Consider the following 57,459-nt stretch of genomic DNA (forward strand, 5'->3'; position numbering starts at 1 on the left):
CGAGGTTGCCCACGCGGACCGGGCGGGAGCCGGCGTAGCCGGGCAGCGACTCGATGACGGCCTCGGCGCCCAGCTGGGTGCCGTGCAGCGTGTACAGCGGGTGCAGCCGCTCGGGGCCCGGGATGGTCTCCAGGACGCCGTGCAGCCACGCCAGGAAGCCGTCGGCCTCCGCGAACGAGCCCACCGACACCAGGGCGGCGGCGGTCATCGCGCCGTCGCGCAGCCAGCAGTAGCGGTAGTCCCAGTTCCGGACACCACCGAGCTCCTCGGGCAGCGACGTCGTCGCGGCCGCCATGATCGACCCGGAGTCCTTGTGGACCAGGCCGCGCAGGGTCAGCGCCGAGCGCAGCACCAGGTCGGTCTGCACCTTCGGCAGGTGCAGGCCCGCGGCCCAGTCCGACCAGTAGCCCGCGGCGCGGTCACGGCGGACCGACTCGGCCTGAGCGTGCTCGGTGATGTCGTCGGTGCCGCACCGCAGCTCCAGCAACACCGGCGCACCCTCGCGTGGACGCACCACGGCGCGTGCGGTCTCCTGCACGCCGTCGGAGGTGATCTCCCAGTCGACGCCGGGCGAACGCAGCACCATCGGGTCCGAGGTGCCGACGATGCGCAGGCCGTCGCGCTCGCGCAGCAGCCGCACCGGCACCTGCCCGAACTCGGGGCGCGGCGCGAACGTGATCACCGCGTTGGTCGAGCCGGAGATGCGCCGCACGAGGTCGGTGCGGTGCGAGGCGAGATCGTGCTCCAGGTAGTCCGTCACCAGGAGCCTCGACCAGCGGGTCTCCACGATCATCGTGCCCGGCAGGTACCGCTGGCCCAACGGCAGCGAACCGTGCTCCGGCTTGATCGAGAAGTGGCCTGCGGCCGGGCCACCGAGCAGGTCCGCGAAGATCGCCGCGGAGTCCGGCTCGGGATGGCACAGCCAGTTGACCTTGGCGTCCGGCGTCACGAGAGCAACCGAACGCTCGTTCGCGAGCATCGTCAGACGCTCGATCGGCACCGCCTGATCGCCGTGCAGCCACGCGCGACGTTCCTCCAGCAGGAACGCCAGCACCGTCGCCACGTCGGCGGGGTCGGACACGTAGTGCTGGGCCAGCGACTCGCCGGGACCCACGCGGATGCCCAGGTCGGGCCCGTGCAGGCGCTCGAACGCCTTCTCGTCCGTCACGTCGTCGCCCAGGAAGATCGCCGCGGTGGCGCCGACCTGGTGACGCAGGATGTCGAGGGCGTGGCCCTTGTTGGTCTCGACGACGGCCAGTTCGATGACGGCCTTGCCCTCGGTGACCTGCACACCTTCCCAGGTGCACGGACCGGAGCGGACGGCGTCGAGCACCGCGGCGCCGATGGCCTCGGTCGCCGCACGACGGACGTGCACGGCGATCGAAGCGGGCTTGACCTCGAGGTGCACGCCCTCCTGGCCGTCGACGATCTCTTCGAGGTCGGCCTCGATGCGCCGCAGCAACGCCTTGGCGTCGCCGTCGAGCGCGTGCACGAAACCGACGTCGAACTCGGAACCGTGCGAGCCCACCAGGTGGACCTCGCCCGGCAGGCGGGAAAGGGTGGCCAGGTCGCGCAGCGCACGGCCGGAGATCACAGCCGACGTCGTCTCGTGCAGCGATGCCAGCGAACGCAGCGCGTTCACCGACTCCGGGAGCGGGCGGGCCGCCTCCGGGTCGCTCACGATCGGCGCGAGTGTTCCGTCGTAGTCGCTGGCTACAAGTAGTCGCGGGGTCCGCGCGAGCTGAACGATCGCTCGGCGCAGTTCGGCGGGGAGGGCCTCGGCGGTCAACGCCCCTCCTGGAGCACTCGATGGGTCGGGTTCAAAACGATCTGAAAGGATTCAGACCGAGGTCTGCGTGCCCAACGCCTCCAGGAACGACCTCGCCCAGCGGTCAACGTCGTGGGTGAGGACTTGGCGGCGCAGCGCGCGCATCCTACGGCGCCCCTCGGCGGGATCGATGTCGAGGGCGGCCTGCAGAGCGTTCTTGACACCGTCCAGGTCATGGGGGTTCACCAGGAACGCACTGGTCAGTTCTGCGGCAGCGCCGGCGAACTCACTGAGCACCAGAGCTCCACCAAGATCATATCGGCAGGCCACGTACTCCTTGCACACGAGGTTCATTCCGTCCCGAACGGGCGTGACGACCATGACGTCCGCCGCGCTCATGAACGCGACGAGCTCCTCGCGGTTCACCGACTGGTGCAGGTAGTGCACGACGGGCTTGCCGACGCGGCCGAACTCGCCGTTGATCCGGCCGACGGACTGCTCGATGTCCTTGCGCATCGTCACGTAGTGGTCGACGCGCTCACGGCTGGGCGTGGCGAGCTGGACCATCGCGACGTCCTCGGGGTCCACGCGTCCGTCCGCGATCAGCTCGTACAGAGCGCGGATCCGGACGTCGATGCCCTTCGTGTAGTCGAGGCGGTCCACACCCAGCAGGATGCGCTTGGGGTTGCCGAGGTCCGCTCGAATCTGCTTCGCGCGGGCCTGCGTCTCCTTGCGCCGGGCCACCGCGTCGAGGCCCGCGCTGTCGATCGAGATCGGGAACGCGCCGACGCGCACGGTGCGGTCACCGACCTGCACGACACCCGGCCGGGTCCGGACGCCGACGGTGCCGCGGCTGGGCTCCAGGCCGACGAGGCGGCGGGCCAGCCAGAGGAAGTTCTGCGCGCCGCCGGGCCGGTGGAAGCCCACCAGGTCGGCGCCGAGCAGGCCGCGGATGATCTCCGTGCGCCACGGGAGCTGCATGAACAGCTCGACCGGCGGGAACGGGATGTGCAGGAAGAAGCCGATCTTGAGGTCGGGCCGCTGCTCGCGCAGCATCGCCGGGACGAGCTGCAGCTGGTAGTCCTGCACCCACACCGTCGCGCCCTGGGCGGCCACCTTCGCGGTCGCGTCGGCGAACCGCTGGTTGACCTTCACGTACGTGTTCCACCAGTGCCGGTGGAAGGCCGGCTGCGCCACGACGTCGTGGTAGAGCGGCCAGAGCGTGCCGTTGGAGAAGCCCTCGTAGTAGTCCTCGACCTCCTTGGCCGAGAGCTCGACGGGGTGCAGCAGCAGGCCGTCGTCCTCGAACGGCGCCACCTCGGTGTCCGAGACGCCCGGCCAGCCGACCCAGGCGCCGCTGTGTGAGCGGAGGAACGGCTCGAGCGCGCTCACCAGCCCTCCCGGGCTGTGCTTCCAGCGCTCCGTCCCGTCAGGGAGGCGCTCCAGGTCAACCGGCAACCGGTTGGCCACGACTACGAACTCTGCCCCGTTCTCGCCTATGTCCATGCTCACGAAAAAGACGCTAGCCGCTGCGCGTCCGGTCGGCGTGTCGTGTAACCCCCGTCACAGCGAGTTTCACTCCAAACGACGCTTCGAGGGTTTGAGCGGTCCGGACATGCGCGGACCTGCGAACTTGCGCTCCAGACGCCCCAGTCCGGTGCGCACCGGCTGGGCCAGGTACTCGCCGAACACGACACCTCCGGCCAGTGCGAGAGCAATGCCACTCGCGAACACGAGCGTGCTCAAACCGGCCGGATCGCCCTCGGCGGTGAGCTGGAACAGGCCTCGGTAGGTGGTCCAGCCGGGCAGCAGCGGGACGACGCCGGCCTGCACGACGACGAGCGTCGGGATGCGCAGCCGGCGGGTCATCGTGGCGCCGCCGAACCCGGTGATCGCGGCGGCCACGGCGGAGCTCAGCAGCGCGTCGAGGCCGAGGCTCGTCATGAGGCCGTACGCGGACGTGCCGATCGCGCCGGAGAGGGCGGCGGCGACGAGCGCGCGGGGCCGGGCGTAACAGGCGAGCGCGAAGAACGCACTCGTCGCCGCGCCGGCCGCGAACTGCATCGGCACCGCGGAGATCAACGCGGGCAACGGGTCGCTGAGCCGGATGTCCAGTCCGAAGTGGACGGCCGCGCGGATCGCCAGCGCGACACCCGCGATCAGACCGGCGCTGAGCAGCACGGTCTCGACGGTGCGGCCGGCGGCGGTGACGTTGTAGCCGGAGATCGCGTCCTGCACGGTGCTGACCAGTGCGAGCCCGGACAGCAGCACGACGATCCCGACGGCCACGAGCAGACTCGGCCGCACCGGCAGCAGGCCGGTCGAGAAGATCGCGAGCGCCGCGCCCGTGCCGAGCGCTCCGCCGACGAGTTGCTGGAAGAAGAACGGCAGGTTGCGCCGGTTGAGGACCCGGCCGACCCGGTCGACCACGGCGGTGATGACCGCGGCGGTGAGCGCGAGCACCAGCCCGCCGCCGACGAGGAACGCGACCGCGGCAGCCATGCCACCCCATGCGACGGTGGCGATCCAACGCGGGTACGGGTGCGCGGCGTTCGTGATGTCTTCGAGCCGTGCGTGCGCTTCTTCGATCGGTCCCAGATTGCGCACCAGGTGCTCGACGTCCGCGAGCCGCGTGTAGTCGAGACTGCGCTGGCGAACGACGCGGATGGACGTGATCGGCAACGCCTCTGTGCCGCGATGACACGACACGCTGATAGAGGTGTAGATCACGTCGACTTCCGTGTGCGGAAGTCCATAGCTCTCGGTGACCGAGAGAATCGTGGCTGTCACATCGGCCGCGCCGGCTCCGCTGGACATCTGGACCTCACCGATCTTCAGGGCGAGATCGAGTACCAGGTGAACCGTGGTGTCATCGGGCAGGGCAGGGCCGTGCAGGCTGTTCGTGGAAATCTCGTGCACCTCCGTCGTGTGATCGTGGCAGGGACTTCGACTGTTGCTGTGTCGTCTGCCACCTCCGATCGGGCGACCCGAAAAGGAGGACATGATCACTGTCCGTTGGTTACCCTCCTGACCTGGTCAAGGCGGTCACTCCGACGCATTGATCCACTCGGTTGGTTGGTCTGACTCCTGTTGGAGCAATCCGATCACACTGAGAGCAGACCGTTCGCCGCAGGTAGCACCCGCAACGGGCGCTTACGATGTTCGCGAACACGCGCCGGCCGGCGTAGCTCAATTGGCAGAGCACTCGCCTTGTAAGCGAAAGGTTAGGGGTTCGATTCCCCTCGCCGGCTCTTTCGGAGAAGAGGGTTCGCCCAGGTGGGCGGACCCTCTTCTCATTTCAGTCATGCGGTCCGTCAGCTTTTGCGAACGAGCCCGGTAAAGCCCGCGACGCTCAGCGTGGCGAACGACCAACCGAGGATCTGCACCACCCAGCCTGCTCCGGTCGCCCACTGTCCGGCTGGACCGTTCGCCAGTTCGCATCTCGGTGTGCCACCGAGCTTCACCAGCGGGATCGCGAGATCCGCCGCAAGACTGATCCTGTTCACAGGTGAACACGCGTCCGCGGGGCGGTCTTTGGCCGGTGTCAGGCCGTTATAGGCGTTCGTTGTCCACACGAGACAGAGCGCTAGCAGGAACGTCGCCAGTAAACCAATCACCGCCCGCGACGGTCTGTAGCCGTAGCCGAGAGTGACGCCCAGGAACCAGTGCCACAGCTTGTTGCCGGGGTCGCCTCGGTGTCCGATGTCGCGTTGCTGGGCGATCAGGATGCGGCGGGCGGTGTGTTCGTGGCCGGCGGCGCGGTGGACGGCGGCGAGCTGTTGATAGGGCTGGGCCTCGTAGCCGGGGGTGCGGTCGCGCAGCATCGTGAGCCACGCCTCGACGTCCTCCGGAGCGTCCGGATAGGACAGTCCGTCCAGGGTGGCCGAGACCTCGGTCAGGTTCTCCGGTTCCAGCCCGAGCGCTCGTCCAGCCGTCGTGCGGAACAGGTCGAGCTCCAGGCCGTCGCCGCGGTTGCGGAGCTTCTCCGGGCGGATCGTGAGTTCGCTGCCGATGTCGCAGTTGCTGATCTCCAACGCGGCCTCGTCGCCGTTCGCGTCGATCTCGGCCTTGCGGATCGTGAGACTCGCCCCGACCGTCGTCGCGTGCAGCGTCAGGGCCTGGCCCGCACGGTTGCGCACGAGTCCGGTGAGGAGGAGTCCCGCGCCGATCTTCGTGTCGACCATGCGGATGGTGCTGCCGGCCTCCTGCGCCACGGCGTCGATCCCGCCGAGCTTCGCTTCGGAACGGATCCGCGTGCCGTCGGTGCACAGGGCGCCCCGCAGGACGGTGCCGCGCAGGTCCAGCGCGCCGATGTCGGCTTCCAGGAGGAAGAACGCGTCCCCGTCACCGCGGATGATCGCGTTCTCGGCGGAGAGGACGCCGCCGACCTTCGCGCCGTTCGCCGTGATCGCGGGACCGGCGACGCCGGTGACGCACGCGTCGTCGAGGACCAGGTCCCCGCCGACGTCGACGTTGTCCAGGAACATCGCCTGCCCGCCACGCCAGCCCGGCCGGCAGTGGGCACCGGTGGCCATGAAGGAACCGCCGACCTTCAGGCCGTACGCGGTGAACGAGCCGATGCTGGTCCTGTGCAGCGAGAGGGTGCCATCGATCTGGGCGTGGTCGAGGTCGAACTTGTCGGAGCAGCGGGCATCGGTCATCTCGAAGTTCCTGGTGCGCAGGCCTTCCGCGCGCACGTCCCACACGTTCGTGCTGCTGAGGTCGATCGTGCCGATCTGCGCGTGCTGCAGGGTCAGCTCTTCGGGGAGGTGGCAGCCGACCAGGGTGAGCGGGCCGTTCATCGTCAGGAAGTCGAGGTCGAGGCGGCCGTCGATCCACGTTCGGTAGATCGTCACGCCGGTGGGCGAGTCACGGGCGTCGAGCACCATCGCGCGCACGTCCTCCGCACGCATGAAGGTGTGTTTCTCGTCCTGCTCTGTCTCGTTAGGACGTGACATTGTTGGACCCATGTCCTACCTCGCGGATAGCGCGCGCTACGACCAGATGACTTACCGGCGGACGGGACGCAGCGGCCTCAAGCTGCCCGCCATCTCGCTCGGCCTGTGGCACAACTTCGGCGGTGACCGGCCCTACGAACTGGGCCGCGGGATCGCGCGGAGGGCGTTCGACCTCGGTGTCACGCACTTCGACCTCGCCAACAACTACGGACCTCCCTACGGGTCTGCCGAGATCACGTTCGGGCAGATCCTCAAGGATGATCTCAGGCCGTACCGCGACGAGCTCGTGATTTCGACCAAGGCCGGCTACGACATGTGGGACGGGCCGTACGGCGAGTGGGGCAGCCGCAAGTACCTGCTCAGTTCCCTCGACCAGTCGCTGACCCGGATGGGGCTCGACTACGTCGACATCTTCTACTCGCACCGGTTCGACCCGGAGACGCCGCTCGAGGAGACGATGGGCGCGCTCGTGTCCGCGGTCCAGCAGGGCAAGGCGCTCTACGTCGGCATCTCGTCGTACTCGCCCGCGAAGACCCGCGAGGCCGCCCAACTGCTGAAGAGCGCGGGCGTGCCGTTGCTGATCCACCAGCCGTCGTACTCGATGCTCAACCGCTGGATCGAGCCGGAGCTGCTCGACACGCTGGAAGAGGTCGGCGCCGGCTGCATCGCGTTCTCGCCGCTCGCGCAGGGCATGCTGACCGACCGCTACCTCGACGGTGTTCCCGAGGGGTCGCGCGCGTCGCAGGGCAAGTCGTTGTCGACGGACCTGCTGACCGAGCAGAACCTCGGCCGCATCCGGTCGCTGAACGAGGTCGCGAAGTCGCGTGGGCAGTCGCTGGCCCAGCTCGCGCTCACGTGGACGATCCGCGACCCGCGCGTCACGTCGGCGTTGATCGGCGCGTCGTCGGTCGGGCAGCTGGAGCAGAACCTCGCGGCCCTGCAGGCGCCGCCGCTGACCGACGACGAACTCGCCGAGATCGACAAGTACGCCGTCGAGTCGGGCATCGACCTGTGGGCGACGAGCTCGCAGGCCGAGTGAGCCCGCGCCGACGTGAGGAGGGCGGTTCGTGAGAGCCGCCGGTCCCACGCCGGGGCTGGCTAGAGCCGCCGGGGGAGACGGATCGTGAACACCGTCGACCCCGGCCGGCTGGCCAGCTCGATCGTGCCGCCGTGCGCCTCCACCAGCGACTGGACCACGGCGAGCCCCAGGCCGCTGCCGCCGCGCTGGCGGGTCCGCGAGTCGTCCACGCGGTAGAACCTGTCGAAGATCCGCGCCTGGTCCGCGGCCGGGATGCCGGGGCCGGTGTCGCTCACCCTGATCACCGCCCAGCCGTTCTCGGCCGTCACCTTCACCGTCACCGACGTGCCGGCAGGCGTGTGCACGGCCGCGTTGGTCAGCAGGTTGTCGAACACCTGCCGCAGCCGCGTCGGGTCGGCGGTCATGCTCACGGTGTCGGCGTCCAGGGACAGTTCGTGTGACGGCCTGCCCGCGCGGAACGCGTCCACCGCCGCCTCCGCGATCACCGAGAGGTCCAGCTCCTCCGGGCGCAACGGCGGTTCGGTCGCCGCGGAGTCCAGGCGTGCCAGCAACAACAGGTCGTCGAGCAGCACGCTCATGCGCGAGGCCTCCGACCGCAGCTTCTCCAGGTGCTTCTCGCGCTCGCCCGGTTCGTTGGCCGCCGCGTACCGGAAGAGGTCCGCGTAGCCGCGCAACGACGTGAGGGGCGTGCGTAGCTCGTGCGAGGCGTCGGCGATGAACCTGCGCAGGCGTTGCTCTGCGGCCGTGCGGGCGGCCAAAGAAGAGTCGATGTGCGCGAGCATCTTGTTGAACGCTTCACGTAGTTCCTCGACCTCGACACCGCCACCGCGTCCGTCCACGCGCACGGTGAGGTCGCCCGAGTCCGTGAGGTCGTGCGACGAGATGTCGTGCGCGGTGTCGGCCATGTCCGACAACGGCTGCATGCCCTTGCGGATCAACGCCTGACCGCCCACGACCAACGCCACCAGCGCGGCCAGGAACGCGATCACACCGACGGTGACCAGCTGGGAGATCGTGCCGTCGCGGTCCTGCATCGGGGCCGCGCTGACCACGATGTACTCGCCCTTGATCACCTGGCAGGCGCGCAACCGGAACTTGCCCTCGTCGCGCAGGTACTCGGTCTGGAACTCGTCGGCGGTCAGCGCCTTCTTCGCGAGGGCGTCGAACTCCTCGCGGTCGTCGGGCTGCTGGTCGCCGGGCTGTGGTCGCAGCTCACCGTTGTCGATCTTGTAGACGACCGCGAACCAGTCCGGCGGGATCTTGGTGATCTTGCCGTAGTACTCCAGCTCCTTGACCGAGCCCTGCTGGCTGATCACCATCTGGTCGTCGAGGCGGCGGTCGAGGAAGTCCTTCATCGACGTGACCATGACCCAGCCGACGATCACGAACACCGTCAGCGCGAGCGCGCCCAGGCCCAGGGCGAGGCGGGTGCCGAGCCGCCAGTCGCGGACGGGCTTCAACCGGAACTTCACCGCGGGGCTCATTCAGCTGCTCGGCGGAGCACGTACCCCACACCGCGCACGGTGTGGATCAACGGCTCGCGGCCGTCGTCGAGCTTGCGGCGCAGGTGGGAGATGACGAGCTCGACCACGTTCGAACGGCCGCCGAAGTCGTACTCCCACACGTGGTCGAGGATCTGGGCCTTCGTCAGCACGGCCGGCGAGCGCCGCATCAGGTACCTCAGCAGCTCGTACTCGGTCGGCGTGAGCGTCACGAGCTTGCCGCCGCGACGGACCTCGCGCGTGTCCTCGTCCATCACCAGATCGGACACCTTCAGCACCGAACGCTTCCACGACGGACCCGTCGAACGGCGCAGCACGGCCCTGAGCCGGGCCATCAGCTCCTCGACCGAAAAAGGTTTTACGAGGTAGTCGTCGCCGCCTCGGGTGAGTCCCGCCACACGGTCCGCGGTGCCGTCACGGGCCGTCAGGAAGACCACCGGGACCATCGCGCCGGCTGCTCGCATTCGATCTAGAACGGTGAATCCGTCCAGGTCAGGCAGCATGAGGTCGAGCACGACGATGTCCGGCTGGAACTCGGCTGCCTCTCTCAACGCCTCTTCGCCGTTGAGCGCCGTCGCGGCCTGCCAGCCCTCGTACCGGGCGACCGTCGCGACCAGGTCAGCGATGTGCGGCTCGTCATCTACGACGAGCAATCGAACCGAGTTCCCCTTGTCCACGTGCTCATGGTGCGTCACCTGGTGGCTCTCCCGCTCGATCGACAGGAACTCGACAGCGCGGGCATAGGGGAGCCACAGCTCGAACGCCAAGGATCGAGATCGACCGCCAGAGACCGCCCTGACCGAGGAGCCCGCCGTGACGACCACCCTGCAGCCTCCCGTGCGACCGGCTGCGGCCGGACGTGCGACGCCGCACAAGGTGCTGGCCAAAGCCGGCCTGTACGTGTTCCTCCTGGCCAACGCGGCGTTCGTGACCTACCTGTTCAACGCGGCAGGCGTCGGCTCGAACACGCTGGTCAACTTCGGCCGCCTCGCGGGCCTGTACGGCGCGCTCGCCATGGCGTTCCAACTGCTCCTGGTGGCGCGGCTGCCCTGGTTCGACCGGCGCCTCGGCATGGACAAGCTCACCTCGTGGCACCGCTGGGTCGGCTTCACGATCTTCTTCACGCTGATCGGCCACCTGGTCTTCATCGCGTTCGGCAACGCCGGCGCCGACGGCCCGATCGCCGAGGTCGTCCGGCAGGCGACCGAGCTGGAGGGCATCCTCCGCGCGCTGGTGGCGTGGGCGATCATCATGGTCGTCGGCACCGTCTCGGCCCGCTTCGCGCGGCGCCGGATGGCCTACGAGACCTGGCACTTCATCCACCTGTACACCTACATCGCGATCTTCCTGGCGTTCTCGCACCAGGTCGCGGTGGGCAGCACGTTCCGCAAGTCCGCCCTCGCGACCGGCTACTGGTGGAGCCTGTGGGCGTTCGCGCTCGGCTCCGTCCTGCTCGGCCGCGTCGTGCTCCCGCTCTACCGCAACTGGAAGCACCAGTTCCACGTCGCCGCCGTGGTGCCCGAGGCGCACAACGTCGTCTCGGTCTACATCGAGGGCAAGGACCTCGACCAGCTCGGCGCGAAGGCCGGCCAGTTCTTCCTGTGGCGCTTCCTGACCAAGGACCGCTGGTGGCAGGCCAACCCGTTCTCGCTGTCCGCGGCGCCGAACGGCAGGTACCTGCGGCTCACCGCGAAGGCCCTGGGCAACGGCAGCGCGGACATCCGCAACATCAAGGTCGGCACCCGCGTGTTCGCCGAGGGCCCGTACGGCGCGTTCACGACGATGCACCAGACCAAGCCGAACGCGCTCCTCGTCGCGGGTGGTGTCGGCGTCACGCCGGTCCGCGCGCTGCTGGAGGAGATCAAGGGCCACGTCGTGGTGCTCTACCGGGTCAGCGACCCGCGTGAAGCCGTGCTGCTGCGCGAACTCGAAGGCCTCGCCAGGGCGAAGGGCGCGGTGCTGCGCCTGGTCACGGGTTCGTCGAAGTCCATCACCGCGAACGGACCGCTGCTCGGCCCGGAGAACATCGCCGCGCTCGTGCCGGACGTGCAGGACCGCGACGTCTTCATCTGCGGCCCGAACGGCATGACCGACGCGGTGATCACCAGCCTCGACGAACTGGGAGTGCCCAGCAACCAGATCCACGCCGAGCGCTTCGCGCTGGCCAACTGAAGGGGTTCGACGACGTGAAGTGGGCAATTCCCGTAGCGGTGCTCAGCGTGGCCGGCCTGGTTCCGGTCTGGCTCTACTCACCGGGTGCCGCGCACGAGGGTGAGATCAACGAGGCAGCCGCCACCCCGCCGGCCCAGGAACAGCAGCAGGCCGCGCCGCAGACCACCACCGCACCCCAGACAACGGCACCCAAGGCCACCGGCGCCGCGCCGAAGACGACGGGGGCCGCGCCGAAGACGACGACCCCGCAGCAGCAACAGGCCCAGAACCGCACCGTGCCAGGGCCCGCGGTGAACACGTCCGAGGGCACCGTGCAGGTGCAGGTGACGTTGCAGGGCACCAAGATCGTCGACGTGAAGGCGTTGCGGGCGCCCAACAGCAACCCGACCAGGATGGCGCTGCCGCTGCTGCGCGAGTCTGCTCTGAAGGCGCAGAGCGCGGACATCGACACGGTGTCCGGCGCGACGGCGACCTCCGACGGCTACAAGCAGTCGCTGCAGGCCGCCCTCGACGGGGCCAAGTGACCGTGGCCGTGCGGCGCGTCGAGCAGATCATGGGCCTGCCGATCTCGGTGGACCTGCGTGACGGGGACGCCGCACTGGCCGAGCAGGCGTTCGCCTGGCTGCGCGAGGCGGATGCCCGGTTCTCGCCGTTCAAGCCCGGCAGCGAGGTCTCCCGGCTGGACCGGGGTGAGCTCACCAGGGAAGAGCTCACCCCGGATCTGGTCGAGGTGCTCTCGCTGTGCGACTGGTACGAGCAGTCGACGGGCGGCGCGTTCACCGCGCAGGTGCCGGGCCGCGGGCTCGACCCGTGCGCGGTGGTGAAGGGCTGGGCCGTGCAACGGGCGGCGGACATGCTGCGGGCGGGCGGCGCGACGTCGTTCTGCGTCAACGCCGGTGGCGACGTCGTGACGGCAGGCGAGCCCGAGCCCGGAAAGCCTTGGCGCGTCGGCGTTCGGCATCCCGACGTCGCCGACCAGCTCAGCGTCGTGCTCGGCGTGCGGGACGGAGCCGTTGCCACGTCAGCGTTGTACGAACGCGGTCAGCACATCCTCGACGGCCGCACCGGTCAGCCCGTCTCCGGAATTCTGTCGGTCACGGTTTTCTCCGACGACCTCGCGATCGCGGATACCACTGCCACAGCAGCGTTTGCGCTGGGCAGGGACGGAATCGAGTGGGCGGCGGCGCAGGAGGAGTGCGAGGTCTTCATCGTCGACGAAGATCGTCGCGTGTACTCGAGTCCTGGACTTCCCGTACACATCTGTTAACATGCTCGCCCAACGGAGCCTTGACTCCGGGGCACGTTTTTCGTTGATCAAGAGCTGGATCGGAGCTCGCGCTCGGGGCAAGACCCGGCCTGCTGTTGACCAAGTGATCGTGCGGAACAGCCCGTGGGTGAGCGAATTCGGGAGCGCTCCCCACGGGCTGTTCCTGTTGTTGGGGAGCTCCCGCTGGGGTTCGCGGTTGTGCGGCGACCGAGATGGTGACGATGAGCGTCGACTGGCCTGTCGCGGTGTTCGACGATGACGAGCACCCGTACGTCCTGGCCGCACCTGTGGACCTGCGTTCGTGGGCGGAGTCGGAGCGGACCGCCGACGAGTTCACGGCCGGGTTCGACCAGAACGGCCGGCCGTTGCTGCTGGTCTTCGCGGACGGCGAGCCTTCGCTCGTGGTCGTCGGAGAGCAGGACGTCGAGGCGTTCAGGTCCCTGGCCGCTGCTGTGCTCGCACGGCTCGGGTCCACGTCTTCGGTCGACGGCCTCACGGTGGCCGAGCTGATCGGTCTGCTCCGCGAAGTCAGCTGATCACGATCTCCACCAGGGTGTTCCTGGCCGCCCTCGTCGACCTCAGGCGTAGCGGTCCTCGTTGAAGTCCAGGTTCACCGCGGACATGCCGAGATCGCGGCCCATCGCGTCCAGCACGTCCACCATCTCCAGCCCCATCAGCCAGTCCCGGGGCAGCGCGTCGGTGCCGTGCAACGCGCCGAGCACGTTGCCCGTCAACGCCGCCGTGGCGTCGCTGCCGCCGGAGTGGTTCGCGGAGGCGCGCATGGCGTCCACGAACTGCGACGGCTTCGGGTGCGTCAGCACGGTGTAGACCGCGATGGCCAGCGCCTCCGGGCCCGTCCAGCCGCTGCCGAGCCGGTCGACGCGCACGGGCGACGAACCGTCGTGTTCGTCCGCCAGCACCACGGCCCGCGTCAGCACCGTCGCCGTGTACGTGTCGTCGCGCAGCACGCGGCCGATGACCTGGTCGATCGCCTCACGCAGCGGCCGCGCCTTCACGGCGAGCAGGTGGACCAGCAACGCCAGCGCGCCGCCGGAGACCCAGCCGCCCGTGCCTCCGTGCGTCAGGGCGGCGAACCGGCAGCCGAGGTCGTACGCGATCGCCGCGGACGGCGCGAAGCCCGCCGGTGCGGTGCGCGTGACGCCGTTGCAGCCGGACGACTCGTTGTGCGGGTTCTCCGGAGTGGACGGTGTCTCGGCGGCCAGCGCGCGCAGGCACGTGAGGCCCGGCGAGCGGCTCTCGTACAGCCGTTCGTCGGCGAGCAGCCCGATCGCACCCCGTTCGGGGGCCGGTTGCTGCTGGGTGATCAGCCAGCGCCGGTAGCTGTGCCAGACCATCTGGGACGGTTCCCAGTCGCCGGTGCGTTTACCGCGCACCCAGGCGCGCAGGTACCCGTCGGCGGTGAACAGGGTCAGCTGGGTGTCGTCCGTGAACAGCGCGGGCTTCGGTGGTCCCATGACGCCCTCAGGACCGTGTTCGCGCTGGATGTCGGCCCAGCCGAGGTACTGCACGGGCGCACCGAGCGCATCACCGAGAGCGCCGCCGAGAAGGCACCCGGCGCCGCGGTCAACCACGGAATTCCTGTCTCGCGGCACAGGTGAACAGTAGCGTCCCGCGAACTTGGGCCTTACTTGTATCTGAGACTCGGGCTTGCGCACCTTCTGGAGTGACGAGGTCAGCGCACCTGAGGAGGGGCATGCGGAGCAAAACCGGACTCGAGTTCGGCGTGCTCGGTCCACTCCAGGTGCTCGCGGACGGACGGCTCGTCCAACTGGGCCGCCGTGGCATGCGCGGGCTGCTCGCCATGCTGGTCGTCGAGGCGAACCGACCCGTCTCGATCGACCAGATCGTCGACGCGCTGTGGACGGACACGCCTCCGGCCACAGCGCGGACGATCGTGCACGGGTACGTCTCGCGGCTGCGCAAGGTGCTCGAGGAGTCCGATCCCGCGGGCTCCGCGACCATCCGCACCACGCCGACGGGCTACCAGCTGACCGTGGATCCTTGGCGCCTCGACCTGCACCGTGCCAAGCAGCTCGTGGCGTCTTCTCGCGGCAAGCCCGCCGCCATCAGGGCGGGCTTGCTGCGCGAGGCGCTGGGTCTGTGGCGCGGCCCGGTGCTCGCGGACGTGCCGGGCGACCCGATGACGTCCGACCTGGAGGAGCTGCGGCTGTCGGCGCTGGAGGAGCGCATCGACGCCGAGCTCGAGCTCGGCCGCCACCTGGAGCTGGTCGGCGAACTGCGCGGGCTGTGCACCGAGTACCCGTTCCGCGAACGCCTGGTCGCCCACAGCATGCGGGCGCTCTACCGGTCCGGCCAGCGCGCCGACGCTCTCGAGGCCTACCAGCGCTTCCAGCGCCGGGCCGTGGACGAACTGGGCATCGACCCCGGTCCGCAGTTGCGGTCGTTGCACGAGCAGGTGCTGCGCGACGACCCGTCGTTGAGCGTGATCGGCCCGGTCGAGTCCCGTCCCGTGGCCCCGCGGGCCGGGATCGTGGCGCCCGCTCTGCTGCCCGCGTCGGCCTCCCGGCTGTTCGGCCGCGACGACGACAGGGGGTGGCTCGACACCGTGGTGGCGAGCCGGAACCTGCTGGCGACGGCCGTGGCCGTGCTGACCGGCGCGCCCGGTGTCGGCAAGAGCGCCCTCGCGATCACGTGGGGGCACGAGAACTCCGAACTGTTCCCGCACGGCGTGCTGTTCGCCTCGCTGGGCGACACCGAGCCGGGCGAGGTGCTGACCCGGTTCCTCGTGGCGATGGGGGTGCCGGCCGACGGTGTGCCGGTCGGCGTCGAGGACCGGGTCGGGCTGTACCGCTCGCTGCTCAACCGCCGCCGCGTGCTGGTGGTGCTGGACGACGTGACCGCGTTCGACCAGGTCCAGCCGTTGCTGCCGCCCGGTTCGGGCTCGGTGGTGCTGGTGACGTCGCGGTCGCAGATGGAACGGCTGGTCGTCACCCACAGCGCCCGTGTGCGCAAGCTCGGCCCGCTGGACGACCCGTCGTCCCGTGCGCTGGTGGACGACGTGCTGGGCAAGCCGTTGTCGGTGCAGGACCCGGTGGCGTCGCAGAAGCTCGCCGAGCTCTGCGGAGGGCTGCCGCTCGCGTTGCGGGTGGCCGCCGCGAAGCTCGTGATCAGTCCGGAGTGGACGGTCGAGGAGCTGGTGGGGGAGCTGTCCGACGACGAGCAGCGGATGCGCGGCCTCGACCTGCCGGAGGCGGGACTCGGGGTGTCGCGGGCGCTGGACCTCTCGACCCGTGACCTCCCGTCCGAGCTGGGCGAGGTCTTCCAGTCCGTCGGCATGGCGCCCGGCCGGTGGATGTCGCCGCACGCCGTCGCCGCGCTGACCCGCGTCCAGGTCGAGGCGGCCCGGTCCCGGCTGGCGCAGCTCGTCGGGGTGAACCTGCTGGTCGAACCGTGGCCGGACGGATTCACGATGCACGAGCTGGTGCGCCTGTACGTGCGCGGGGCGGGGCGTCCGGACCTGGACTCGTTGCGGCGCCTGGTGAACTACTACCTCGTGGCGTGCGACCACGTCCGCCGGGCCATCCGTCCGGCGCGCGACGGACTCGACTTCGTCCTGGCGGACAACGGTTCCACGGCGTTGCCGGCGTTCGGCGACCCGATCGACTGGTTCGACCAGGAGTGGCCCAACATCGTCGCGGTCGTGCACGCGTCCGCCGAAAGGGGCCTGCACGACCAGGTGTGGCAGCTGGTTCGGCTGCTGCACCACTACGCGACCGTGCGCGCGCTCACCGGCGAGTGGGTGGCGTTGGTCGGGTTCGGCCTGGCCGCGGCCGAGGTGACGGGGAGCCGCCTCGGCCAGGTCCTCATGCTGGACACGACCTACACGACGAACGCCCGGCTGGGACGTCCCGTCCTGCTGCCGGACGCCCGTCGCGCGCACCGGATCGCGGTGGAACTGGGCGAGCGCCAGTACCTCGTGCTGACGCTCGCCCAGCTCGCCGACGTCCTGTTCCGGCTGGAGCAGCACGACGAGGCGCTGCTGCACTTCTGGGAGTCCGTGCAGCTCGCGCAGCAGTCCGGTGACGTGGTCGGTGAGGCGCACGGCCTGAACAACGTGGCGCAGGTCGAACAGGCCCGCGGGCACGTGGAAATCGCGCTGCAGCACCAGGCTCACGCCGTCGAGGTGTACCGGCGCTCCGGTGACAACGTCGCGTTGATCCGCGGTCTCGCCAACCTCGCCGAGCTGCACCTGCAGGCGGGTGCCCTGGACCAGGCCGAGGTGCTGGCCCGCCAGGTCGTGGACCAGGCCGCCGTCGCCGAGGTGACGTACCTGGAGGGCTTCGGCCGGCACGTGCTCGGCGGCGTGTTGCTCCGTCGGGCGGAATGGGTTGCTGCGGCAGCGGAATTGACGGAGGCGCTGCGCCTGTACGCGCAGGTCAACTCCGCCCGCGCGGTCGCGGTGAGGGCCGCTCTGGACTCGTTGTCGTCCGAGGTTTAGCGGACGTTTAGTCGTCTGGTCCCAAAGCATGGGATGTTGGACGAGCAGGCCGCCGAGTGGGGGATTACCGAGGGGGTAAGGCGCCTGCTTCTGGAGGGCCCGACCGGCATTCGGGGGAGAGTGCCGGTCGGGTCTTCCTCTTTTCGGTCCGTCAGTTGCCGATGCGGCTCTCGTCGCTGATCCGGGCGATGGGCAGCAGGTCGGGCCGCTTCGGCGCCAGGCCGTCCCCCATCGACTCACCGCGCAGCGTGCGGCCGATCCACGGCACCACGTACTCGCGCGCCCACTTCAGGTCCGCCTTGCGCTGCGTGACCCAGTCCGCCTGCTCCAGCGCGGGCCACGGCGCGTCCCAGGAGCGGTCGTCGATGAGCCCGAGCACCTCCGCGGCCTTGAGCGCGACCCGCTGGTGCCCCTCCGGCGAGAGGTGCAGCCGGTCCTCGCTCCACGCGCGACGGTCGTGCAGCGGGTGCATGGCCCACAGGTCGACCATCCGGCAGTGGTAGCGCTCGGCGATCGACCACAGGTGCGTGTTGTAGATGGCGACCTTGCCGCGAATGCTGCGGAGCAACGGCGTGGAGCGCGTGTCGAACCCGGTGAAGATCACGACGTCGCAGCCGGCGGAGCGGAGGTCGGCCACGGCCACCTCGTAGACCTCGGCCAGCGCGTCCGGGTCGCTGTTCGGCAGCATGATGTCGTTGCCGCCGCCGCAGAACGTCACCAGGTCGGGCTTGAGCGAGATCGCGAGCGGCACCTGGTCGTCGATGATCTCCTGCAGCATCTTGCCCCGGACGGCGAGGTTGGCGTACCTGAACTCAGGCGCCTGCTGGGCGATCATCCCCGCCAGGCGGTCCGCCCAGCCCATGTAGGTGTCTTGTGGGCCAGGATCGTCCATGCCCTCGGTGAAGCTGTCCCCCAGGGACACGAGACTGTTCCATCGCAGCAGCACAACATCCCCCTAACTCGTGCGACGTGCCGGTCTGACCACTCGCCGGCGGGCTCCCGTCCGGAGGCGACTAGTTAGCATGCACAACGAACCCGTGGTTACGCCACCGTCGGTTATGGCATCGTAAGTTTCGTCGCAGTGCGTGACGATTCTTTTACCACTCGATCGAGGGAAGCTTGAGCACCTTCCAGCGGATTCGTCTGATTCGCTCGCTAACTTGTGCCGGATGCGTTCTGTTTTGCCGCTTCCGTTCGTTTCGTTCGGTGTCGCCCTTCTCACAGCCGGGGCCCTGACCGCTGTCGCTCTGGGTGGCCCCGCGTCGCCAGGGGCCGGCGGGAGCCTCGAGATCACACCGCCCCCGCATTCCAACCCCGTGGTCAGGCCCGAGGTCGCGCCGCCACGGGAAAGCGTGGTCGGGACGACCGTGACCCCCACTCGTGCCCCGAACGCGGAAAACCCCCGCAGCGACCTCGGCGCGTGAGGTCACTGCGGGGGTCGCTGGGCCTTTCCGAAGGGGCGCCGCCGCCGGACTTGCCCCCTCGGAAAGGGGTGGGACCACTGCTCGGGACGCCGCCGCCGATCTGCCCCGAGCAGTGGGACTGGGACCGTCTCAGGGGGCGCCGCCGCCGATCTACCCCCTGAGACGGGGTCTGGTGGGTCAGCCGCTGGCCACCGCGTCGAGCGCCGGCGCCGGTACCTGTTCGCTGTACGCCGAGCGCAGCCTCAGCTCCGCGCTCGGCGAGGCCCCGATGTGGTCGAGGCCGAGGAGTGCCGCGCCCACCACGGGTGGCACGTCGACCAGGCGGACCTGGGCGAGTGGGGCGGCTTCCAGGATCTGCCGGCGGACCGGGCCCACCACCGTCTCGCCGGTGTGCGTCAGGACTCCTCCGCCCAGCACCACGTCCACGGGCTCGTTCATCAGGTCGAGCTTGCGCATGGACACCGTGGAGAGCAGGACGATCTCCTCGATCAGGCGGTCGATCTGCTGCAGCGCAACGGCATCACCCTGCTCGGCCACCTGGAACACCAGCGGGCAGAGCGCGTGCGGGTCGAGCTCGAGCTCCTCGAAGTGGATCTTCTCGACCACCTTGGCGATCGTCGGCTCGCCGTAGTGCTCCAGCAACGCGGGCAGCAGCAGGGTCGGCCTGCCCCGGCCGTCCTCGGCGCGCACCGCGTGCCAGAGCGCGTCGTTGCCGAGCTGTCCGCCGCCACCCCAGTCACCCGAGATCGCACCCAGGGCGGGAAAGCGGTGCGTGCGACCGTCACGGGCCACACCCACGGCGTTGATACCGGCTCCGCAGACGACCGCCACACCCCCAGCGGCGGCGGTCCCTGCCCTCAGCAGCGCGAACGTGTCGTTGCCGACGAACGTCGTCCTCGACCAGCCCCGCTCGGTGATCGCCCGCGTCAGGTCCTCCTCCTCGCGGGGCAGGTCCGCTCCCGCGAGGTAGGCGGACGTGTGCGCGGCGATCGGCTCGTCCGGGGACAGTCCCGCCTGAGCTGCGGCCTCGCGTGCCAGTCCCTCGAACACGTCGAGTCCGCGCTTCATGCCCACGGTCTGCGGCGGGGCACCGGGCCCGCGCACCTGCGCGAGCACCTTGCCGTCCGCGTCGACCAGGAGCACCGCGGTCTTGCTGTTCCCGCCGTCGATGGCGAGCACACGGTCGGTCATCTGTGTCAGTTTCCCTTCACCCACGGCAGCAGATCGCGGTTCTGCGCGATCAGCTCGTCGGCCAGCTGGTCCGCGATGGCGTGCTGCCCGATCAGCGGGTGAGCGAGCAGCGCGTTCGCCACCCGGTCCCGGCCGCCGTGCTTTGCGGCTTCCAGCGCCAGGTACTCGTACGCGGTGACGTGCGAGATCAGGCCGGAGATGGACGGTTCCACCGGACGGATCGGCAGCGGCGTGCCACCGTTTCCGTCCACAGTGGACGAGACTTCGATCACGGCGTCGTCGGGCAGGAAGGGCAGCGAGCCGTTGTTCTGCACGTTCACCACGTGCTTCTCGGCGTCCTCGCCACCGGTCAACGCGTGCACGAGCTGCACGGCCGCCTCGGAGTAGTACGCGCCGCCGCGCTGCGACAGCTGCTCCGGCTTCGTCACGACCGACGGGTCGCCGTAGATGTCGAGCAGTTCCTTCTCCACCGCAGCGACGACCTCCGCGCGCGGCGGGGACGTGAGCTGCTTCTTCACGACGGCGTCGTGGTTGTAGAAGTAGTTCAGGTAGTACGACGGCACCATGTTCAGGCGCCGCATCAGCTCGCCGTCGATACCGATGTGCTCCGCCAGTCCCTCGACGTGCTTCTCGAGGAGTTCCGGCAGGCGGTCGACACCGTCCACGTAGACGCCGCGTTCCCACGTGAGGTGGTTCAGGCCGACGTGCTCCAGCTCCACAGTGGACGGATCAACGCCGAGCAGCGCGGACGTCCAGCGCTGGAACGTGATCGCCACGTTGCACAGGCCGATCGCCTTGTGACCCTCCTGCAGCAGGGCGCGCGTCACGATGCCCACCGGGTTCGTGAAGTTCACGATCCACGTGTCGGGCCCGGCGAGCCGGCGCACCTTGTCCGCGATGTCCAGGACCACCGGCACGGTCCGCAGGGCCTTGGCGAGGCCACCCGCGCCGGTGGTCTCCTGGCCGACGCACCCGCAGCTCAGCGGGAACGTCTCGTCCGAGGCACGAGCCTTCTGCCCGCCCACCCGCAGTTGGAGCAGGACAGCGGACGCGCCCTCGATGCCCTCTTCGAGCGACGAGGTGGTGCGCACCTTCGCCGGGTGACCCGCGTGGTCCAGCAGGCGCTGGCTGAACGGGCCGATGAGCGAGAGGCGGTGCTGGTCCGGGTCGACGAGGACGATCTCGTCCACCGCCAGGCTGGTGCGACGGCCGGCGATGCCGTCGATCAGCTCCGGTGTGTAGGTGGACCCGCCACCGACGACCGTGAGTTTCATCCCTTGACTCCTGTGAACGTGATTCCCTTGACGAACGACTTCTGGGCGAAGACGAAGAGGACGACGGCCGGGATCATCGTCAGGAACGTCACCGCCATCGAGGAGTTCCACTGGACGATGTGCATGCCCTTGAACGTCGCCAGTGCCAGCGACAACGTCCACTGGTCCTTCACTTCACCGGTGTAGAGCAACGGGCCGAAGTAGTCGTTCCAGGTGAAGAGGAAGCAGAACAGCGCGGTGGCCGCGATGCCGGGCTTCGCCATCGGCACGATGATCCGCACCAGTGCCTGGAACTCCGAGCAGCCGTCCACCCGCGCCGCGTCCACATAGGACTGCGGGATGGTGAGCATGAACTGGCGCAGCAGGAAGATGCTGAACGCGTCGAACAGGAAGTACGGCGCGATCAACGGGACCAGCGTGCCCGTCAGGTTGAGACCCGACCACGTGTCGTACAGCGGCACGGCCACGACCTGCGGCGGCAGCATCATCGCGCCGATGACGAGGATGAAGGCCACGTTCCGGCCGCGCCACTTCAGCTTCGCGAGCGCGTAGGCCGCCGGGATCGACGAGATCAGCATGCCCAGCGTCGCCAGCAGCGAGTACGTGAGGCTGTTGACCAGGTACTGGAACAGCGGCGCCTTGTCGAAGACCTCGACGAAGTTGCCCCAGTGCCATTCGCGCGGCCACAGGTCCGAGGTGAAGGCCTGGTCGTCCGACATCACCGCGGTGAGGAAGACGAACACGACGGGCGTGGCGAACATCAGGCCGAGCGCGAGGCCGATCGCGTGCGTCGCGACCCAGTTGAGAACGGCGCCGACGTTGAGCTTCCTGCGCGGCTGCTCCGGCTCCGAAGGGGCGTCGACCGGTGGTTTGGTCAGCGTGGCGGTCATGCTCCAGGACCCCCTTCCTCAGCGGTGGAGTTCTTGCGCATCCGCTGCACCAGAACGATGGTCGCGGCGAACGAGATGATGAACAGGACCGTGGCCATGGCGGCCGCGTAGCCCATGTCGAAGTAGCGGAAGCCCTGCGTGTACAGGTAAACCGGGAACGTCAGCGTGGAGTTGTCCGGGAAACCCAGATATTTGGTCGATCCCGTCGCGTCCGCCGCTCCCGAGCCGGCCGACCCCGCGACGACCGCCTGTGTGAACAGCTGCAACGCGAGGATCACCGAGTTCACGATGCCGAAGAGCAGCACCGGGGAGATCGTCGGGAGCGTGACGTGCCACCAGCGCCGGATCGGGCCGGCGCCGTCGAGTTCGGCCGCCTCGTACTGCTCCTGCGGCACGTCGAGGATCGCGGCGAGGATGATGATCATCAGGTCGCCGGAGATCCACAGCATGATCGCGGTGATGCCGGGCTTGGCCCACGCCGGGTCCGAGAAGAACAGCGGCGAGTCGACGCCGAACCAGCCGAGCACGGTGTCGAGCGGACCTCCGTTGGGACGCATCACCATGAAGAACACGAGTGTCGCGGCCACCGGCGGTGCCAGTGAGGGCAGGTAGCAGAGCGTGCGGATCAAGCCGACGCCCGACTTCAGACGAGCGATGACCGACGCCACGCCCAGCGCGAACACGGTCCGCGCGATCGTGAGCACCACGACGAACCAGAGCGTGTTCGTGATCGCCTTGCCGAGCAGGGGATCCTTGAACATGAACGTGTAGTTGTCGAGGCCGTTGAACTCCGGCGGGTTGATCAGGTCGTACTTCGTGAACGAGAGCACGACCGTGGTGACCAGCGGATAACCGAAGAACAGGACGAAGCCGATGATTGCCGGGGCCATGAACCCCAGCACGGCCAAACGGTGGCGGGACCGTGCCCGCCCCCTGCCGGGGGCGGGCTTGGCGCCGAGCGTGGCGGTCATCTTGCGAATCCTCTACTTGCCGCTCTTGGCGATCAGGTCGTCGATGTTCTTGTCGACTTCCTTGAGGCCTGCCGCCAGGTCCGGGACCTTGCCGGACTGGTAGGAGACCGAGAAGTCGGTGACGGCCTTGATGTGCGCGTCACCGATGGGGGTGACGGGGTTGCCCTCGAGCTTGTCGCTCTTGGCCAGGTCGATGAACGTCTTGAACTGCTCGTCCACCTCGAGCTTGGGGCTCTCCATGGCGGCCTTGGTGCTCGGGACGTTCTTGATGGCGTTGGACAGGTCGACGATCGTGTCGGTGTCGAACGTCAGGTGCTTGATCAGCTCCCACGCGGCGCCGGGGTTCTTGGCGCCCTTGGGAATGCCCATGATCGTGCCGGTGGTGAACGCCGTGCCGTAGGCGACGCCCTTCGCCGTCGGGAACGGTGCGGTGCCGAACTTGATCTGCGGCGCCTGGGCCTTGAGGAACGCGGTGCGGTACTCACCGTCGACCATGATCGCGATCTTGCCCTGGTGGAACGCGTGGTCGGCCGAGTACTCCTGGCCGAGGCCGGCGCGGAACCGCTCGAGGGCGTCGTAGCCGTAGAAGTCGACGAGCTTCTTCTGGAAGGTCATCATCTCGGTGAAACCGGCGGAGCCGGCGAGGTTGGACTTGCCGTCCTTCTCCCACACACCACCGAACGTCGGCGCGAGGATGGTCGGGCGGTTGGCGTAGAAGCCCATCGTGGGCAGGTAACCCGCGACCTCGATGTCACCGTTCGGCGCCTTCTTGGTCGCCTTCACGGCCGCGTCGTACAGCTCGTCCAGGGTCTTCGGCGGGGCGGTGATGCCGGCCTCGGTGAGCTTGTCCTTGTTGTAGTACATGGCGTACACGTCGGTGAGCATGGGCATCGCACAGCGGTTGCCCTTGTACTCGGTGTACTCCTGGACAGCGGGGGACAGCTGGTTCAGGTCGACCTTGTCGCGGTCGATGTAGGACTTCAGCGGCTGGAACGCCCCGGAGGAGCAGAACTGGCCGATGTTGTCCGTGGTGAACGACAGCGCGACGTCCGGCGTGTTGCCCGAACGGATGCCCGCGGTGATCTTGTCGTCGTCCTGCGAGCCCTCGTGCTTGATCTCGATGTTCGGGAACTTCTTGTTGAACGTCTTGAGGGCCTTGGTGACCTCTTCGAGCTCGCGGTCGGAGTAGTTGCTCCAGACCGTGAGGGTGAGCTTGTCGTCCTTGCCAGGAGCAGGTGCGGCATCGGAACTCGCGCCGCCACCCTTGCCCGCCGCACATGCGGTGAGGGTCAGCGCTGCGGCGACACAGAGCAAGGCAGCACGGGTGTGCTTGCGCATGTGCACTCCTTCTCGATCAACGTGGGGACCCGGCGACCACTGGGCCGCGGAATGGAGCCGTGGTGGCTGCCGGGAGGCCGAACACCTGTTCACGTGCCACGGCCAGGGCCGAGTGCAGTGCGCCGCTGCGCACCGGTTTCCCGGTCACCAGAGCCAGCTGAATAGGCGTTCTCGGCACCACCAGTTGCCGCAGTTCCGCGGCAACGAGGTCGTTCAGCGTGGTTCCGCCTGCCTGCGCGATGTCGCCGGACAGGAGGATGAGTTCCGGGTCGAGCACCGCGACGACGCTAGCCACGCCCGTGGCGATGCGCTTGGCGAGATCGACCATGAACTCACGGCCCGCCGGACCCGCGGCCAACGCCTTGCGCACGGCACCATGACCGTTGCGCGCGGCGAGCCCGTGGGCGCGTGCGAGCTTGCAGATCGCTGTACTGCTGAGCAGCTCACCGAACGTGCCGCCGGAGCGGTCCGTGTCGGTGTCGGCCGCCGCGCGGTCGGGGATCATCAACCCGTCGATCTCGCCCGCGCCACCGGAAGCGCCGCGCAGCAGCGATCCGTTGACGACGACGGCGGCACCGACGAGATCTGCGGGCCAGATGACGACGAAGTCGTTCACCCTGGTGGCCCGTCCGGCGACCATCTCCTCCAGCGCGACGAGGTTGACGTCGTTCTCGACGCTCACCGACGTCGCGAGCCGCTCCCGCAACTGGCCGGGCATGTCGAAACCGCTCCAGCCGGGCAGATGTGGTGCGTAGGCGAGCTCACCGTTCGCGGGGTTCACCGCTCCCGGGCAGCCCACCACGGCGTGCAGCAACTGGTCGGCGCTCAGACCTGCCTGACCGCAGGCCTTGCCGACCGCGCTCACGAACGCCTCCAGCACGCCGTGCTTCGCGGGCATCGGCGCCTTGTGCTCGGTGAGCACGGCACCGGAGATGTCCGCGATCGCGATGTCGACCGTCTCGGGGGTGAGATCGACAGCGGCGATGTGCGCCAGCGCCCCGTTGACCGACCACAGCTGAGCCCTCGGTCCGCGTCCGCCACCGCGCAGTCCGTTGCGGACCACGGTGTCGGCGTCTTCGAGCCTGGTGAGCAGCTGTGCGGTCGCCGGCTTGGAGAGGCCGATCAGACCTTCCAACTCCGACCTGGTCAGCGGCCCGTTGCGCAGCAAAGCCTCGATGGCTGCGCGGTCGTTGATCTCCCGCAACAGTCGTGGGCTTCCGGCACGCATTAGGTCCGCTCCTGTCTGTTAACTTTCCAGACGATTTCCGCAGACGGTAGTGACCTGCTTCACCCGGGTCAATCCCCGATATGGGTCCGTTACCTGAGTTAGGTTCGCCTAAGGCACCCTGGAACCATGACGGACGTGCGCCAGGAGTCACTCGCATCGCTCCTGGGAGGCCGAGGCGGCGCCCTCGACGCCTCCCTGCCTCCGCTCGCCTTCGTCGCAGGCTGGCTGCTCTTCGGCCACTCGATCGGCGCCGGCGCCGTTTTCGCTGTTCTGTGCGGTATCGCGATCGGCGTCTTCCGCTTCGTACGAGGCGAGAAGCCCCGTGCCGTCGTGTTCTCAGTCCTGCTCGTGGTGGCCGCTGCTCTGGTTGCCCTGTACACGGGCCGTGTCGAGGACTTCTTCCTGATCCAACTGCTGTCCAACGTGGCGTCCGCACTGGCGTGGGCAGGCTCTATCGCCGTGCGCTGGCCACTGCTCGGCGTGGTGGTGGGCACGCTTCTCGGGCAGAAGACCCGATGGCGGCGAGATCCTGCCCTTTTGCGCGCCTACTCCATCGCTTCGTGGGCGTGGGTTGGGCAGTACGTGCTGCGTGTCGCCGTGTTCACTCCACTGTGGCTGGACGCTCAGGTGTACTGGCTGGCGACTTTGCGGCTCGCGTTGTCGTGGCCGTTGCAGATCGTCTGCATCCTGGCGTCGGGGTGGATGCTGCGGCGGGCGCTGCCGTCCGATCACCCCGGGTTCCGGCATCCGCGGGTGCCGGAGTCTGCCTCTTAGGTCAGCGCTTCTTCCGCTTCTTGCCGGAGCCGGGCACGGTCCCGGTCTTGGGTGGAGGGGGTGGGGGCTCGGGGAAGGCTTCGAGGGCGTCCTGGCCCTCCATGAAGTCCAGGAACGCCTTGTAGCAGAACCGGTAGGCGAGGTAGAGGAACGCGACCGACACGACCCCGAGGCCGGCGACGATCATCCGGTACTGGCTGTCCAGGCCGTCGACGGTGTCCCAGTCCTTCTGCAGTTCAGGAGAGCCAGTGACGACCGACAGCGTGATCATCGTCAGCATGTAGAGCGGCATGAGCAGGAACGCGCCGATGAGCAGGAGGATGTACGGACGGCTGTCGGTCCGGAACTCCCAGTTCGCCGGTCTCAGGTCGCGCTTCCTCATGCGGCGGTTCGACCAGACCCGCCTCTCGGCCACCTCGATGCCCTCTGACCGCGTTCGGATCGTCTTCAGCGCTGTCCTGCCGACGTCCTCGGTGACCGGGATCAACAGTTCTCGTGCAGTGCCGATGACGTGGAGAGCCGGGCCGGGTTCGACGTCGAACGTGCGTGGTCTGCCGATGTCGCCATTGGCGTGGATGATCACCTGGCAGGTCATCTCCTGCTCGACCTCGACGAGTTCGATCGACCGCATCGCCGTCCACGGCACCGCGACCACGTCACGTGACCGCTTTCGGCGTGACACCAGGCTGTCCAGCACCAACCTGTCCTCGCGGACGCACAGCCGGACCTTGAGTCCTCTGGTGGGGAAGGGGATCTCCCACCCGGACGCTGTCAACGCCGACGTCACGGGCCTGGTCGTGACCAGCACGACCAGTTCGCCCGATGCCCAGCACGCCACCAGCAATCCCGCCATGACGAGCAGCGCGAGAGGCTGATCGCGATCGGCCACCAAAGCGAAGGTCTTGAGCAACGCGATGTACACACCTGGGAACGCGGCCCAGCGGGTCCAGACCCGCCACATCGGCATTCGCTTGCGGTGCCAGGCCAGCCCGCAGATGGTGATGATCCAGAACGCCACCGCCCCTTCTGCGATGTCGGCAATGCTCAACGGCTGAACCGATCTCCGGTTCGCAAGAGCGTTCTCCCACTCACCCAGTCGCACCGCTACGACGAGCGTCAGGACCGCGGCGAACACGACCAAGGCGAGTGCTGCGGTCCTGCGGAGGAACCGTTCGATCACAGCTCTCCCGCCATCCGCTGCTGTTGCCAGTACTCGCGCCACTCCTGGTCTCGCTCGTTCTGCTTCACCTGAGCGTCTGCCTCGCGATGGGCCTGATCGCTCCACTCCTGCGCCATCGCGTTGCCGAGGACTTTCGGGGCCATGGGAACGGAGATACCGGGGAACTCCTTGCCGGGGAGCCCGAGGTCGTCGTTCTTCCCGAACCGCGGTACGACCTGTCCGTCCAGCAGGCCGTTCATGTCGTCCAGCCGACGATCTCCCAAGCCCAGACCGGAGCGGAGGTTGTCGTTGACGTTCTCGCCCAACTCCCGTTTGACCGACGAGTGGTCGTGTTGCAGCTTCCTGCCCTGCTCGCCGAGCTCCCTGATCCGATCGGCGTCACCCGCGTCGAGCTTGCCCGCCTGCGCCTTCTTGGCGAGGTGCAACGCCTGTTGCGAGTGTCGGACAGCGTCCTGGTTGTAGGTCTTCACCGTGCCGCGGAGGTTGCGGGTCGTGCCCTTGATCGTGTCCCGCGACCTCTTGGCGTCGTCGGCGACCTTCTCCAGTTGCTTCACGACCTTGCTGATCTTCTTCGCGTTCTTGCCCGCGGTGATCGTGCCCTGAACGACGGTGTCCGCGATGAACGCCGCCTGCGAGGCACCGAACGTGATCGGGGTCAGAGCACTCGCCGCCGCGAACTTGATGATCGCGTTGGAGACGAAGCTCGCGATGGCGTCACGGACCGCACCTCGAACGACACCGACGGCGGACGCGGCGACTGTCATCGCGGAAGCAGCAGAGGTGGCGTGGTTCGCGCCTCCTGTCACGACGTTGGAGAAGTCCTGCACGGCCTTGCGGTAGCCGTCGACCGCGGCACCCTGGGACTGGCTCAGCGCGTCGAGGGTGCCGGAGTACTTGTCCGCGGTCTCCTGCATGCGCTTGGCGATGTTGCTCCATGTCAGCGCCATCGCATTCACGGCATCGGGATCGCCCGCCAGAAAATCGAGGCCTTCCTTCAGGAACCCGATGTGCTCGATCAGCCAGCCGATGCCTGCCGAGAGCAGGCTGCCCATCGGGTTCGTCACGAAGCCGAGCAGATCCATGCCGAACGCGGCCGCATCGCCCGCCATGGCGCCCCAGTCGCCCTTGGCGCCGTCGTAGATCAGGTTTGCCGAGCTGCTGAAGATGCCTGCGGCGTCCCATGCCTGGGTGGGACTGTCGAAGTTCGACTTCTGGAGGAGGCTTTCGCCTTTGAAGCCCTCGGTGGCGTTGAGTGGGCTCTGCGGTTCGTTGCTCATGGCTGTACCTCGTCAAGGCCTTGGCGGAGCTTCTTGAAGGACTGCGCCATGGCCTCGTCATTCTCGGCGTAGGTCTGGCGCATGTCGGCGAACCGCTCGACCACGTCATCGCCCGCGGCCTTCACCGTGTCGACGTACTCGCGCGCGTCGTTCGTCCACCGCTCCATGATCTGAGCGAAGAACATGCCCACGATGCCCCATGCCTGCGGGTTGCCGACGTAGTCAGCGCCCGCGTCGCTGGCGGAGGGCAGGCCGGCGAGGAGTGCCTTGAGCTCTCGCTCGTGAGCCTCCAGTGCCTTGAGGTCGACCTGGAAGCCCGACATCACCAGCCACCTTCCTTCTTGAAGAGGCTGCGCTGGTCGTAGTCGGTGTCGTCGTCCTCCGCCGGACGGCGGGCGGGGCGGGGTGCAGGCGGCTGGGACGCGGCCGCGTCCTGTTGTTCCTCGTTCACCACGAACTGTTGTGGTGTCGCGGGTTCGGGTTCGTCCGGGACGTCGATCGGTGGGATCTGGGATTGGACGAACTGCATGGCTTCGCTGTTGTCGCCGATGAGTGGCGCCATGATCGTGGTGATCTGGCCCACGGCCTGGGATTGGGCGCGTTTGGCCGTCGACATGACCAGTGCGGCCAGGCGGTCTTTGGGCATGTCGTCGGCCTTGGTGCCGAACGACAGGCTGAGCAGCGCTCCCCCTGCGCTGACGCTCACCGTCACGGCGCCGTCCGTGCTCGTGGCGGCGCCGGTCAGGTTCGCGATTCGGGACTTGGCCTCTTCGGCCTGTTCGAGGAGTGCGGCGGTGCGCTGTTCGTAGTCCTCGACGAGTTGGTTCGGATCGGTCATGTGGGCCCCCCTTGCACGTGCGTGAGGGGGACGTTACCGAGGGTTACCGGGCTGCGCTGGGGAAATGGGTCAGGTGGCGCAGGAACGCTGACCAGGTGTCGGCGGAGAGGGGGAGGTGGGTGGCCGGCGATTTGGTGTCGCGGATGCCTACGCCGTGGCCCACCTCGACGCAGTTGTCGCTGCTGCCGCTGTAGCTGCTCTTGCGCCAGGTGGTCATCAGAGACCCTCCAAGATGTTGTCGATCACCGCCCTCGATTCTTCCTCAGTCAGCGCAACGGCTGCGAGGGCCGTCAGGATGTCCTCGTGGACCTTGATGGTGTCCGGGTCGTCGAAGAAGAGGCACGAATTCACGCTGTCGATGTAGACGACGGGCGGGTACTTCGGAAACTTCATCACCCGGAAGTCACCGGCGGCGCCCGCGTGCATTCCTGCTGACCTAGGAACGATCCGCAGACTGATGTACTTCCGCACGGACATCCTGAGCAGGTGGGCCAGTTGCTCGCGCCAGATCTCCGGACCGCCGACCTGGAGTTCGAGTGCCTGCTCGTGCACGAAGAAGGTGAAGCTCCGGCCCGGTTCCAGGATGTCCGTCCGCGCGGCCCTCGCGGCGGCGACCTTCGGGACGTCGTCCGCCTCGATCACCGTTGAGTGCTCGGTCACGACGTAGCCGTATTCGGGTGTCTGCAACAGACCGGGGACGACGATCATCGACCAGCAGAGGATCTCCTCCGCGTCTCTTTCCTGCTCGATCAGTGTGCGCACCTGGTCGGGCACGCCGTCCTGGGGGATCTGGAGCCAGGCATTTCCTGACTCCTGGAACAACGCCAGCAGGTGTTCTCGTTCCTCGACCGTGGCCTGGCAGTAGCCGAGCAGCAGGATGACGTCGGTCTCGGACACGCCGCCCTTGCCGAGCGTCATGTCCGAGATCTTGGCTTCCTGCCAGCCGAGGAGTTCGGCGAGCCTGCGGTGGTTGTGGCCGGTCCTGGCGATGATGGCGCGCACGCTGCCACCGAACTCCCGGCCCACCACGCTGGACGATCTTTTGGGCATGCCGGAAAGCTAGGCCCGAGAAGTCATTCGGTGCCATTGTTTCCGGCCGAATGTGCCTGAAGGTAGGACGCATGGAGCGGCTCCATGTTTCTGATGATCTTGCCGCTCGGTGTTCTCGGAAGTGTTTCCATCACGTGGATGTGCTGGGGGAGTTTGAACTCCGCGAGCCTCTCTGTGCACCACTGGGACAATGTGTGTGCGGTGAGTGCGTTGTTGTTGGTGCCCACGTACGCGCGGATGTCTGGGCCTACGGCCACGGCCTCGGTGACGTGGGGGTGTCCACGTAGGACGGTCTCCACCTCGGTGAGGTCGACCTTGTTGCCGCGCACCACGACCAGCGAGTCGGAGCGGCCGAGCAGGCGGAGTTCGTTGCCCGCGAACTCGCCGCGGTCGCCGGTGCGGAACCAGCCGCCCGAGAAGCGCGGCGAGTCCGCGTCCAGGTAGGGAGATTCCGGCAGTGCCACCTCGACCAGGCCGTCGCGCACGCGGGCGGTGACGCCCGGCATCAGCGGGCCGACGGACGGGCGGACGGTGCCGCCTACGGCCATGGTGAGGGCGCCGGTTTCGGTGGTGCCGAAGCATTCTCCGACCGGGAAGCCGTGGGTGGCGAGGAAGCGGGCCGCCACGTCGGGAGGCATGAGTTCGCCGCCCGCGAACGCGCCTCGCACCTTGGGCAGAGGGGCGGACGCGAGAAGGTCGAAGTGGAACGGCAGGCCGGTGATGAAGTCGACCTCGAACGCACGTGCCTGATGTGCTGCGGCAGAGGGGTTTGCGGCGAACACGAGGTGCACGCCTGCCGCGAGGGAGTGCAGCAGGCCGCCGATCAGGCCGAAGCTGTGGGCCGGGGAATTGAGGAGCAGCAGGCGTTCGCCGCGGCGCACCATGCCGTCGGACGCGGAGAAGCGTGCGACCTCGTCGATCAGCGACTGGGTGCCGCGGCCGATCACCTTGGAACGGCCGGTCGAGCCGGAGCTGAACTGCACCAGGCGGTGCGGAGTAGCTGCGGGGACGCCCTCGACGGGTGACGCCACGAGGCCGTACCGCTCCTGGAAGCCGGGCGCGATCTCGCCGCTGGGGTGCACGAGGAACTCGGGGCGGGTCAACGAGTGCAGGACGTGGGCCTCGGCCGGGCGGAGGCGGTGGTCGATCGAGATCACCCGGGCACCGAGGCTCCACAACGCGAGCACGGCTTCCAGGTGGCTGAAGCTCGGTGGCACCTGGACGGCGACTGTGCTGCCGTCGCCGATTCCCACTGCGGCGAAACGAAGCGCGTGCGCCGCCACGTCGGCGCGGAGCAGGCCGTGCGTGACTGTGTTGCGGTGGCTGAAGATCGGTACTTCGTCGCCGTGGCGGTGCAGGAGGTCGGTGATGAACGCACGCATGTCAGGACTCCTTGCAGAACTCGCCGATCGGGAGACCCACGTGCCGTTGCTCGGACGCGACGTACCCGAGCAACGAGTCGCCGGGGCGGAGTTCGGTCACGTTCAGCACCTTGCCGCCTGGGCCCAGCACGCGGACGTGCCAGTCGTCCTGCACCATCAGGTCGACCACGACGCCGTCGAGGGAGCGTGCGGTGATCGTGAGCATCGGGCGGGATTCGAGTTTGGCGCGGCCGACGGTCAGTTCGCGGGTGCGGCCCTCGGAGTCGACGGCGAGGACCTTGCTGCCGGAACGCAGTTCGGACAGGTAGTTCGTGCGGTTCGCCGGGCCCAGCACGTACGAGTGGAGTGCGCCCGCGTTGACCCGGAACGGACGCGTCGGCATGTACGGCAACGGATGCGTCTCGCTGCAACACAGGATGAAACCCGAGGAGAACGAGCCGACGAGGATGCCCTCGTCCTCGCGGAAGTGCGACGCGGTGTCGACGCAGACGCGATCGCCGAGGCCGTTGTGGGTCAACGCCTCCACGGTCAAAGTGGTCAACTCGAGCGGTGGAGAGGTCGCTTCCAGGAGTCGCGCCAGCTGGAACACGTCGGTCGCGTCGGAAGGGGCCATGAGCACGCCGTCCGAGCCGTGTTCCAGGCACTCCAGGACGATCGCCGCCTCGACCAGGTCGGAGACGACGGTGATCAGCTTGCCCGGTGCGCCGTTGGCGGCCGCGATCACGATCTCGAGGGGGATCTTCGTCGGGTCGGTGAACGTGACGACGGTGTGGTCGAGCCGTTGTGCCGCGGCACAGGCGAGTTTGAGCGTGCGGTCGTCGCTGACCGTCACGAACGCCGAACCGACGGGCAACCGGTCGAGTTGGTCGTCGTCGTGCACCGTCAGGCACACCAGATGAGGGCTGTCGACCGGTTCCGCGGCGAGCAGCACTCGGGTGATCGTCGGCGGCAAACCGTCCAGCAGTGCGGGATCGTCCGCGACGACTCCGGCGACGCGGCTGTGCACGGCCGCGTCGACCACGGCGGTGCGGTGCGCTTCGGGGACGGTTCTGAGGTCGATCCAGGCGAACTTCACCGGTTCTCCAAAGCTGTCAGTGCGTGGATGAGACTTGCGTCGGTGGGCGCGTGGACGATCGACGCCAGTTCCGCGACCAGCGGCATCGGTGCCGGGGAGGTGAAGACCCGTCGTCCCACGGCGAGGCCCGCGCAGCCAGCCGCCATCGCGACGCGGGCGTGGCCGGCGAGGCTGTGCGCGGAGGCCGGGCCACCCGCGACGATGACGGGGATCGGGCAGTTCTCCACCACGTCCGCCATGTCCTCGACCGGGTGCGCGAGGTTGGTCTTGACGATGTCCGCGCCCAGGTCCGCCGCGATGTTGACGACGTGCGCGAGGAGAGCGGGATCGCGCGGGTCGCCGACGCGCGGCCCGCGTGCGTAGGCCATCACGACCAACGGGACGTTCCACGAGTCGCACGCCGCAGCGACCCTGCCGAGGTCGGTGAGCTGGCGCGCTTCCGTGTCGGAGCCGATGTTGACGTGCACGCTCACCGCGTCCGCACCGAGCCGCAACGCCTCGTCGACCTCACCGACGATCACCTTGGCGTTGACGTCGGCCATGTGCGCGGTGCCCGCACTGAGGTGCACGATCAACGCGCATCCGCCGAGCACCAACGGATCGATGGTGCGGACACGTCCTTTGTGGACGATGACGGCGTCGGCACCGCCCTGCACGACGGCGCGGATCAGGTCCTGCCACCGGTCCCGCGGCACCACCGGTCCGTCCGAAACGCTGTGGTCCAACGGCACGAAGAGGTACCTGTCGTCGTGCGGACGGGAAAGGCGTCGCAGCCGCAACGCTTTCCTCATGGCGCTCACACCCCTGCAGTCGTTTGGTGGTCAACAGAAGCCTGGGGCAGCCCGCGCGCGCAGCGGCAGGTGTGAGCTGTCGATAACTGCGGAGTTATCGGCCAGACAGAGCAATCACCCTTGCTATGGCGACGGAGCGTGATCTAGTGACACCCGCGTGGCCGTGTTTGTGGCTCGTTGACTGCTTTAGGCTTCCTCAGTGCGAATGGAGCTGAGGCATCTGCACGTGGTGCTGACCGTGGCGCGTGCGGGCAGCATCAGCCGCGCCGCGTCGCAGATGAAGATCGCCCAGGCCGGGCTCACCACCCAGGTGAGGCGGATCGAGGCGAGCCTCGGCGGCCCCTTGTTCCTGCGCAGCACCGAAGGCGTCGAACTCACCGAGCTGGGCCGCCACGTCGTGCTGCGAGCCCAGGACCTGGTCGAACGGTTCGACGACCTGCTCGTCACGTCGCACAAGCTGGCCGAACGCGGCGACTCCGGCATCCGGCTGGGAGGGGTCGCGGGCGCGCCGACGGCGTTGCTGGTCGAGGTGGTCCGCGAGGTGCTGCCGAACCTGCCGCAGACCACGCACGTCGAACGCGGCGGCGACGCCGTGCTGGAACTCGTGCGCACGGGCGACCTCGACCTGGCCCTGGTGGTCGAGTTCCCGCGCAGTCCGTTGCGGTTCCCGAACACCGTCGGCCTCCGCGGCCTCGTCACGGAACGCATGCTCGTCGGCGTCCCGGTGGGCCACCGGTTGTCCGGACGCAGCGAGGTGTTGCTGTCCGAGCTCGCCGGCGAGGAGTGGGTCGTGCCGGACGAGAACCACGGCGGCCGGCTGAACCTCGAACTCGCCTGCGAGGCAGTCGGATTCACGCCGCGGTGCGCGCACTTCGGCGTCGACCCGGTCGTCGCGGCGGACCTGGTGCGCTCGACCGGTGCCGTGGCGGGGTTCTTCCCCGGTCACGACCTGCCGGGCGTGCTGCTCAAGCCGATCATCGGCAACCCGCTGCACCGGCGGATCTCGCTGGTGTGGCACGCCGACGCCGCCGAACACGTGGACGACGTGCACGCCGGCCTGCTGCGCGCCTACCACGAGCGAACGCCGCACTCGGGCCGGCTGCTGGCCTCATGACCTGCTGGGCCTCGGCGCGTCCGGCCCCAGCACTTCGACGGCCGCCAGCCAGGCCGCGCCCGCCGCACCCTCCGTCGCCATGATCACCTGGGCGTTGCACCGGCTGACCAGTTCTTCCTTCAGGTGCGTGCCGACCGGCGTCTTGATCAGGCTGCCGACCAGCACGATCGGCGAGGTGTCGGACGGTTCGCGAACGGCGGTGGCCGTGTCGGCGAGCAGGCGGGCGGCGGAGGCCACGATCGCCAGCGCCTCCGGATCGCCGTGGTGGTAGGCGGAACTCACCAGCGGCGCGAACTGGGCGAGCTTGATCGGAGGCGCCGAGTTCACGGCGGTGATCAGCTGGCCGCGGTTCTTCGCGCCTGCGACCGTCAGCACCGCGGTGGCCAGGCCTTCCAGCGGCGCGTCGAGGTCGAGCAGTTTCAACGTCGCCCGCACGGCCTCACGACCCAGCCAGAACGCCGAGCCGTCGTCGCCGATCAGCCAGCCGTAGCCGCCGGACTGGGCGACCATGCGGTGGGCGGTGATGCGGCCCGCGATGGAACCGGTGCCCGCCACCAGGACCGTGCCGTCGGGGGAGGAGGTGCCGGTGGCGAACGCGGCCTCGCAGTCGGTGATCACGCGCATCGGGCAGTGCAGGCCCGCACGTTCCCAGGCTGCTTGGAAGAGGTCCAAGACCGCGGGGTCGGTCATCCGGGAGGCGCCGGCCATGCCGAGGACGCCGGAGCGGACCTTGCGGGAGTCGAGGCCGTCCAACGCTTCCGTCAGCGCCTCGGCGATGTGGGCGGCGGCCACGGCGGGCGGGTGCGAGTTGGGGTTCGCGCCGCCCGCCAGGCCCTGGCCCAGGCGGGCGCCGTCGAGTCCGAGCACCAGTGCCCTGGTGGACGTGCCGCCAGCGTCGAGTCCCACGACCAGATCCATAAAGACGGAGTATGCCGAGAGACGCTCAGCTGAGGCACGCCCAACCGGGTGTCACCTCACGAAAGCGCGGTTACCGCTCGCGTTGTGGTGGAACAACACCAACGATCCAGAAGGAACAAGATCACCCGTACGGACCACTGTGGACAGTGACGGGACGATCAGGCCGTAGTCGAAGGTGGCCTCGGGGGCGACGTCGACCAGGTCGTCCTCGTCCGCCGGCGCGGTGTAACGACTCTGCACGCCAACGGTGTAGGTCACCGGGCCGGATGGCAGCAAGGACCGCGAAACGGGCAGCACCACGACGTCGCTGTCGAACAGGTTCGTGTCGGTCGCCCCGTCGAACCCGTTCAGCGGCTGCTCGTCCAGGACCTCGTCCGAACCGGCTTCCTTCGTCCGCGCGAGCCAGATGTCGGCGGTCACGTCACCGTCGGGGTTGGCCGGCTTCACGGCCGTGGTCACGAAGTTCTTGCCACCCACGGAGAACCGCACCTCCGGCTGGGTGTTGCTGCCGATGTTCGCCCAGGTGTCCCAGGTCGCGACGCCGAATGCCAGCAGGTCGGGAGTCGCCGTCGCGCCGACGTACCGCAGGTCGCCGCCGCGGGCCGTGCGGTTCACGGCGCAGTCGTCCTGCACCTCGGGGCCGCACGGAGGCAGCCGGTCGGAACGCGCGCCGAGTTGCAACACGGTCATCCGCGACTGGTAATCGGGCTGGTCGAGGCCACGGCCGGCCACGCGGCCACCGGCCACGGTCAGGCGCGACACCGGCTTCGGCGCCGCGTAGACCGGGACGCGCAGCGAGCGGTCACCCGTGAACGTCACGAGCCCGGACGCCTCGGCGAGGAACTGACGGCCTTCGTCCAGCGAGACCGTCGGGTCGGGCGTCTTGCGCAACGCGGCGGGGTTCGAGATCCGCAGCTGCACGGGCACCGACGCCGAACCACCCGGCCGCAGCACGACGTACGGCGCGGTGACCTGGAAGGACACCCCCGGCACGGTGGTGATCGGCTCGTACTGAGCCCGCAGTCGGACGGTCTGCGCGCCCTTGTTGACCAGCTTCAACGTCCGGCTGGTCAGCACCGGCCCGCCGACCTCCACCGTGCCGAACGACGCGTCGCCCAGCGCCAGCACGTCCGACGACAGCGCGGCGAGTCCGTCGACCCGGCCCGCGCCGACCCGCATCGGGGCCTCGCGCACGCCCTTCGAGTCCTTGATCACGCCGGACGCGGTGTTCGTCAGCGCGGCCTTGACCTCCGCGACCGTCCACTCCGGATGGACCTCGCGCAGCAGCGCGGCGATACCTGCCACGTGCGGCGATGCCATGGAGGTGCCGCCCATCGACACGCCCGCGGAGGCCGTCCCGGATGCGGCGGAGAAGATCGTGTCACCCGGAGCGGCCACCGCGATCGACGAACGCGAACGCGACGACGACGGCGTGATCGTGTCCTGGATCGAGGGTTCGACGAACGGCACCTTGACCTTCAACGCCGAGGTCAGGTGCGCGGTCAACGTCCCGGCCTCGAGCGCCGGGCGCACTGCCGAGGACGCCGCCGCCGTCAGCTGGAACGCCGGGATGTGCGCGTTTCCGGCGATTCCGGCCGCGAACACCGGCAACGTGGTCGGCAGCAGCACCCCGGCCGCTCCGGCCTTCCAGGCGTTGTCCGTGCGGGCGCCCGAACCGCAGGCGCGGGTGGCGTCGTTGTCGTCCCACTCCAGCCAGACGATCTTCCCGGCGAGCGCCTGCGAGATGGGCTTGCACCCGTCCACATCGGACGAAAGCCGCACGACGGGCAGATCCAGGTCGAACGAGTCCTTGAAGTTCTGGCTGTACTGGCCGGCGTACTGCTTCCCGGCGACCTCGAGCCCGTCCAGCATCGAGAACGAGTCGCGGCTGTTCGCCACGGAGATCGCCTCGGGGGAGTTGCCGGGAGAGCCGGACACGTCGTAGAAGTCGCCACCGTTGCCGGCCGCCGCGACCACCACCACGCCGTGCTCCACCAGCTTGCGCACGAACAGCGCGTCCGGGTCGTCCGATGCGCCGAAGTCGCTGCCCAGCGAGAGGTTCACGACGTCGAGCTTGTCGGAGAAGTCACCGTCGCCGTTGGGGTCGAGCGCCCAGTCCAGCGCCCGCGCGGTCAGGTTCGTGCCGCCCTCGCAGCCGAACACCTTCAACGCGTAGAGCGACGCGCGCGGTGCCGTACCGGGGCCGATCTTCAGGGAGTCGAGGTCGACCGACGAGTAGGAGCCGCGGTAGGTCGTGCCGTCGGCGTTGACCCCGTACCCGGCCGCGGTGCCGGCGACGTGCGTGCCGTGGCCCTCGCAGTCGACCGGGTCGGCGTCGGGCTCGGGGATCGACCCGGACGAGCCGGTGTAGGCGTCGCCCGCGAAGTCGTAGCCGCCGACGACCTTGCCGTTGGGGAAGGTGCCGCCGCCGAAGTCCGCGTGCCGGTAGTCGATGCCGGTGTCGATCACACCGATCCGCACGCCGTCGCCGAACTTCCCGAGCGACTTCCACACGTCGGACGTCCGGGTGAGCCGGACGGCGTGCGCGTTCGCGAGCTTCTTCGGGACCATCCGGTGCACCGCCCTGACCTCGGGCATGCGCGCCAGGGCGGACAGGCGCGACCGGTCCGCCGCGAGGACGACGCCGGGCACCGCGTTGGTCGTTCGGGCGACTTCCCGGCCACCGGACCGGGAGACGACCCGGGACACGTGTTCGGAGGTCCGATCCCGGGCGGAACGGGCCTGCGCGGCCGTACCCGAATCCACGGCTGCGTCCGAGGTCAGCTCCACGAAAACGGTTACAGTCCCGACCGGGGCCACCGGTGCGAGCAGTGCGCCCGCCAGGAGCGATACGGCCACGAGATTCATGATCAACTCCTCTTATTCATCGGACGACTTCATGCTGAGCCCTAGACGCAGGCGGTGTTGCGGGGCTATACATCCGATGTATTTCGTAGGGTGTGAGCAGAGGAGGAACGGCCGTGCAGTTCTTGCGTCTGGGGCCGGTCGGTGACGAGCGTCCTGCAGTCAGGACCGATGACGGGACCACATACGACCTCCTGCCGATCACCCCGGACATCGACGGGGCGTTCCTCGCGAACGACGGCGTCGGCCGCGTGCGGTCCGCCCTCGAAGCCGGTGAGCTCGAAGCGTTGAGCACCGAGGGCGTGCGCGTCGGCTCGCCGCTGGCGCATCCGGGCAAGGTCATCTGCATCGGCCTCAACTACCGCGACCACGCGGAGGAGACCGGCGCGACCATCCCGGGCGAGCCGGTGATGTTCCTCAAGACGCCCGACACGATCGTCGGCCCGTACGACGAGGTGCTCGTCCCCCGCCGGTCCGTGAAGACCGACTGGGAGGTCGAGCTCGGCGTCGTCATCGGGCGCACCGCTCGCTACCTCGAGTCCGAAGAGGACGCTCTGGCGTGCGTCGGCGCGTACGTGCTCTCGCACGACGTCTCCGAGCGCGAGTTCCAGATCGAACGCGGCGGGACGTGGGACAAGGGCAAGAACTGCGAGACGTTCAACCCGCTCGGCCCCTTCCTCGTGCCCGCCGACGAGATCGCCGACCCGCAGAGCCTGGAGATGCGGCTCTGGGTGAACGGCGAGATCAAGCAGAACTCGTCCACCAAGAACATGATCTTCCCGGTGGCGGAGATCGTGCGCTACCTCAGCCAGTTCCTTGTCCTTCGTCCGGGTGACGTCATCAACACGGGTACACCCGCTGGTGTCGCGCTCGGCCAGCCCGAGCCCAAGCCGTACCTGCGCGCCGGCGACGTGGTCGAGCTGGAGATCGAAGGCCTCGGCAAGCAACGCCAGACCCTCGGGCAGGCCTGACACCATGCCGAAGATCACCGCACTGGACGTCCTCGACATCCGGTTCCCGACGTCACGTGAGCTCGACGGCTCCGACGCGATGAACCCGGACCCGGACTACTCGGCCGCCTACGTCGTGCTGCGCACCGACGACGGACCCGAGGGCCACGGGCTCGCGTTCACCATCGGCCGCGGCAACGACGTGCAGGCCGCCGCCATCAAGGCACTGGCACCGCACGTCGTCGGCAAGGACGTGCCGGAGAACGCGAAAGCGCTGGCGGAGCTGTACTTCGAGCTCATCGGCGACTCGCAGATCCGCTGGCTCGGCCCCGAGAAGGGCGTCGCGCACATGGCGATCGGCGCCGTCGTCAACGCCGCGTGGGACCTCGCCGCCCGCCGCGCCGGGTTGCCGGTCTGGAGGTTCCTCGCGCAGATGACGCCCGAGGAGATCGTCAGCCTCGTCGACTTCCGGTACCTCTCCGATGCGTTGACGCCGGACGAGGCGTTGCAGATCCTGCGCAAGGTCGAGCACGGCAAGGCCGAACGCGCGGACACCATCGCCCGTGACGGGTACCCGGCCTACACGACGTCACCGGGCTGGCTCGGCTACTCCGACGAGAAGCTCGCCGGACTCGCCCGCCAGGCCCTCGCCGACGGCTTCGACATGATCAAGCTCAAGGTCGGTGGCAGCCTCGACGACGACGTCCGCCGGATGAAGCTCGCCCGCGAGGTCGTCGGCGAGAACACCCGCGTGGCGGTGGACGCGAACCAGCGCTGGGACGTCGACACGGCCGTGCGCTGGATGAAGGAACTGGCGCCGTACAACCCGTACTGGATCGAGGAGCCCACCTCGCCGGACGACGTGCTGGCGCACCGCGCGATCGCCGACGCGCTGGCCCCGATCCGGGTCGCCACCGGCGAGCACGTGCAGAACCGCGTGATCTTCAAGCAGCTCCTGCAGGCCGGCGCGATCGACGTGCTCCAGCTCGACGCGTGCCGTGTCGCGGGCGTGAACGAGAACATCGCGATCCTGTTGCTGGCCAGGAAGTTCGACATCCCGGTGTGCCCGCACGCCGGCGGTGTCGGCCTGTGCGAGCTGGTTCGGCACCTCTCGTTCTTCGACTACGTCGCGATCTCCGGCGAGGTCGGCGAGCGCGTGATCGAGTGGGTCGACCACCTGCACGAACACTTCCTGGACCCGGCCGTCGTCGAGAACGGCCGCTACCTGGCACCCGCGGAGCCGGGCTTCTCCGCGCAGCTCAAGGACCAGACCCTGGCCGACTACGTGTACCCCGAGGGTCCTGTGTGGACTGCTCTGGAGGCCGAGAATGACTGACTTCGAAGGACTTGTCGCCGTCGTCACGGGTGGCGCGTCCGGCATCGGCCTCGCGACCGCGGAACTGCTCGCGTCCCGCGGCGCCACGGCCGTCGCGCTGGACCTGAACCCGGACGTGAAGGACCCGCTGGTCGGGATCCGCGCGGACGTGTCGGACGACGAGAGCGTCCGGGCCGCCATCGCCGAGGTCGCCGAGCGGTTCGGACGGATCGACGTCGTGGTCAACAACGCGGGCATCGGCGCGCAGGGCGACGTCGCGGCCAACGACGACGCCACGTGGTCCAAGGTGCTCGACGTCAACGTGCTGGGCATGGTCCGCGTCTCGCGGGCCGCGCTGCCGCATCTGCGGAACTCGCCGTCCGCGGCGATCGTGAACACCTGCTCCATCGCTGCCTGGGCCGGGCTCCCGCAGCGTGCTCTCTACTCGGCCAGCAAGGGCGCGGTGTACTCGCTCACCCTCGCGATGGCCGCCGACCACGTCCGCGAAGGCATTCGCGTCAACGCGGTCGCCCCCGGCACGGCGGACACCCCGTGGGTGGGCCGCCTGCTCGACTCGGCACCGGACCCCGCCGCCGAACGAGCCGCGTTGGAGGCACGCCAGCCGCACGGCCGGCTCGTCTCCGCCGATGAGGTCGCGGGAGCCATCGCCTACCTGGCGAGCCCGCTTTCGGGATCCACCGCCGGCACGATCCTCGCCGTCGACGGTGGCATGTACGGCCTGCGCTTGCGTCCCCAGCAGTCATGAAAGGCAAGACAACGATGAAGCGTCGCAACCTCACCGCCGCGGTGTGCCTCGCGCTCGCCGGTGCACTGACGCTGTCCGCCTGTGGTGGCGGAGCAGCGGGCACCGGTGCCGGTGGTGTCGGCCCGATCGGTGCCGACCACCCGCGTGCCGACACCGACTTCTGGAACTCCTACATCAAGTACTTCCCGGACAAGGCCAAGGACCTCGGCGTCAACCTGCTGAACCCCACGAACTCGCAGAACAAGGTCGAGAACCTCGTGGCCAACGCCCAGTCGCTGCAGTCGCTGGGCGCCAAGGCGATCATCATGGCGCCGCAGGACACGGGTGCGATCGCGTCCACTTTGGACCGTCTGGAGAAGGCGAAGATCCCCGTCGTCACCGTCGACACCCGCCCCGACAAGGGCAAGACCTACATGGTCGTGCGCGCGGACAACAAGGCGTACGGCGAGAAGGCCTGCAAGTTCCTCGGCGACAAGCTGGGTGGCAAGGGCAAGGTCGTCGAGTTCCAGGGCGCGCTGGCGTCGGTCAACGGCCGGGACCGCTCCGAGGCGTTCGCCGCCTGCATGAAGAAGGACTACCCCGGCATCACGGTGTTCGAGGAGCCGACCGACTGGGAGGGCCCGAAGGCGTCCGCGGCCCTGCAGACCAGACTGAACCAGCACCCGGACATCAACGGCATCTACATGCAGGCCGGTGGCGCGTTCCTCACGCCGACGCTGCAGGTGTTGCGGCAGAAGAACCTGATCGTCCCGCCGACCGACCCGAAGCACATCTTCATCGTCTCCAACGACGGCATCCCGCAGGAGCTGGAGGCCATCCGCAAGGGCGAGATCGACGCGACCGTGTCGCAGCCGGCCGACCTCTACGCGCAGTGGGCGCTCTTCTACGCGAAGGCCGCCGTCGAGGGCAAGACGTTCCAGCCAGGCCCGACCGACCACGACTCCACGATCGTCGACACCGGCGGCGGCCGCCTGGAGGACCAGCTCCCGGCCCCGCTGATCACCAAGGAGAACGTCGACGACAAGGCGTTCTGGGGTAACCAGATCTGATGAGCGAGTACGCGGCAGTCGCGCGTGGCGTGACGAAGAGGTTCGGTCGGACGCTCGCGTTGGACGACGTGGGCATCGAGATCCGGGCCGGCGAGTCGCACGCGCTCGTCGGTCGCAACGGAGCGGGCAAGTCGACGTTGGTCTCCGTCCTCACCGGCATGCAGACGCCGGACGCGGGCGAGGTCACCTTCTTCGGCGAACCCGCGCCGCCGGTCGCGGACAGCGCTGCCTGGCGCCGGCACGTGGCCTGCGTGTACCAGAAGTCGACGGTCGTGCCCGAGCTGTCCGTCGCCGAGAACCTGTTCATCAACCGGCAGGACCTCGGCGGCGGGCTGATCAGCTGGAAGAAGCTGCGTGCCGAGGCTTCGGCGTTGCTGGAGACCTACGACGTCGCGGTGCGGCCGGACGCGCTGGTGTCCACGCTGACCGTGGAACAGCGGCAACTCGTCGAGATCGCGCGGGCGCTGTCGATCGGCTCGCGGTTCGTGATCCTCGACGAACCGACCGCGCAGCTCGACGGACCGGCGATCGAGCGGCTGTTCGACCGCATGAGGTCGTTGCAGGACAAGGGAGTGACGTTCCTCTTCATCTCCCACCACCTGCAGGAGGTCTACGAGGTCTGCCAGACGGTGACGGTCTACCGCGACGCGCGGCACATCGTCACCGCGCCGGTGGCCGAGATGTCGAAGCCCGACCTGATCGAGGCGATGACGGGTGAGGCCGGCGGGCTGAACGTGCCCAGCGGCGACGACCGGCCTTCTTCTGTGGAGGAAGTGCTGGCGGTGTCGTCGTTGAGCGGCGACCACTTCTCGGACATCTCGCTGTCGGCGACCCGCGGTGAGGTCATCGGGCTCGCGGGCAGCGCGTCGTCGGGCAAGCACGAGTTCGCCGAGACGGTCTACGGGCTGCGCAAGCCGTCGCTCGGCACGATCTCGGTGAACGGCTCCGAGGTGCGCGGCGGTGACGTTCCGGCTGCTCTTCGAGCGGGAATCGGCTGTGTGCCAAGGGATCGGCACCACCAGGGGCTCGTGCTGGACCTGTCGATCGCGGAGAACGCGACGATGAGCACGGCGGGAGCGTTCGTGTGGCCGTCGGCGCAACGGTCGGCGGGCAGCACGGCGATCGCGTCGTACGACGTCAAGGCCGCCGGGCCGGACCAACCGGTCTCGGACCTGTCCGGTGGCAACCAGCAGAAGGTCGTGATGGCGCGTGCGCTGGCCGGCGACCCGTCCGTGCTGGTGCTGATCAACCCGACCGCGGGTGTCGACGTGAAGTCCAAGGAGTCGCTGCTCGGGGTCGTCGACGCGCAGGCGCGGCGGGGCAAGACGGCGATCGTCGTCTCGGACGAGCTGGACGACCTGCGGGTCTGCGACCGTGTTCTGGTGCTGTTCCACGGCCGGGTCGTGCGGGAGTTCGCACGGGGCTGGCGCGACCAGGAACTCATCTCTGCGATCGAAGGAATGAGCTCGGAATGACCAAGGCCATGACTCCACCGGTCGCGGCACCCGCGCCCGAGAAGCAGAAGTTCCGGCTGGCGCGCTACCAGGACCTCGCCCTGGTCCCGGTGATCATCCTGCTGCTGGTCATCGGGGCGGTGTTGTCGCCGATCTTCCTGACGGCCAACAACCTGATCGCCGTGCTGACCCAGCAGAGCGAGCTGTCGTTGCTGGTGCTCGGGCAGGCGATGATCCTGATCGTCGGCAAGATGGACCTGTCGCTGGAGTCGACGGTCGGTCTCGCACCCGCGCTGGCGGTCGCGTTGATCATCCCGTCGTCGGCCGGTGGGCTGGACGTCGGTCTGGCCGCGTGGCTCGCGTTGCCGTTGTGCATCCTGATCGGCGTCGCGATCGGTGGCCTGAACGGGTTCCTGATCCTCAAGGTCGGGCTGTCCGGGTTCATGGTGACCCTGGGCATGCTGACGATGCTGCGCGGTCTGCAGCTCGCGATCACCGAGGGCAAGTCGCTGATCGACGTGCCGGAGTCGTTCCTGTACCTGGGTTCCACGACCTGGCTCGGGCTGCCGGCGGCGGTGTGGATCTGCATCGTCTGTTACGCGGCGGGCATCTTCGTGCTGAAGTACCTGCGCGCCGGGCGTTCGTTGTACGCGATCGGCGGCAACTCGGAGGCGGCCCGCGCGGCGGGCATCCGGGTCGACCGGGTGGTGTGGATCGTGCTGATCATCGGCTCGGTGCTGGCCGTGATCGCGGGCATCCTGATGACCGGACGGCTCGGGTCCGTCGCCGCCACGCAGGGCGAGGGCATGATCTTCCAGGTCTTCGCGGCCGCCGTGATCGGCGGGATCTCGCTGCAGGGCGGCAAGGGCACGTTGTTCGGCGCTCTGTCGGGCGTGCTGATGCTGGGGCTCGTGGAGCAGATCCTGCGGTTGCAGGGCGTTTCCGGCTTCTACATCAAGGCGTCGTACGGTGCGGTGATCATCCTCGCGCTGATCGTGACGCGGTTCGCCACCGGGCAGAAGCAGGAGTGAGCGTTGGAGACCGTTGCGCTGCACACCCGGCTTCGGGCTGGGCGAGAGGCCGACTACGACCGCATCCACGCGACGATCCCGGTCGAACTGGACGCGGCGCTGCGCGAGGCCGGAGTCTGGTCGTGGCGGATCTGGCGTTCTGGGCGCGAGCTCTTCCACCTCGTCGAGGTCGATGACTACCGCGCGATGCGCGCGCATCTGGCCGAGCACCCCGCCAACGTTCCGTGGCAGGCTCAGATGGCCGAACTGCTGGAGGTCGAGGACGACTACTCCGGCGCCGAACCCGCTGTGCGACTCGTGTGGGAGCTGCCGTGAAGGTCGCTGTTTCTCGTCTTGGCTTCGGTGGTGCGCCGATCGGCAACCTCTATCGGGAGATTCCGGACGAAGAAGCCCTGGGTGCCGTGGAAGCGGCGTGGCAGAGCGGGGTCCGGTACTTCGACACCGCGCCGCACTACGGGCTCGGGCTGTCCGAACGGAGGCTTGGCCTGGGGCTGGCCGGGCGCCCGCGCGACGAGTACGTGATCTCCACGAAGGTCGGGCGGCTGCTGGAGCCCGCGGACGGGGTCGGGCTCGACGACGAGGGCTTCGCGGTGCCGCGGAACTTCCGGCGGGTGCGGGACTACTCGGCTGACGGCGTGAAGCGGTCGATCGAGTCCTCTTTGGAGCGTCTCGGCACCGACCGGGTGGAGATCGTCTACATCCATGACCCGGACGACCACTGGGCTTCCGCTTTCGGTGAGGCCTACCCGGCGCTGGAGGACCTGCGGTCGCAGGGTGTCGTGGGCGCCATCGGCGTCGGCATGAACCAGTGGGAGATGCCGGAGTGGTTCGTCCGCGAGACCGACATCGACGTGGTGATGCTGGCCGGCCGGTACACGTTGCTCGAGCAGCCTTCGCTGGTCTCGTTCCTGCCCGCCTGCGTCGACCGCGGTGTTTCCGTGGTGGCGTGCGGGGTCTTCAATTCCGGGCTGCTGTCGAAGCCCGTGGTGGCGGCCGACGCGAGGTACAACTACGAGGAAGCGCCTGCTGCGCTGGTCGCGCGGGCGCGGGCGATCGCCGAGGTGTGCGGGCGGCACGGCGTGACGCTGCCCGAGGCGGCGATCCAGTTCGCGCTGGGTCACCCGGCGGTGGTGTCGGTGGTGATCGGCGCACGGACGGCGGAGCAGATGACCGCCAACGCCGCGTACTTCTCCGCCTCGATTCCCGAGGACCTGTGGAACGAGCTGAAGGCGCTGAACCTCATCGATCCGGAGGTGCCGACGCCGTGATCGTCGACGCTCACCACCACCTGTGGGATCTCTCCGTCCGGGACCAGGACTGGATCACCGATCCGCCGATGGGCGTGATCCGGCGGTCGTTCCTGGAACCCGACTTCGTCGCCGCGGCACCGGACGTGTCGACGTCCGTGCTGGTGCAGACGGTGTGCGTGCCGGAGGAGACGCCGGAGTTCCTGGCGATCGCGGCGTCTTCGGGCGTGGTCGGCGCGGTGGTGGGCTGGACCGATCTGACTTCGGCGGCCGTCGGAGATGCGCTGGCGGAGCTGGTGGACCGGCCTGATGGTTCGTGGCTGCGCGGGATCCGGCACCAGGTGCAGAGCGAGCCGGACCCGGAGTGGTTGTGCCGCAAGGACGTCTGGCACGGGCTGGCTCAGGTCGGCGCCCACGGCCTGGTCTACGAGCTGCTGACGTTGCCGCACCAGCTGTCGGCCGCCCGCCGGACCGTGGCGGCGTTGCCCCAGGTCGAGTTCGTGGTGGACCACTGCTCGAAGCCCGCGATCGGTTCGGATCCGGGGGAGTGGGCCGAGCTGGTGCGCTCGCTGGCGGCGCACGAGAACGTGACGTGCAAGCTGTCCGGGCTGGTCACCGAGGCCGACTGGAAGTCGTGGGACGTGGCGTTGTTGCGCCCCTACTTCGAGGTCGTGCTGGACGCGTTCGGGCCTGAGCGCCTGATGTTCGGCTCGGACTGGCCGGTGTGCCTGCTGGCCGCGTCGTACGACGAATGGCTTGGCGCGGCCAGGGAACTGGTGTCCGAGCTGTCGCCCGACGAGCAGGCCTCGATCTTCTCGGGCACTGCTCGCCGGGTCTACGCGCTTTAGAACAGCGCCTTCAGCTCGTTGATCAGCTTCGGAGTCGCTCCGACGAGCGGTTCGCGGACCGGGCCGGAGGGCAGGCCGAGCAGGCTGAGCGCGGCCTTGACGGCGACGGCACCGGGCTCGCGGGTCATGATCGCGGTGATCACCGGCAGCAACGCCTGGTGGCGGCGCAGGGCTTCCTTGTTGTCGCCCTCGTCGTAGGCGTCGAGCATCGCCTTGATCTCGTTGCCGACGACGTGACCGATGGTGCTGACCGTGCCGACGCCACCGATCGAGTACAGCGGCAGGATCAGCTCGTCGTTGCCGGAGTAGTAGTCGAGGCCGGTCTCGGCGATCACGCGGGCGGTCGCGAGCAGGTCGACCTTGCAGTCCTTCACGCCGACGATCCGCGGGTGCTCCGACAGCTTCAGCAGCGTCTCGGTGTCGATCGCGGTGCCGGTGCGGCCGGGGATGTCGTAGAGCAGCGCCGGGAGGCCGGACGCGTTCGCCACCTGCCGGAAGTGGTTCTCGACGCCCTCCTGCGTGGGCTTGCTGTAGTACGGCGTGACGACGAGCAGGCCGTCGGCGCCGTTGGCCTCCGCCTGGTGGGCCAGTTCGATCGTGTGGCGCGTGGAGTTGGTGCCGACGCCCGCGAGGATCTGCGTCCGGTCGCCGACAGCCTCCTTCACGGCCCTGATGATCTGCGTCTTCTCGGCGTCGGTGGTCGTGGGCGCCTCGCCGGTCGTGCCGTTGACGACCAGCCCGTCCGCGCCACCTTTGTCGACGAGGTGCGCCGCCAGCTCCTGCGCACCCTTGAGATCCAGGTCACCGTCGGGGGTGAACGGGGTGACCATCGCTACCAGCACTCGTCCGAACATGACTCCAGCGTGGCTCTAGTCTTCGCAAAGTTCCAGTTAGAAGTTCTGCTCGGAACGTTAAGCTGAGCTTTGTGTTGGATGTGCGGCGTCTGAGATTGCTCCACGCTCTGTCGGTCCACGGCACGGTCACGGCCGCAGCCGAGGCCCTGCACGTGACCTCGCCGGCCGTGTCCCAGCAGCTGGCCGCGCTGGAACGCGAGGCCGGGGTCGCCCTGGTCGAACGGGACGGGCGACGGCTGGCGTTGACGCGCGCCGGGCACGTGCTGGCGGCCCACACGCAGCTGGTGCTGGACCAGTTGGCCGCGGCCGAAGCCGACCTGGCCTCGCTGCGGACCTCCGTGTCGGGTGTGGTGCGGGTCGGGGCGTTCGTGTCCGTGGCAGCCCTGCTGCCGCGCGTGATCCAGGTGTTGCGGCAGGCGCACGGGTCCGATGTGGACCTGTTCGTGCACGAGATGGAACCGGAGGCGTCGCTGCCCGCCCTGCGGCGTGGGGACATCGACATCGCGGTGATCCACTCGTACAACATCATGCCCCGCTCGCTGCCCGAGTCCTGCGAGTCGTTCGAGCTGTTCGTGGAGCCCGTGAACGTGGCGCTGCCGCTCTCGGACCCGTTGGTGCAGCAGGATTCCGTGGACCTCGCGGTGCTGGCCGACCGGCCGTGGATCATGCCGCGCACCGACGCCTCGTGCCACGAGCTGACCCAGCGCGCTTGTGGCGCTGCCGGGTTCGTGCCGCGGGCGCAGGCGTACTGCGACGACTTCGGGGTGATGTGCGGGCTGGTCGAGGCCGGGCTCGGGGTGGCGCTGGTGCCGTCCGTGGCCCGGCGGCCCGGGGTGGCGTTGCGGCCGTTGAAGCAGCAGGTGTTCCGGACCGTGTCGGCGGTGGTGCGGAACCGGGCTGACGGGCAGCCTGCGGTGCGGGTGGTGTTGGAGCAGCTACGCCAGGTCTGACGGCCACTACGCGTTTCCACTTTTTGTCATTTATAGATGTATCGCATACCTCGTTGAGGTTCCCATTTTTCTTGAATTGTTACATTGGGTTTTATTATGTGTAAGAGATTGAGTTTCGGCGTACCTTCGTGGGGGATCTCTTCTAGTGGATGACGAGGTGGGCGATGGTGATTTCCCGGAGAGTCGCTTTGATCGGCGCAGGCCGTGGCGCCCTTGCGCTGACGGTCGGTGTGCCTACCCTTGCGGCGTGCGGAGCGGCCGTTCCTGTCATCGCTGGAGTCAGCGGAGCTGCAGCTGGATGGCTCGCTGAGTTCGGAAAGGAGATCAGAGCCGAGATCGCTGCGCAGACAGTCGAAGGCGGCAAGTGGGTCTTCGAAAAGACTTGGGAAAAGTGGAGTGGCCCCACGTCGGAGGCTGCTGGAAAGCAGTTTGCGGAAGGGTTCGGATTCGTTGGAAACACTGTCTACGGACATGTGGTGCCCGGTACCACCTTTGTAGGCATTCATCGTGCCTCCAAGAGTGACCCGTCTGTCGATCGGTTGGCCTGCGTGCGGGACTCGGGCGAGTTCGTCGTACTGGAGAGCTGGGCCTGGAAGGCTGTTCTCGCATTTGTGCGACAGGAGATCGGCGACAAAGAAGGGGATGACCGGCTGCACGTCCTCCAGTTGCTGGCGGCCACGGTGATGCCCCATGGGGCGGTGACCCCAGGGAAGACCCCGGCGGAGACGATGAGCTGGGTCGGATACCCGACAAAGGACGGCGGGGGCGTGGAGATCGTCAAGTTCGTCGACGAAGGGGTGGCCAAGGTGATGGTCAAGGCTGCCGGCTACTTCACCGGCAGTCACGGCCAAGCGACCTCGCACACCTTCAAGCTCGAGTGACCGTCCGGTCAGGCCAGGTCTGACAGCCACTGCTCCACGCCGGCCACGTGCACCGTGGACCAGCTGCGCGCGAGCTCCGGCTGACGCGCGGCCAGCGCGTCGACGATCGCGCGGTGCTCCGCGACCGTGCGGTCGACGGCGTTCGACTGGGTGATGCCGCGCCAGATCCGCACCCGGACGGTAGGACCGGCCAGGGTGTCCAGCAACTGGGCCAGGTAGGCGTTGCCCGAGCACTGGGCGATGGCGCGGTGGAAGTCGAGGTCGTGCTCGACCAGTTCCTCCACGGACTTCGCGCCCTCGGCGGCGTCGCACAACGCGCGGAGCTTGACGATCTCGTCCGCATCGACCCTTTGGGCAGCCATGGCGGCCGCCGCGGGCTCGAGGATGCGGCGGACCTGGAGGACTTCCAGCACCGAATCTTCGCCCCGGTGCAGGTCGAGCACGAAGGAGAGTGCGCCGAGCAGGTCGTCGGCCCGCAGCGACGAGACGTACGTGCCGTCGCCCTGGCGGACGTCCAACACCCGGACGAGTGACAGCGCCTTCACTGCCTCGCGCAGCGAGTTGCGCGACAAACCAAGACGTTCTGCCAGGTCAGCCTCACGTGGGAGGCGATCGCCGGGCTTCAGCTCGCCCGAAACGATCATCTCTTTGACGCGCAGAATCGCATCGTCGGTGACTGCCACGGCACCCTCAACTCGTCGTAGACCTCGGATGTCTGGGCACCAGTATGCGCCACGGATGGTCATCTTCGTGGCATCCCGGTCATTTCGGACCTCATTCACCAAGTGGTTTGTGAGATGGTTATCTACTAACGACGCGTGACGTGAACCCCAGTTGTGGCCATAATGGTCTGGACCATTCAAGGAGGGATCTTGGACGCCGTTGTCGCAGCACCGCGCGCATTGCTCGGTCGCACGATCGTCGGTCCTGCCTCGGTGCGGATCAGGGACGGCCGCATAGTCGAGGTGACCACCGGTGAAGCACCACCCGGCGCGGAGATCCTGTCCGACGGCCTGCTGACACCGGGCCTGGTCGACGTGCAGGTGAACGGCGCCGTGGGCGTCGACTTCGCCGAGGTGGACGCCGCCGGAATGCGTTCCGTGGCCGAAGCACTGCCGTCCACCGGTGTGACCCGGTTCCTGCCCACGTTGATCACCGCACCGGTCGACGTGGTGCTGAGGCAGGCCAGGGCCGTGCTCGCCGCTTCCGCCGCCCTGCCGGACGGAGTGGGTGCCCGGCCGCTGGGCGTACATCTCGAAGGCCCCTTCCTGTCGCCCAAACGGGCTGGGGTGCACGACCCGTCGTTCATGGTCGAGCCTGGTCCTGACCAGATCTCGGCGCTCCTCGACGACGAGTTGATCCGCCGCGCACTGCGGATGGTGACGATGGCTCCCGAACAGCCCGGTGGCATGGAGGCGGTCCGCCGTCTCGTCGAGGCCGGCGTGCTCGTCGCGGTGGGCCATTCCGATGCCACGGGTGAGCAGACCCGCGCCGCCGCCGATGCGGGTGCCCGCATGGTGACGCACCTGTTCAACGCCCAAAGGCCGTTGGGACACCGCGAACCCGGTGTGCCCGGCGTGGCTCTGGTCGACGAACGCTTCACCCTCGGGCTGATCGCGGACCTGGCTCACGTCGGTCCGGACGTGTGTCGTCTCGTGTTCAACGCCGCAGGGGCGCGAGTCGCGCTGGTCACCGATGCCGTCGCCGCCGCGGGGATGCCGCCCGGCCGCTACCACCTCGGTGGTGCGGACGTGCTGCTCACCGAGGACGGTGTGCCGCGGTCTCCCGAGGGCACGATCGCGGGTTCGGCGCTCACGCTCGACCGCGCCGTGCGCAACATCGTGTCGGTGGGTGTGCCCGTGGCGGACGCTCTCGCCTCGGCGACCATCGTGCCCGCCGAGGTCATCGGCGAGTCCGGTCTCGGTCGTCTCGCACCGGGTGCCGTCGCGGACCTGGTGTGGTGGGACGACGACCTTCGACCCAAGAAGGTCTGGGTCGACGGTCGGGTCGTGTTCGACGCGGCCGTGCCTGCCGTGCCGGTCGCGGCGGGATACGCCACCGCGGGGCAGTAGTACGCACGACGAAGGGCGCCTCCTCCAGCACGTGTGGAGAGGCGCCCTTCGTCGCGTTCAGATTCACTTCATTGCAATGATCGTTGCGTTAGATTTCCAGCCCGTTGCAACAAAATGTGAGCTTCAAGCTGCGAAAACAGCAGGCCGGGACAGTGAACGTGTTTGTTGGATTCATGAACGCAACGTAGCGTTTCGTGCATCGGAAACAACGAGCACGGGGGGCTGGGAATGGTGCGAGAGATAGCTCAGGAGATGGTCGACTCGGGTTTCACCGGTGTCGAGTTGCGCCTGCACGACGAACGCAGCGAGCAGGTCGTGAGGGCCGGACGCAGCGAGGTCGGCGGAACGGCGGAGCCACCGCCAGGCGGACACGTCCGGATCGGCAGCAACACCAAGACGTTCGTCGCGACCGCCGTGCTGATGCTCGTCGCGGAAGGCCTGATCGAGCTGGACGGCCCGGTGGCCGACCACCTGCCCGAGTTCGGGCTCGACCGCGCGATCACCGTGCGGATGCTGTTGCAGCACACCAGTGGGATCTTCAACCACACCGGCGAGTACTACGACGACGGCACCTTCGCACCGGGAATCCCCTGGCAGGGCGAGGAGTGGCTGAACGGACGGTTCGAGGCGCGCCGGGCGGAGGACCTGGTGCGGCTGGCCCTGTCGAAGCCCGCGCGCTTCGAACCGGGCACGGATTGGAGCTACTCCAACACCAACTACGTCCTCGCCAGGCTGTTGATCGAGCAGGTCACCGGCCGGGAGATCGCCGAGGAGATGCGGCGGCTGGTCCTCGGACCCCTCGGGCTGACCGGCACCTCGGTGCCGGCCGGTCAGGAGATCGCCGAACCGCACGCTCACGCCTACTACCGGTACGAGGACGGCGGCGAGGAGAAGACGGTCGACGTCACCCGGCACGACCCGTCGTGGATCTCCAGCGGCGGCGACATGATCTCGACGACCGCGGACCTCGCCAGGTTCATCACGGCGCTCGTGCGCGGCGAACTGTTGCCGGCCCCGTTGCTCGCCGAGATGCTCGCCCCGCACCCGAAGGTCGGCTACGGGCTGGGCGTCTTCGTGCAGGAAACGGCTGCGGGCAAGGTGATCACCCACAACGGCGGCACCATGGGCCACGGCGCGTTGATGTACACGACGGCCGACGGCAGCAAGACCCTGACCGCCGCGCTGAACTACGTCGACGACGCCGATCTGTCGCTGGCACAAGCGTTCCAGGCCGTGACCAAGAAGCTCGTCGAAGAAGTTTTCGGCTGAGGAAAGGAAAGAGCCCGCCTGGGGGGACCAGGCGGGCTCTTCCGTCGTGCGGATCAGAGCGTGCGCGTGACCTTGTTCAGGCCGCGCGGGCTGTCCGGGTCGCCGCCGCGGGCGAGTGCCAGGCCGTGGGCCAGGCGTTGCACGGGCAGGATCTCCAGGACCGGCGCCACTTCCTCGGCCGTCTCCGGGATCCCGATCGACAACGTCGCCCCGACCTTCTCCGAAGCCGAGCCGACGGCCACCACGTCCGCACCGCGCTGGTGCACCACGTCGAGGGCGTCGCGCAGCGAGTCGCCGCCCTTGCCCAGCGAGGTGATGGCGAGGACCGCGGTCTCGCCGTCCACCGCCGCCACCGGGCCGTGCAGGAGGTCCGCGCCGCTGTACGCGCGGGCCGCCAGGTACGAGGTCTCGGCCAGCTTCAGCGACGCTTCCAGCGCCGTGGCGTAGGAGTAGCCGCGGCCCGTGGTGAGGACCCGGTCCACGAAGCGGTACCGGCGGACCGCCTCGTCGACGGTCGGCGCCGACTGGTCGAGGGTCACCTGGGCGAGCTCACCCAGCGACGCCGCGGCCTCGCCGTTGCCGCCGCGGACGGCGTCGATGAGCAGGTAGAGCGCCAGCAACGTCGCCGAGTAGGTCTTGGTGGCGGCCACCGCGTGCTCCACGCCCGCAGAGACGTCCACCGAGAGCTCGGCGGCCGCGTTCAGGGGCGAGGAGGCGGTGTTGGTGACGGCCACCGTCAGGGCGCCGCGCCTGCGGTAGGAGGCGGTGACCTCCAGCAGGTCGGGGGAGCCGCCCGACTGGGAGACGGTGACGAGCAGGACGTCGCGGAGGTCCGGCTCGGCGCCGTACAACGTCGTGGTCGACGCTGAGACCAGGCCCGCGGGGAGCTGGAGCAGGATCTCCGTCAGGTACTTGGCGTAGATCGCGGCGTGGTCGCTGGAGCCGCGGGCCGCGAACAGGACGAAGCGCGGGGCCCGTTCCCGGATCACGGCCGCCACCTCGGCGATCGTGGAACGCGAGGCGTAGAGGTCGGAGAAGATCGACGGCTGGGCCGCGATCTCCGCGGCCATGTGCCGGCCTGGCTGGGGCGTGGTCATGTCGTGCCTTTCAGGATCAGCTCGGCCGCGGCTCGGAGGCTCACCCGAGAACCGCCGTGGGTGTCGATGCGGGCGACGCTGCCCAGGTCTGGACCAGGCACGCCGGTTTCGACGTGCACGACGTCCTTGCCCAGATTAGTTAAGTTTGTTACCAGTTGTCGAGCGGCAGTGTGGCGGTGGGCGTCCCGGGTCACGACCACAATCGTGCGGTCACCTGCGGTTTTCGCAACTTCTTCCGCGGGGACGTCGCGCACCGCGACCACTTCCGTGCCCGGAAGGACCTCGCGGAGGTACGGGCCGAGGCCCCACGGGACGTCCCCGACCGCGATCGACGGGTCCACCACCAGGTCGACGACGACCGGGTCCGGACCGACGTCGACCCGGCCCCGCACCTCGATCGCGCGGCGAGCGGCCGTGAGACCGATCTCGGCGTCGTGGGCGTCCACGGAGGTGGGCGGCAGGCCCAGGGCCAGGGAGCGCGCGGCTGCCTGGGTCAGGCGTTCCTCGGAGAGGTCACCGGCCTTCACGGCCGCGACGATCGAGTCGATCAGCCACTGGATGTCCTCGTCGTCGAGGGACATGCCGCCCAGGCACAACGAGTCGACGCCCGCGGCCAGCGCGCGCACGGCACCGACCGCCAGGTCTCCGCCGACGGCCTTCATGTCCAGGCCGTCGGTGATCACCGCGCCGGTGAAGCCCAGCTCGGTGCGCAGCAGGTCGATCGCGTGCTTGTTCAGCGTCACCGGCTGCGGACCCCACTCGGGGATCACGAGGTGGCCGGTCATGATCGAACGGACGCCCGCGTGCACGGCCGCCTGGAACGGGACGAGCTCCACGGTCCGAAGCTGTTCCTCGGTGCGGGGAAGCACCGGGAGCTGCTCGTGGGAGTCCTCTGTGGACGCTCCGTGACCGGGGAAGTGCTTGGCGCAGGCGGCGACGCCCACGGCCTGCAGTCCCTCGACCCACGCGGCGACGTGCCGCGCGGCGAGCACCGGGTCCGAGCCGAACGCGCGGACGCCGATGATCGGGTCGTCCAGCGTCAGCACGAGGTCCGCGGAAGGCGCCAGGTTGAGCGAGATCCCGCACTTCGCCAGCCGCGCGCCGATGGACGCGGCCACCGAGCGCGTGAGGTCGAGGTCGTCCACCGCGCCCAGGGCGTGGTTGCCCGGCACCTCGGAGCCGCGGCCCGCGTCGAGACGCGTGACGTCGCCGCCCTCCTCGTCGATGCCGATCACCACGTCCGGGCGCACCGAACGCAACTCGGTGCACAGCTCGGTCACCTGGGCGTCGTCGACGACGTTGCGCCCGAAGAGCACAACGCCGCCGAGGCCGTCAGCGACCCGCCGCAGCAACCAGTCGGGGGCGGTCGTTCCGGTGAAGCCGGGAAGCAGAACGGCAGCGGCCAACTGATCCACGCGTCATCCCTTCACAGCACCGGCGGTGACGCCGGCGACCATCTTGCGTTGCACGATCAGGAAGAACACCAGCGCGGGCACGGTGAACAGGGCGGACGCGGCCATCGCGCCACCCCAGTCGGTGCCGAACGCGGTCTGGAACCCGGACAGCCACACCGGCAGCGTCTCGCTGTCCTGGCTGCGGATCAGCACCTTGGCGAAGAGGAACTCGTTCCACGCCGTGATGAACGCGAACACCGAGGTGGCCACGAGACCCGGGCCGAGCAACGGCAGCGTCACCTTCTGGAACGCGCCCCAACGGCCGCAGCCGTCGACCATCGCGGCTTCCTCGAGTTCCGCCGGGATGCCGTTGACGAACCCGCGCAACGTCCACGCGCAGAACGGCAGCGTCACCGCGAAGTACACGAGGATCAACGACGTGAGGTGCTCGTAGAGCCCGAGGTCCCGCATCATCAGGAACATCGGGATCAGCAACGCCTCGAACGGCGCCATCTGCGCGACCAGCATCAGCAGCACGAAGCTCTTGCGGCCGCGGAAGGCGAAGCGCGACATGGCGACCGCGGCGGTGATGCCGATGACGATCGCCGCGACGACCGCGGTCAGCGTCACCAGGAGGCTGTTGCCGAGCGAGGACAGGAAGCCGGGCTTCGTCCACGCCGTCGCGAAGTTCGTGAGCGTCACCGAGAACGGGATCAGGTCGTAGTCCGACGTGATCGTCGAGCCCTTGGGCTTCAACGCCGACGTGACCATCCAGTACGTCGGGAAGATGAAGAACAGCGCGAGCGCGACGCCCGCGAAGTTCGCGGCTGATTTCTTGAGCATCAGATCTTCCCCTCCTCCGTCTGCAGCAGCTTGCGCAGGTACTGGAACGTGATCAGGCCGAGGATGACCATCATCAGCACGGAGATCGCGGCCGCGACGCCGAAGTGGCTCTTCGCGATGCCCTCCAGGTACTGCAGCACCGGAAGCGTCGTGCTCTCACCGCTGGGACCGCCCTCGCGGAACACCCAGATCTGGGCGAAGACCTTGAAGTCCCACAACGTCGACAGGAAAGTCACCATCATCAGCAACTGCCGGATCTCCGGCCACGTCACCGCGCGGAACGTCTGCCAACTCGTCGCGCCGTCGATGCCCGCTGCCTCGTAGAGATCACGCGGGATGCCGACGAGACCGGCGTAGAGCGAGAAGGCGAGGAAGGGGATCGCCTGCCAGATGATCAGCAGCCCGACGACGGACAGCGTCGAGGTGCCGGAGGAGAACCACGAGTAGCCGGCGAAGGAGTCGAACCCCAGCACCACCAGCGTCTTGTTCAAGATGCCGTAGTTCTGGTCGAACATCCACTGGTAGACCGTGGTGGACGCGAGGATCGGCATGGCCCAGGCGCAGAGCATCGCGACCTGCAACGCGACTCGCACCCAGGGGCTGAGCACGCGCATCAGCAGTGCGATCCCGAGACCCATGCCCACCGAGGCGACCACGACGGAGACGGTGAACA

General features: G+C 68.5%; 52 protein-coding genes and 1 tRNA gene (2 of these 53 only partly in view). 22 read left to right on the plus strand and 31 right to left on the minus strand.

Translation table 11 applies throughout. From position 1 onward, the window contains the following. The 3 genes from otsB to PV646_RS13050 all read right to left on the minus strand — a co-directional run. Positions 1-1,789: the 5' portion of a trehalose-phosphatase gene (otsB, locus tag PV646_RS13040; protein ID WP_500341668.1), read on the minus strand. It extends 743 nt beyond the left edge of the window; only the first 1,789 of its 2,532 coding nucleotides appear in the window; the start codon lies at positions 1,787-1,789; its stop codon lies off the left edge, out of view. 51 nt (positions 1,790-1,840) lie between these two features. Then, a complete protein-coding gene (locus PV646_RS13045; protein WP_452254349.1) occupies positions 1,841-3,274 on the minus strand; it encodes an alpha,alpha-trehalose-phosphate synthase (UDP-forming) in 1,434 nt (477 codons plus the stop codon). Between the two features lie 69 nt (positions 3,275-3,343). Continuing rightward, on the minus strand, positions 3,344-4,687 hold the full coding sequence (locus PV646_RS13050) for a threonine/serine exporter family protein (protein WP_500341669.1): 1,344 nt from the start codon (positions 4,685-4,687) through the stop codon (positions 3,344-3,346). A 259-nt stretch (positions 4,688-4,946) separates the two neighbouring features. Between PV646_RS13050 and PV646_RS13055 the strand changes: the two genes are divergently transcribed. Beyond that, a tRNA-Thr gene (locus tag PV646_RS13055) sits at positions 4,947-5,019 on the plus strand. A 63-nt stretch (positions 5,020-5,082) separates the two neighbouring features. Here PV646_RS13055 and PV646_RS13060 read toward each other — a convergent pair. Beyond that, positions 5,083-6,681: a hypothetical protein gene (locus tag PV646_RS13060; protein ID WP_500341670.1), complete on the minus strand. Its 1,599-nt coding sequence runs from the start codon at positions 6,679-6,681 to the stop codon at positions 5,083-5,085. 55 nt (positions 6,682-6,736) lie between these two features. On the opposite strand from PV646_RS13060, the gene mgrA reads away from it, so the two are divergent. Then, the gene (gene mgrA, locus PV646_RS13065) at positions 6,737-7,765 is read left to right on the plus strand and encodes an L-glyceraldehyde 3-phosphate reductase (RefSeq protein WP_500341671.1); all 1,029 of its coding nucleotides are present in this window, start codon (positions 6,737-6,739) and stop codon (positions 7,763-7,765) included. A gap of 59 nt (positions 7,766-7,824) precedes the next feature. Here mgrA and PV646_RS13070 read toward each other — a convergent pair whose 3' ends face one another. Then, a complete protein-coding gene (locus PV646_RS13070) occupies positions 7,825-9,249 on the minus strand; it encodes a sensor histidine kinase (RefSeq protein WP_500341672.1) in 1,425 nt (474 codons plus the stop codon). Then, positions 9,246-9,962, minus strand: coding sequence for a response regulator transcription factor (locus PV646_RS13075; RefSeq protein ID WP_090070088.1), 717 nt, complete (start codon positions 9,960-9,962; stop codon positions 9,246-9,248). Before PV646_RS13075 ends, PV646_RS13070 begins: the two co-directional genes overlap by 4 nt. Positions 9,963-10,080: 118 nt before the next feature. On the opposite strand from PV646_RS13075, the gene PV646_RS13080 reads away from it, so the two are divergent. The 4 genes from PV646_RS13080 (at position 10,081) to PV646_RS13095 (ending at position 13,242) form a co-directional block, all read left to right on the plus strand. Next, on the plus strand, positions 10,081-11,439 hold the full coding sequence (locus tag PV646_RS13080) for a ferredoxin reductase family protein (protein ID WP_500341673.1): 1,359 nt from the start codon (positions 10,081-10,083) through the stop codon (positions 11,437-11,439). A 14-nt stretch (positions 11,440-11,453) separates the two neighbouring features. Continuing rightward, on the plus strand, positions 11,454-11,963 hold the full coding sequence (locus PV646_RS13085) for an FMN-binding protein (protein ID WP_500341674.1): 510 nt from the start codon (positions 11,454-11,456) through the stop codon (positions 11,961-11,963). Between the two features lie 8 nt (positions 11,964-11,971). Then, entirely contained in the window at positions 11,972-12,706 is a 735-nt protein-coding gene (locus PV646_RS13090; protein WP_500342382.1) for an FAD:protein FMN transferase, read from the plus strand. A 221-nt stretch (positions 12,707-12,927) separates the two neighbouring features. Next, on the plus strand, positions 12,928-13,242 hold the full coding sequence (locus PV646_RS13095; RefSeq protein ID WP_500341675.1) for a hypothetical protein: 315 nt from the start codon (positions 12,928-12,930) through the stop codon (positions 13,240-13,242). Positions 13,243-13,284: 42 nt separating this feature from the next. Here PV646_RS13095 and PV646_RS13100 read toward each other — a convergent pair whose 3' ends face one another. Then, the gene (locus PV646_RS13100; RefSeq protein ID WP_500341676.1) at positions 13,285-14,298 is read right to left on the minus strand and encodes an ADP-ribosylglycohydrolase family protein; all 1,014 of its coding nucleotides are present in this window, start codon (positions 14,296-14,298) and stop codon (positions 13,285-13,287) included. Positions 14,299-14,420: 122 nt separating this feature from the next. On the opposite strand from PV646_RS13100, the gene PV646_RS13105 reads away from it, so the two are divergent. Continuing rightward, the gene (locus PV646_RS13105) at positions 14,421-17,186 is read left to right on the plus strand and encodes an AfsR/SARP family transcriptional regulator (RefSeq protein WP_500341677.1); all 2,766 of its coding nucleotides are present in this window, start codon (positions 14,421-14,423) and stop codon (positions 17,184-17,186) included. 151 nt (positions 17,187-17,337) lie between these two features. Here the strand turns inward: PV646_RS13105 and PV646_RS13110 are convergent, their stop codons facing one another. From PV646_RS13110 to PV646_RS13140, 7 genes are all read right to left on the minus strand, one after another. Then, the gene (locus PV646_RS13110; protein WP_500341678.1) at positions 17,338-18,108 is read right to left on the minus strand and encodes an SGNH/GDSL hydrolase family protein; all 771 of its coding nucleotides are present in this window, start codon (positions 18,106-18,108) and stop codon (positions 17,338-17,340) included. Positions 18,109-18,787: 679 nt separating this feature from the next. Next, entirely contained in the window at positions 18,788-19,801 is a 1,014-nt protein-coding gene (locus PV646_RS13115) for an N-acetylglucosamine kinase (protein ID WP_500341679.1), read from the minus strand. A gap of 5 nt (positions 19,802-19,806) precedes the next feature. After that, complete coding sequence (locus PV646_RS13120) at positions 19,807-21,075, minus strand: 6-phospho-beta-glucosidase (RefSeq protein ID WP_500341680.1); 1,269 nt, start codon at positions 21,073-21,075, stop codon at positions 19,807-19,809. Further along, positions 21,072-21,965 (minus strand): carbohydrate ABC transporter permease, encoded by an 894-nt coding sequence (locus tag PV646_RS13125; RefSeq protein WP_500341681.1) that lies wholly within the window; start codon positions 21,963-21,965, stop codon positions 21,072-21,074. The genes PV646_RS13120 and PV646_RS13125 overlap by 4 nt, the downstream gene beginning before the upstream one ends. Then, entirely contained in the window at positions 21,962-22,936 is a 975-nt protein-coding gene (locus tag PV646_RS13130) for a carbohydrate ABC transporter permease (protein ID WP_500341682.1), read from the minus strand. The genes PV646_RS13125 and PV646_RS13130 overlap by 4 nt, the downstream gene beginning before the upstream one ends. 12 nt (positions 22,937-22,948) lie before the next feature. Next, positions 22,949-24,274 carry an ABC transporter substrate-binding protein gene (locus tag PV646_RS13135; RefSeq protein ID WP_500341683.1) on the minus strand — a complete coding sequence of 442 codons (1,326 nt, stop codon included), beginning with the start codon at positions 24,272-24,274 and terminating at the stop codon, positions 22,949-22,951. A gap of 16 nt (positions 24,275-24,290) precedes the next feature. Then, complete coding sequence (locus PV646_RS13140; protein ID WP_500341684.1) at positions 24,291-25,502, minus strand: ROK family transcriptional regulator; 1,212 nt, start codon at positions 25,500-25,502, stop codon at positions 24,291-24,293. A gap of 126 nt (positions 25,503-25,628) precedes the next feature. Here PV646_RS13140 and PV646_RS13145 point away from each other — a divergent pair, with 126 nt between their 5' ends. Beyond that, on the plus strand, positions 25,629-26,276 hold the full coding sequence (locus tag PV646_RS13145) for a DUF3159 domain-containing protein (protein ID WP_500341685.1): 648 nt from the start codon (positions 25,629-25,631) through the stop codon (positions 26,274-26,276). 1 nt (position 26,277) lies between these two features. On the opposite strand, the gene PV646_RS13150 is transcribed toward PV646_RS13145, so the two are convergent. From PV646_RS13150 to PV646_RS13190, 9 genes are read right to left on the minus strand one after another with little or no spacing between them, the layout of a single operon-like run. Then, positions 26,278-27,456 carry a hypothetical protein gene (locus PV646_RS13150; RefSeq protein ID WP_500341686.1) on the minus strand — a complete coding sequence of 393 codons (1,179 nt, stop codon included), beginning with the start codon at positions 27,454-27,456 and terminating at the stop codon, positions 26,278-26,280. Further along, positions 27,453-28,733, minus strand: a complete 1,281-nt coding sequence (locus tag PV646_RS13155; protein WP_500341687.1) for a hypothetical protein — start codon at positions 28,731-28,733, stop codon at positions 27,453-27,455. Before PV646_RS13155 ends, PV646_RS13150 begins: the two co-directional genes overlap by 4 nt. Beyond that, positions 28,730-29,056 (minus strand): hypothetical protein, encoded by a 327-nt coding sequence (locus tag PV646_RS13160; RefSeq protein WP_500341688.1) that lies wholly within the window; start codon positions 29,054-29,056, stop codon positions 28,730-28,732. Before PV646_RS13160 ends, PV646_RS13155 begins: the two co-directional genes overlap by 4 nt. Further along, positions 29,056-29,571 (minus strand): YbaB/EbfC family nucleoid-associated protein, encoded by a 516-nt coding sequence (locus PV646_RS13165; RefSeq protein WP_500341689.1) that lies wholly within the window; start codon positions 29,569-29,571, stop codon positions 29,056-29,058. The genes PV646_RS13160 and PV646_RS13165 overlap by 1 nt, the downstream gene beginning before the upstream one ends. Before the next feature lie 43 nt (positions 29,572-29,614). Then, positions 29,615-29,788: a DUF397 domain-containing protein gene (locus PV646_RS13170; protein ID WP_500341690.1), complete on the minus strand. Its 174-nt coding sequence runs from the start codon at positions 29,786-29,788 to the stop codon at positions 29,615-29,617. Beyond that, positions 29,788-30,621 (minus strand): helix-turn-helix domain-containing protein, encoded by an 834-nt coding sequence (locus PV646_RS13175; RefSeq protein ID WP_500341691.1) that lies wholly within the window; start codon positions 30,619-30,621, stop codon positions 29,788-29,790. Before PV646_RS13175 ends, PV646_RS13170 begins: the two co-directional genes overlap by 1 nt. Positions 30,622-30,644: 23 nt before the next feature. Beyond that, positions 30,645-32,003, minus strand: coding sequence for a class I adenylate-forming enzyme family protein (locus tag PV646_RS13180; protein WP_500341692.1), 1,359 nt, complete (start codon positions 32,001-32,003; stop codon positions 30,645-30,647). 1 nt (position 32,004) lies between these two features. After that, complete coding sequence (locus PV646_RS13185; RefSeq protein ID WP_500341693.1) at positions 32,005-33,078, minus strand: 3-dehydroquinate synthase II family protein; 1,074 nt, start codon at positions 33,076-33,078, stop codon at positions 32,005-32,007. Beyond that, on the minus strand, positions 33,075-33,869 hold the full coding sequence (locus tag PV646_RS13190; RefSeq protein WP_500341694.1) for a 2-amino-3,7-dideoxy-D-threo-hept-6-ulosonate synthase: 795 nt from the start codon (positions 33,867-33,869) through the stop codon (positions 33,075-33,077). The genes PV646_RS13185 and PV646_RS13190 overlap by 4 nt, the downstream gene beginning before the upstream one ends. Positions 33,870-34,074: 205 nt before the next feature. On the opposite strand from PV646_RS13190, the gene PV646_RS13195 reads away from it, so the two are divergent. Continuing rightward, on the plus strand, positions 34,075-34,983 hold the full coding sequence (locus PV646_RS13195; RefSeq protein ID WP_500342384.1) for a LysR family transcriptional regulator: 909 nt from the start codon (positions 34,075-34,077) through the stop codon (positions 34,981-34,983). Here the strand turns inward: PV646_RS13195 and PV646_RS13200 are convergent. Continuing rightward, on the minus strand, positions 34,978-35,889 hold the full coding sequence (locus PV646_RS13200; RefSeq protein ID WP_500341695.1) for an N-acetylglucosamine kinase: 912 nt from the start codon (positions 35,887-35,889) through the stop codon (positions 34,978-34,980). The genes PV646_RS13195 and PV646_RS13200 overlap by 6 nt on opposite strands. 63 nt (positions 35,890-35,952) lie before the next feature. Next, entirely contained in the window at positions 35,953-38,769 is a 2,817-nt protein-coding gene (locus PV646_RS13205; RefSeq protein WP_500341696.1) for a S8 family peptidase, read from the minus strand. A 113-nt stretch (positions 38,770-38,882) separates the two neighbouring features. Here PV646_RS13205 and PV646_RS13210 point away from each other — a divergent pair, with 113 nt between their 5' ends. From PV646_RS13210 to PV646_RS13250, 9 genes are read left to right on the plus strand one after another with little or no spacing between them, the layout of a single operon-like run. Next, on the plus strand, positions 38,883-39,737 hold the full coding sequence (locus PV646_RS13210; RefSeq protein WP_500341697.1) for a fumarylacetoacetate hydrolase family protein: 855 nt from the start codon (positions 38,883-38,885) through the stop codon (positions 39,735-39,737). A 4-nt stretch (positions 39,738-39,741) separates the two neighbouring features. Further along, on the plus strand, positions 39,742-41,052 hold the full coding sequence (locus PV646_RS13215; protein ID WP_500341698.1) for an enolase C-terminal domain-like protein: 1,311 nt from the start codon (positions 39,742-39,744) through the stop codon (positions 41,050-41,052). After that, entirely contained in the window at positions 41,045-41,797 is a 753-nt protein-coding gene (locus PV646_RS13220) for an SDR family NAD(P)-dependent oxidoreductase (protein WP_500341699.1), read from the plus strand. Before PV646_RS13215 ends, PV646_RS13220 begins: the two co-directional genes overlap by 8 nt. Before the next feature lie 14 nt (positions 41,798-41,811). Next, the gene (locus PV646_RS13225) at positions 41,812-42,846 is read left to right on the plus strand and encodes a sugar ABC transporter substrate-binding protein (RefSeq protein ID WP_500341700.1); all 1,035 of its coding nucleotides are present in this window, start codon (positions 41,812-41,814) and stop codon (positions 42,844-42,846) included. Further along, on the plus strand, positions 42,846-44,321 hold the full coding sequence (locus PV646_RS13230; protein ID WP_500341701.1) for a sugar ABC transporter ATP-binding protein: 1,476 nt from the start codon (positions 42,846-42,848) through the stop codon (positions 44,319-44,321). Before PV646_RS13225 ends, PV646_RS13230 begins: the two co-directional genes overlap by 1 nt. Next, on the plus strand, positions 44,318-45,331 hold the full coding sequence (locus PV646_RS13235; protein WP_500341702.1) for an ABC transporter permease: 1,014 nt from the start codon (positions 44,318-44,320) through the stop codon (positions 45,329-45,331). The genes PV646_RS13230 and PV646_RS13235 overlap by 4 nt, the downstream gene beginning before the upstream one ends. A gap of 3 nt (positions 45,332-45,334) precedes the next feature. Then, a complete protein-coding gene (locus PV646_RS13240; protein WP_500341703.1) occupies positions 45,335-45,646 on the plus strand; it encodes an L-rhamnose mutarotase in 312 nt (103 codons plus the stop codon). Continuing rightward, complete coding sequence (locus tag PV646_RS13245) at positions 45,643-46,599, plus strand: aldo/keto reductase (RefSeq protein ID WP_500341704.1); 957 nt, start codon at positions 45,643-45,645, stop codon at positions 46,597-46,599. Before PV646_RS13240 ends, PV646_RS13245 begins: the two co-directional genes overlap by 4 nt. Continuing rightward, entirely contained in the window at positions 46,596-47,426 is an 831-nt protein-coding gene (locus PV646_RS13250; RefSeq protein WP_500341705.1) for an amidohydrolase family protein, read from the plus strand. The genes PV646_RS13245 and PV646_RS13250 overlap by 4 nt, the downstream gene beginning before the upstream one ends. Here the strand turns inward: PV646_RS13250 and dapA are convergent. Next, complete coding sequence (gene dapA / locus PV646_RS13255; RefSeq protein ID WP_500341706.1) at positions 47,423-48,280, minus strand: 4-hydroxy-tetrahydrodipicolinate synthase; 858 nt, start codon at positions 48,278-48,280, stop codon at positions 47,423-47,425. The two genes, PV646_RS13250 and dapA, sit on opposite strands and share 4 nt — an antisense overlap. 95 nt (positions 48,281-48,375) lie before the next feature. Between dapA and PV646_RS13260 the strand changes: the two genes are divergently transcribed. Both PV646_RS13260 and PV646_RS13265 read left to right on the plus strand, forming a co-directional pair. Beyond that, on the plus strand, positions 48,376-49,230 hold the full coding sequence (locus PV646_RS13260) for a LysR family transcriptional regulator (protein ID WP_500341707.1): 855 nt from the start codon (positions 48,376-48,378) through the stop codon (positions 49,228-49,230). A gap of 149 nt (positions 49,231-49,379) precedes the next feature. Next, positions 49,380-50,111, plus strand: coding sequence for a hypothetical protein (locus PV646_RS13265; RefSeq protein WP_500341708.1), 732 nt, complete (start codon positions 49,380-49,382; stop codon positions 50,109-50,111). Between the two features lie 8 nt (positions 50,112-50,119). Here the strand turns inward: PV646_RS13265 and PV646_RS13270 are convergent, their stop codons facing one another. Continuing rightward, a complete protein-coding gene (locus tag PV646_RS13270; protein ID WP_500341709.1) occupies positions 50,120-50,794 on the minus strand; it encodes a FadR/GntR family transcriptional regulator in 675 nt (224 codons plus the stop codon). 189 nt (positions 50,795-50,983) lie between these two features. Here PV646_RS13270 and nagA point away from each other — a divergent pair, with 189 nt between their 5' ends. Both nagA and PV646_RS13280 read left to right on the plus strand, forming a co-directional pair. After that, complete coding sequence (gene nagA, locus PV646_RS13275; RefSeq protein WP_500341710.1) at positions 50,984-52,183, plus strand: N-acetylglucosamine-6-phosphate deacetylase; 1,200 nt, start codon at positions 50,984-50,986, stop codon at positions 52,181-52,183. Positions 52,184-52,411: 228 nt separating this feature from the next. Then, on the plus strand, positions 52,412-53,452 hold the full coding sequence (locus PV646_RS13280) for a serine hydrolase domain-containing protein (protein WP_500341711.1): 1,041 nt from the start codon (positions 52,412-52,414) through the stop codon (positions 53,450-53,452). A 53-nt stretch (positions 53,453-53,505) separates the two neighbouring features. Here the strand turns inward: PV646_RS13280 and PV646_RS13285 are convergent, their stop codons facing one another. The 4 genes in view from PV646_RS13285 to PV646_RS13300 are tightly spaced (at most 3 nt apart) and all read right to left on the minus strand, a layout consistent with a single transcriptional unit that may run on beyond the window. Then, entirely contained in the window at positions 53,506-54,549 is a 1,044-nt protein-coding gene (locus tag PV646_RS13285) for an SIS domain-containing protein (protein WP_500341712.1), read from the minus strand. Then, on the minus strand, positions 54,546-55,964 hold the full coding sequence (locus PV646_RS13290) for a glycoside hydrolase family 3 protein (RefSeq protein ID WP_500341713.1): 1,419 nt from the start codon (positions 55,962-55,964) through the stop codon (positions 54,546-54,548). Before PV646_RS13290 ends, PV646_RS13285 begins: the two co-directional genes overlap by 4 nt. A gap of 3 nt (positions 55,965-55,967) precedes the next feature. Continuing rightward, positions 55,968-56,786, minus strand: a complete 819-nt coding sequence (locus PV646_RS13295) for a carbohydrate ABC transporter permease (RefSeq protein ID WP_500341714.1) — start codon at positions 56,784-56,786, stop codon at positions 55,968-55,970. Then, a protein-coding gene (locus tag PV646_RS13300) for a carbohydrate ABC transporter permease (RefSeq protein WP_500341715.1) crosses the window boundary here: on the minus strand, positions 56,786-57,459 show its 3' portion. Its footprint extends 325 nt past the window's final position; the window shows 674 of its 999 coding nt (coding positions 326-999); the start codon falls outside the window, past its right edge; it ends in the stop codon at positions 56,786-56,788. Before PV646_RS13300 ends, PV646_RS13295 begins: the two co-directional genes overlap by 1 nt.

The sequence above is a fragment of the Streptomyces sp. ID05-26A genome (assembly GCF_033794685.1).
Lineage (GTDB): Bacteria > Actinomycetota > Actinomycetes > Mycobacteriales > Pseudonocardiaceae > Lentzea.

Bases quoted from the DNA above. Each gene is read 5' to 3' on its own strand.
- PV646_RS13045 (WP_452254349.1), bottom strand. From the start codon at position 3,274: ATGGACATAGGCGAGAACGGGGCAGAGTTCGTAGTCGTGGCCAACCGG.
- PV646_RS13060 (WP_500341670.1), bottom strand. From the start codon at position 6,681: ATGCGTGCGGAGGACGTGCGCGCGATGGTGCTCGACGCCCGTGACTCG.
- mgrA (WP_500341671.1), top strand. From the start codon at position 6,737: ATGTCCTACCTCGCGGATAGCGCGCGCTACGACCAGATGACTTACCGG.
- PV646_RS13070 (WP_500341672.1), bottom strand. From the start codon at position 9,249: ATGAGCCCCGCGGTGAAGTTCCGGTTGAAGCCCGTCCGCGACTGGCGG.
- PV646_RS13095 (WP_500341675.1), top strand. From the start codon at position 12,928: ATGAGCGTCGACTGGCCTGTCGCGGTGTTCGACGATGACGAGCACCCG.
- PV646_RS13105 (WP_500341677.1), top strand. From the start codon at position 14,421: ATGCGGAGCAAAACCGGACTCGAGTTCGGCGTGCTCGGTCCACTCCAG.
- PV646_RS13115 (WP_500341679.1), bottom strand. From the start codon at position 19,801: ATGACCGACCGTGTGCTCGCCATCGACGGCGGGAACAGCAAGACCGCG.
- PV646_RS13120 (WP_500341680.1), bottom strand. From the start codon at position 21,075: ATGAAACTCACGGTCGTCGGTGGCGGGTCCACCTACACACCGGAGCTG.
- PV646_RS13125 (WP_500341681.1), bottom strand. From the start codon at position 21,965: ATGACCGCCACGCTGACCAAACCACCGGTCGACGCCCCTTCGGAGCCG.
- PV646_RS13130 (WP_500341682.1), bottom strand. From the start codon at position 22,936: ATGACCGCCACGCTCGGCGCCAAGCCCGCCCCCGGCAGGGGGCGGGCA.
- PV646_RS13135 (WP_500341683.1), bottom strand. From the start codon at position 24,274: ATGCGCAAGCACACCCGTGCTGCCTTGCTCTGTGTCGCCGCAGCGCTG.
- PV646_RS13140 (WP_500341684.1), bottom strand. From the start codon at position 25,502: ATGCGTGCCGGAAGCCCACGACTGTTGCGGGAGATCAACGACCGCGCA.
- PV646_RS13145 (WP_500341685.1), top strand. From the start codon at position 25,629: ATGACGGACGTGCGCCAGGAGTCACTCGCATCGCTCCTGGGAGGCCGA.
- PV646_RS13155 (WP_500341687.1), bottom strand. From the start codon at position 28,733: ATGAGCAACGAACCGCAGAGCCCACTCAACGCCACCGAGGGCTTCAAA.
- PV646_RS13160 (WP_500341688.1), bottom strand. From the start codon at position 29,056: ATGTCGGGCTTCCAGGTCGACCTCAAGGCACTGGAGGCTCACGAGCGA.
- PV646_RS13165 (WP_500341689.1), bottom strand. From the start codon at position 29,571: ATGACCGATCCGAACCAACTCGTCGAGGACTACGAACAGCGCACCGCC.
- PV646_RS13170 (WP_500341690.1), bottom strand. From the start codon at position 29,788: ATGACCACCTGGCGCAAGAGCAGCTACAGCGGCAGCAGCGACAACTGC.
- PV646_RS13175 (WP_500341691.1), bottom strand. From the start codon at position 30,621: ATGCCCAAAAGATCGTCCAGCGTGGTGGGCCGGGAGTTCGGTGGCAGC.
- PV646_RS13180 (WP_500341692.1), bottom strand. From the start codon at position 32,003: ATGCGTGCGTTCATCACCGACCTCCTGCACCGCCACGGCGACGAAGTA.
- PV646_RS13190 (WP_500341694.1), bottom strand. From the start codon at position 33,869: ATGAGGAAAGCGTTGCGGCTGCGACGCCTTTCCCGTCCGCACGACGAC.
- PV646_RS13195 (WP_500342384.1), top strand. From the start codon at position 34,075: ATGGAGCTGAGGCATCTGCACGTGGTGCTGACCGTGGCGCGTGCGGGC.
- PV646_RS13205 (WP_500341696.1), bottom strand. From the start codon at position 38,769: ATGAATCTCGTGGCCGTATCGCTCCTGGCGGGCGCACTGCTCGCACCG.
- PV646_RS13215 (WP_500341698.1), top strand. From the start codon at position 39,742: ATGCCGAAGATCACCGCACTGGACGTCCTCGACATCCGGTTCCCGACG.
- PV646_RS13220 (WP_500341699.1), top strand. From the start codon at position 41,045: ATGACTGACTTCGAAGGACTTGTCGCCGTCGTCACGGGTGGCGCGTCC.
- PV646_RS13225 (WP_500341700.1), top strand. From the start codon at position 41,812: ATGAAGCGTCGCAACCTCACCGCCGCGGTGTGCCTCGCGCTCGCCGGT.
- PV646_RS13230 (WP_500341701.1), top strand. From the start codon at position 42,846: ATGAGCGAGTACGCGGCAGTCGCGCGTGGCGTGACGAAGAGGTTCGGT.
- PV646_RS13235 (WP_500341702.1), top strand. From the start codon at position 44,318: ATGACCAAGGCCATGACTCCACCGGTCGCGGCACCCGCGCCCGAGAAG.
- dapA (WP_500341706.1), bottom strand. From the start codon at position 48,280: ATGTTCGGACGAGTGCTGGTAGCGATGGTCACCCCGTTCACCCCCGAC.
- PV646_RS13265 (WP_500341708.1), top strand. From the start codon at position 49,380: ATGACGAGGTGGGCGATGGTGATTTCCCGGAGAGTCGCTTTGATCGGC.
- PV646_RS13280 (WP_500341711.1), top strand. From the start codon at position 52,412: ATGGTGCGAGAGATAGCTCAGGAGATGGTCGACTCGGGTTTCACCGGT.
- PV646_RS13285 (WP_500341712.1), bottom strand. From the start codon at position 54,549: ATGACCACGCCCCAGCCAGGCCGGCACATGGCCGCGGAGATCGCGGCC.
- PV646_RS13295 (WP_500341714.1), bottom strand. From the start codon at position 56,786: ATGCTCAAGAAATCAGCCGCGAACTTCGCGGGCGTCGCGCTCGCGCTG.